The 56,335-nt window shown below is 62.8% G+C and carries 56 protein-coding genes and 1 tRNA gene (2 of these 57 only partly in view); 36 read left to right on the top strand and 21 right to left on the bottom strand.

What is annotated here, in order from left to right; all coding sequences use genetic code 11:
• The 3 genes in view from xth to erpA are tightly spaced (at most 7 nt apart) and all read right to left on the bottom strand, a layout consistent with a single transcriptional unit that may run on beyond the window.
• Nucleotides 1–494, bottom strand: partial view of an exodeoxyribonuclease III gene (xth, locus tag FJ986_RS23075; protein ID WP_140675810.1) — the 5' portion only. It extends 301 nt beyond the left edge of the window; 494 of the gene's 795 nt are visible here — the first part of the coding sequence; the start codon lies at nt 492–494; its stop codon lies off the left edge, out of view.
• A 7-nt stretch (nt 495–501) separates the two neighbouring features.
• On the bottom strand, nt 502–894 hold the full coding sequence (locus FJ986_RS23080) for a VOC family protein (RefSeq protein ID WP_140495758.1): 393 nt from the start codon (nt 892–894) through the stop codon (nt 502–504).
• Nucleotides 895–901: 7 nt separating this feature from the next.
• Nucleotides 902–1,249, bottom strand: a complete 348-nt coding sequence (gene erpA, locus FJ986_RS23085) for an iron-sulfur cluster insertion protein ErpA (RefSeq protein ID WP_140551452.1) — start codon at nt 1,247–1,249, stop codon at nt 902–904.
• A 126-nt stretch (nt 1,250–1,375) separates the two neighbouring features.
• On the opposite strand from erpA, the gene FJ986_RS23090 reads away from it, so the two are divergent.
• From FJ986_RS23090 to FJ986_RS23155, 14 genes are all read left to right on the top strand, one after another.
• Nucleotides 1,376–2,590 (top strand): deoxyguanosinetriphosphate triphosphohydrolase, encoded by a 1,215-nt coding sequence (locus tag FJ986_RS23090; protein WP_140675813.1) that lies wholly within the window; start codon nt 1,376–1,378, stop codon nt 2,588–2,590.
• A gap of 61 nt (nt 2,591–2,651) precedes the next feature.
• Nucleotides 2,652–4,409: an arginine--tRNA ligase gene (gene argS / locus FJ986_RS23095; RefSeq protein WP_140675816.1), complete on the top strand. Its 1,758-nt coding sequence runs from the start codon at nt 2,652–2,654 to the stop codon at nt 4,407–4,409.
• 103 nt (nt 4,410–4,512) lie between these two features.
• The gene (locus FJ986_RS23100) at nt 4,513–7,881 is read left to right on the top strand and encodes an SPOR domain-containing protein (RefSeq protein WP_140675819.1); all 3,369 of its coding nucleotides are present in this window, start codon (nt 4,513–4,515) and stop codon (nt 7,879–7,881) included.
• A 126-nt stretch (nt 7,882–8,007) separates the two neighbouring features.
• Nucleotides 8,008–9,027: a beta-N-acetylhexosaminidase gene (nagZ, locus tag FJ986_RS23105; RefSeq protein ID WP_140517130.1), complete on the top strand. Its 1,020-nt coding sequence runs from the start codon at nt 8,008–8,010 to the stop codon at nt 9,025–9,027.
• Between the two features lie 60 nt (nt 9,028–9,087).
• Entirely contained in the window at nt 9,088–9,891 is an 804-nt protein-coding gene (locus FJ986_RS23110; protein ID WP_140623496.1) for a ScpA family protein, read from the top strand.
• The gene (gene scpB / locus FJ986_RS23115; protein ID WP_140675822.1) at nt 9,888–10,667 is read left to right on the top strand and encodes an SMC-Scp complex subunit ScpB; all 780 of its coding nucleotides are present in this window, start codon (nt 9,888–9,890) and stop codon (nt 10,665–10,667) included. The genes FJ986_RS23110 and scpB overlap by 4 nt, the downstream gene beginning before the upstream one ends.
• Before the next feature lie 179 nt (nt 10,668–10,846).
• Nucleotides 10,847–11,068, top strand: coding sequence for a twin-arginine translocase TatA/TatE family subunit (locus FJ986_RS23120; protein WP_015317533.1), 222 nt, complete (start codon nt 10,847–10,849; stop codon nt 11,066–11,068).
• A gap of 85 nt (nt 11,069–11,153) precedes the next feature.
• Nucleotides 11,154–11,888, top strand: a complete 735-nt coding sequence (gene tatB, locus FJ986_RS23125) for a Sec-independent protein translocase protein TatB (protein WP_140675824.1) — start codon at nt 11,154–11,156, stop codon at nt 11,886–11,888.
• Nucleotides 11,885–12,748: a twin-arginine translocase subunit TatC gene (gene tatC / locus FJ986_RS23130; RefSeq protein ID WP_140495766.1), complete on the top strand. Its 864-nt coding sequence runs from the start codon at nt 11,885–11,887 to the stop codon at nt 12,746–12,748. Before tatB ends, tatC begins: the two co-directional genes overlap by 4 nt.
• Before the next feature lie 375 nt (nt 12,749–13,123).
• Complete coding sequence (gene serS / locus FJ986_RS23135; RefSeq protein ID WP_140675827.1) at nt 13,124–14,428, top strand: serine--tRNA ligase; 1,305 nt, start codon at nt 13,124–13,126, stop codon at nt 14,426–14,428.
• Nucleotides 14,428–15,186, top strand: coding sequence for a 5'/3'-nucleotidase SurE (surE, locus tag FJ986_RS23140; RefSeq protein ID WP_140517122.1), 759 nt, complete (start codon nt 14,428–14,430; stop codon nt 15,184–15,186). Before serS ends, surE begins: the two co-directional genes overlap by 1 nt.
• The gene (locus tag FJ986_RS23145) at nt 15,183–15,836 is read left to right on the top strand and encodes a protein-L-isoaspartate(D-aspartate) O-methyltransferase (protein ID WP_140675830.1); all 654 of its coding nucleotides are present in this window, start codon (nt 15,183–15,185) and stop codon (nt 15,834–15,836) included. Before surE ends, FJ986_RS23145 begins: the two co-directional genes overlap by 4 nt.
• 179 nt (nt 15,837–16,015) lie before the next feature.
• Nucleotides 16,016–17,545 carry a LysM peptidoglycan-binding domain-containing M23 family metallopeptidase gene (locus FJ986_RS23150; RefSeq protein WP_140564096.1) on the top strand — a complete coding sequence of 510 codons (1,530 nt, stop codon included), beginning with the start codon at nt 16,016–16,018 and terminating at the stop codon, nt 17,543–17,545.
• 238 nt (nt 17,546–17,783) lie between these two features.
• On the top strand, nt 17,784–18,089 hold the full coding sequence (locus tag FJ986_RS23155; protein ID WP_140521031.1) for a hypothetical protein: 306 nt from the start codon (nt 17,784–17,786) through the stop codon (nt 18,087–18,089).
• Nucleotides 18,090–18,173: 84 nt separating this feature from the next.
• On the opposite strand, the gene FJ986_RS23160 is transcribed toward FJ986_RS23155, so the two are convergent.
• Entirely contained in the window at nt 18,174–19,049 is an 876-nt protein-coding gene (locus tag FJ986_RS23160) for an ATP-binding protein (RefSeq protein ID WP_140561514.1), read from the bottom strand.
• A 287-nt stretch (nt 19,050–19,336) separates the two neighbouring features.
• Here FJ986_RS23160 and yajC point away from each other — a divergent pair, with 287 nt between their 5' ends.
• The 7 genes from yajC to FJ986_RS23195 all read left to right on the top strand — a co-directional run bounded on the left by yajC (nt 19,337) and on the right by FJ986_RS23195 (nt 26,167).
• Nucleotides 19,337–19,675, top strand: coding sequence for a preprotein translocase subunit YajC (gene yajC, locus FJ986_RS23165; protein WP_140495773.1), 339 nt, complete (start codon nt 19,337–19,339; stop codon nt 19,673–19,675).
• 52 nt (nt 19,676–19,727) lie between these two features.
• The gene (locus FJ986_RS23170; RefSeq protein WP_140675833.1) at nt 19,728–20,798 is read left to right on the top strand and encodes a hypothetical protein; all 1,071 of its coding nucleotides are present in this window, start codon (nt 19,728–19,730) and stop codon (nt 20,796–20,798) included.
• An 89-nt stretch (nt 20,799–20,887) separates the two neighbouring features.
• Nucleotides 20,888–23,440 (top strand): protein translocase subunit SecDF, encoded by a 2,553-nt coding sequence (secDF, locus tag FJ986_RS23175; protein WP_140495775.1) that lies wholly within the window; start codon nt 20,888–20,890, stop codon nt 23,438–23,440.
• 29 nt (nt 23,441–23,469) lie between these two features.
• The gene (locus FJ986_RS23180; protein ID WP_140495776.1) at nt 23,470–23,859 is read left to right on the top strand and encodes an Mth938-like domain-containing protein; all 390 of its coding nucleotides are present in this window, start codon (nt 23,470–23,472) and stop codon (nt 23,857–23,859) included.
• A 25-nt stretch (nt 23,860–23,884) separates the two neighbouring features.
• A complete protein-coding gene (locus tag FJ986_RS23185; protein ID WP_140564094.1) occupies nt 23,885–24,700 on the top strand; it encodes a phytoene/squalene synthase family protein in 816 nt (271 codons plus the stop codon).
• 82 nt (nt 24,701–24,782) lie between these two features.
• Entirely contained in the window at nt 24,783–25,217 is a 435-nt protein-coding gene (locus FJ986_RS23190; RefSeq protein ID WP_140521028.1) for a type II secretion system protein, read from the top strand.
• Complete coding sequence (locus FJ986_RS23195) at nt 25,217–26,167, top strand: sterol desaturase family protein (RefSeq protein ID WP_181181908.1); 951 nt, start codon at nt 25,217–25,219, stop codon at nt 26,165–26,167. Before FJ986_RS23190 ends, FJ986_RS23195 begins: the two co-directional genes overlap by 1 nt.
• Before the next feature lie 17 nt (nt 26,168–26,184).
• Here the strand turns inward: FJ986_RS23195 and FJ986_RS23200 are convergent, their stop codons facing one another.
• The 5 genes from FJ986_RS23200 to FJ986_RS23220 all read right to left on the bottom strand — a co-directional run bounded on the left by FJ986_RS23200 (nt 26,185) and on the right by FJ986_RS23220 (nt 29,166).
• On the bottom strand, nt 26,185–26,514 hold the full coding sequence (locus FJ986_RS23200) for a type II toxin-antitoxin system RelE/ParE family toxin (protein WP_181181909.1): 330 nt from the start codon (nt 26,512–26,514) through the stop codon (nt 26,185–26,187).
• Entirely contained in the window at nt 26,498–26,788 is a 291-nt protein-coding gene (locus tag FJ986_RS23205; RefSeq protein WP_140517110.1) for a type II toxin-antitoxin system ParD family antitoxin, read from the bottom strand. The genes FJ986_RS23200 and FJ986_RS23205 overlap by 17 nt, the downstream gene beginning before the upstream one ends.
• Nucleotides 26,789–26,855: 67 nt before the next feature.
• Nucleotides 26,856–28,265, bottom strand: a complete 1,410-nt coding sequence (gene trmFO / locus FJ986_RS23210) for a methylenetetrahydrofolate--tRNA-(uracil(54)-C(5))-methyltransferase (FADH(2)-oxidizing) TrmFO (RefSeq protein ID WP_140675839.1) — start codon at nt 28,263–28,265, stop codon at nt 26,856–26,858.
• A gap of 571 nt (nt 28,266–28,836) precedes the next feature.
• Nucleotides 28,837–28,977, bottom strand: a complete 141-nt coding sequence (locus FJ986_RS23215; protein WP_140495781.1) for a DUF1127 domain-containing protein — start codon at nt 28,975–28,977, stop codon at nt 28,837–28,839.
• Nucleotides 28,978–29,025: 48 nt separating this feature from the next.
• On the bottom strand, nt 29,026–29,166 hold the full coding sequence (locus FJ986_RS23220) for a DUF1127 domain-containing protein (RefSeq protein WP_013531315.1): 141 nt from the start codon (nt 29,164–29,166) through the stop codon (nt 29,026–29,028).
• Between the two features lie 235 nt (nt 29,167–29,401).
• Between FJ986_RS23220 and FJ986_RS23225 the strand changes: the two genes are divergently transcribed.
• The 3 genes from FJ986_RS23225 (at nt 29,402) to FJ986_RS23235 (ending at nt 31,514) form a co-directional block, all read left to right on the top strand.
• Nucleotides 29,402–30,520 carry a DUF2157 domain-containing protein gene (locus FJ986_RS23225; protein WP_140675842.1) on the top strand — a complete coding sequence of 373 codons (1,119 nt, stop codon included), beginning with the start codon at nt 29,402–29,404 and terminating at the stop codon, nt 30,518–30,520.
• Nucleotides 30,517–31,101, top strand: coding sequence for a GDYXXLXY domain-containing protein (locus tag FJ986_RS23230; RefSeq protein ID WP_140665120.1), 585 nt, complete (start codon nt 30,517–30,519; stop codon nt 31,099–31,101). Before FJ986_RS23225 ends, FJ986_RS23230 begins: the two co-directional genes overlap by 4 nt.
• 194 nt (nt 31,102–31,295) lie before the next feature.
• A complete protein-coding gene (locus tag FJ986_RS23235; protein WP_140495784.1) occupies nt 31,296–31,514 on the top strand; it encodes a hypothetical protein in 219 nt (72 codons plus the stop codon).
• Nucleotides 31,515–31,576: 62 nt separating this feature from the next.
• Here the strand turns inward: FJ986_RS23235 and FJ986_RS23240 are convergent.
• A tRNA-Leu gene (locus tag FJ986_RS23240) sits at nt 31,577–31,661 on the bottom strand.
• A gap of 475 nt (nt 31,662–32,136) precedes the next feature.
• Here FJ986_RS23240 and tig point away from each other — a divergent pair.
• The 5 genes from tig to FJ986_RS23265 all read left to right on the top strand — a co-directional run bounded on the left by tig (nt 32,137) and on the right by FJ986_RS23265 (nt 37,089).
• Complete coding sequence (tig, locus tag FJ986_RS23245; RefSeq protein ID WP_140675844.1) at nt 32,137–33,612, top strand: trigger factor; 1,476 nt, start codon at nt 32,137–32,139, stop codon at nt 33,610–33,612.
• 163 nt (nt 33,613–33,775) lie between these two features.
• Nucleotides 33,776–34,294, top strand: coding sequence for a hypothetical protein (locus FJ986_RS23250; protein ID WP_140495786.1), 519 nt, complete (start codon nt 33,776–33,778; stop codon nt 34,292–34,294).
• 192 nt (nt 34,295–34,486) lie between these two features.
• Nucleotides 34,487–34,867, top strand: a complete 381-nt coding sequence (locus tag FJ986_RS23255) for a cytochrome c family protein (RefSeq protein WP_140495787.1) — start codon at nt 34,487–34,489, stop codon at nt 34,865–34,867.
• Between the two features lie 152 nt (nt 34,868–35,019).
• Nucleotides 35,020–35,955, top strand: a complete 936-nt coding sequence (locus FJ986_RS23260) for a heme o synthase (RefSeq protein ID WP_140675847.1) — start codon at nt 35,020–35,022, stop codon at nt 35,953–35,955.
• A gap of 312 nt (nt 35,956–36,267) precedes the next feature.
• Nucleotides 36,268–37,089: a DUF2189 domain-containing protein gene (locus FJ986_RS23265; protein ID WP_140633583.1), complete on the top strand. Its 822-nt coding sequence runs from the start codon at nt 36,268–36,270 to the stop codon at nt 37,087–37,089.
• Nucleotides 37,090–37,148: 59 nt separating this feature from the next.
• Here the strand turns inward: FJ986_RS23265 and FJ986_RS23270 are convergent, their stop codons facing one another.
• The 7 genes from FJ986_RS23270 to FJ986_RS23300 form a co-directional block, all read right to left on the bottom strand.
• Nucleotides 37,149–37,622: an aminoacyl-tRNA deacylase gene (locus FJ986_RS23270; RefSeq protein WP_140675850.1), complete on the bottom strand. Its 474-nt coding sequence runs from the start codon at nt 37,620–37,622 to the stop codon at nt 37,149–37,151.
• A gap of 189 nt (nt 37,623–37,811) precedes the next feature.
• Nucleotides 37,812–38,210: a cytochrome C oxidase subunit IV family protein gene (locus tag FJ986_RS23275; protein ID WP_140495791.1), complete on the bottom strand. Its 399-nt coding sequence runs from the start codon at nt 38,208–38,210 to the stop codon at nt 37,812–37,814.
• A 9-nt stretch (nt 38,211–38,219) separates the two neighbouring features.
• Nucleotides 38,220–38,939, bottom strand: a complete 720-nt coding sequence (locus FJ986_RS23280; protein ID WP_140495792.1) for a heme-copper oxidase subunit III family protein — start codon at nt 38,937–38,939, stop codon at nt 38,220–38,222.
• An 18-nt stretch (nt 38,940–38,957) separates the two neighbouring features.
• Entirely contained in the window at nt 38,958–39,656 is a 699-nt protein-coding gene (locus FJ986_RS23285) for a cytochrome c oxidase subunit 3 (protein ID WP_140675853.1), read from the bottom strand.
• Entirely contained in the window at nt 39,653–41,422 is a 1,770-nt protein-coding gene (gene ctaD, locus FJ986_RS23290; protein WP_140495794.1) for a cytochrome c oxidase subunit I, read from the bottom strand. The genes FJ986_RS23285 and ctaD overlap by 4 nt, the downstream gene beginning before the upstream one ends.
• A 21-nt stretch (nt 41,423–41,443) precedes the next feature.
• A complete protein-coding gene (gene coxB / locus FJ986_RS23295; protein ID WP_140495795.1) occupies nt 41,444–42,328 on the bottom strand; it encodes a cytochrome c oxidase subunit II in 885 nt (294 codons plus the stop codon).
• A 284-nt stretch (nt 42,329–42,612) separates the two neighbouring features.
• Entirely contained in the window at nt 42,613–43,293 is a 681-nt protein-coding gene (locus tag FJ986_RS23300) for a GntR family transcriptional regulator (RefSeq protein ID WP_140675854.1), read from the bottom strand.
• 216 nt (nt 43,294–43,509) lie between these two features.
• On the opposite strand from FJ986_RS23300, the gene FJ986_RS23305 reads away from it, so the two are divergent.
• The 7 genes from FJ986_RS23305 (at nt 43,510) to FJ986_RS23335 (ending at nt 51,970) form a co-directional block, all read left to right on the top strand.
• Complete coding sequence (locus FJ986_RS23305; RefSeq protein ID WP_140495797.1) at nt 43,510–44,637, top strand: sugar ABC transporter substrate-binding protein; 1,128 nt, start codon at nt 43,510–43,512, stop codon at nt 44,635–44,637.
• Nucleotides 44,638–44,712: 75 nt separating this feature from the next.
• Nucleotides 44,713–46,254, top strand: coding sequence for a sugar ABC transporter ATP-binding protein (locus tag FJ986_RS23310; RefSeq protein ID WP_140675967.1), 1,542 nt, complete (start codon nt 44,713–44,715; stop codon nt 46,252–46,254).
• A complete protein-coding gene (locus FJ986_RS23315; protein ID WP_140517094.1) occupies nt 46,251–48,317 on the top strand; it encodes an ABC transporter permease in 2,067 nt (688 codons plus the stop codon). Before FJ986_RS23310 ends, FJ986_RS23315 begins: the two co-directional genes overlap by 4 nt.
• Before the next feature lie 13 nt (nt 48,318–48,330).
• On the top strand, nt 48,331–49,137 hold the full coding sequence (locus FJ986_RS23320) for an SDR family oxidoreductase (protein ID WP_140561499.1): 807 nt from the start codon (nt 48,331–48,333) through the stop codon (nt 49,135–49,137).
• Between the two features lie 10 nt (nt 49,138–49,147).
• A complete protein-coding gene (locus FJ986_RS23325; protein WP_140561497.1) occupies nt 49,148–50,095 on the top strand; it encodes a 3-hydroxyacyl-CoA dehydrogenase in 948 nt (315 codons plus the stop codon).
• The gene (locus tag FJ986_RS23330) at nt 50,092–51,054 is read left to right on the top strand and encodes a 3-keto-5-aminohexanoate cleavage protein (protein WP_140517090.1); all 963 of its coding nucleotides are present in this window, start codon (nt 50,092–50,094) and stop codon (nt 51,052–51,054) included. The genes FJ986_RS23325 and FJ986_RS23330 overlap by 4 nt, the downstream gene beginning before the upstream one ends.
• A 37-nt stretch (nt 51,055–51,091) precedes the next feature.
• Nucleotides 51,092–51,970 carry an SMP-30/gluconolactonase/LRE family protein gene (locus tag FJ986_RS23335; RefSeq protein WP_140517088.1) on the top strand — a complete coding sequence of 293 codons (879 nt, stop codon included), beginning with the start codon at nt 51,092–51,094 and terminating at the stop codon, nt 51,968–51,970.
• A gap of 195 nt (nt 51,971–52,165) precedes the next feature.
• On the opposite strand, the gene FJ986_RS23340 is transcribed toward FJ986_RS23335, so the two are convergent.
• From FJ986_RS23340 to FJ986_RS23355, 4 genes are all read right to left on the bottom strand, one after another.
• Nucleotides 52,166–53,482 (bottom strand): ArgE/DapE family deacylase, encoded by a 1,317-nt coding sequence (locus FJ986_RS23340; protein WP_140517087.1) that lies wholly within the window; start codon nt 53,480–53,482, stop codon nt 52,166–52,168.
• A gap of 2 nt (nt 53,483–53,484) precedes the next feature.
• The gene (locus FJ986_RS23345; RefSeq protein WP_140517085.1) at nt 53,485–54,441 is read right to left on the bottom strand and encodes an ABC transporter permease; all 957 of its coding nucleotides are present in this window, start codon (nt 54,439–54,441) and stop codon (nt 53,485–53,487) included.
• Nucleotides 54,438–55,364: an ABC transporter permease gene (locus FJ986_RS23350; RefSeq protein WP_224518945.1), complete on the bottom strand. Its 927-nt coding sequence runs from the start codon at nt 55,362–55,364 to the stop codon at nt 54,438–54,440. Before FJ986_RS23350 ends, FJ986_RS23345 begins: the two co-directional genes overlap by 4 nt.
• Nucleotides 55,365–55,432: 68 nt before the next feature.
• A protein-coding gene (locus tag FJ986_RS23355) for an autoinducer 2 ABC transporter substrate-binding protein (protein WP_140495805.1) crosses the window boundary here: on the bottom strand, nt 55,433–56,335 show its 3' portion. Its footprint extends 84 nt past the window's final position; only the last 903 of its 987 coding nucleotides appear in the window; the start codon falls outside the window, past its right edge; the stop codon is at nt 55,433–55,435.

Genomic DNA, 56,335 nt, shown 5'->3' on the forward strand with positions numbered 1-56,335 from the left:
TCCGGGAACTTCGCGTCGACAGATTCGGGAATGACGTTGTAGTCACCGGCCAGCACCAGGGCTTCCTCCAGCCTCAGCCGCTCCTCGGCCCAGCGCTCCAGCCGTGCCATCCAGGACAGCTTGTAGGAGAATTTCCTCTCGTCATCGATCGGATTGCCGTTCGGCAGATAGAGCGAGGCGACACGCAGCGCGCCCTTGTCGGTCGAGAACACACCTTCGATGAAGCGCGCGTGCTCGTCGGCGTCGTCGCCGGGCAGACCTCTGATGACCTCGTCGAAGCGCAATTTCGACAGCAGGGCGACGCCGTTGAAACCCTTCTGGCCGTGGGTTTCCACATTGTAGCCAAGCGCCTCGATCTCGGCGCGCGGGAACTGCTCGTCGACCGTCTTGATCTCTTGCAGGCAGACGATGTCGGGGGCGCTTTCGGTCAGCCAATGGGTGAGATTGCCGATGCGGGCGCGAATGCCGTTGATGTTCCAGGTGACGATCTTCATGGCGGCCTCAATGTTCTTCCGGGGCAAGACGTTCGACCAGGCCGATCGTATTGCCTGCGGGATCCTTTAGAAAGGCCATCCACTCGCTTTCCCCCGCCGGACCGAACTGGCCCTCGGTGTCGCGATGAACAAGCGTTGGAGGCGCGGTGAAGGGAACGCCCGCAGCTTTCGCGCCGGCGTGGAAATCCTCGAGACCTGATATGTCGAGATAGACGGTTCCGGCCGGAATGCCGTCGGTGAACAGCAGCCGCACGCTGCCGGCCATGATGAAGGCGATGCCCGGCGGATCGTAGCGCACATGCACGCTCATCCCGAGCACGTCGCACCAGAAGGCCAGGGTCGCGTCGAGGTCTCGCCCGGCCGAGAGCGCGACCTGACGAACCGCGCCAATGGCAGGCATGTTGTTCCTAAATGGAGAAGCTTGTGCCGCAGCCGCAGGAGGCGACCGCATTCGGGTTGCGGATCTGGAACGACTGGCCCATCAGGTCGTCGACGAAATCAATCACCGACCCGCCCATATAGACCAGCGACAGATCATCGATCAGAACCGTGGCGCCGTCCTTCTCGATGGCGACATCGTCGTCGTTGCGCGCGTCGACCAGATCGAACTTGTAGGAAAAGCCGGAGCAGCCGCCGCCTTCGACGGAAACGCGCAACGCAGTCTTGCCGGCCTCGCCCGACACAATCTTGGCGATCCGCCTGGCGGCGGCATCGGTCATCTCGACTTTCATGGCGGTCTTGGCATCCGCGCCCATGGGCGTCACCTTGCTTTCGGTTTCACATGATAGGTATGAAGCGCGAAGGGCCAAGTCAACCGGCCAAGTCAACCGGCCATAGTCTGGCGGCCAAAGTCAGGCGGCCAAAGTCAGGCGGCATCGACCATGACCAACGAGTTGGGCGACATCGGATTCGGCTATAGGCCCCGCGCGGTCTATGCCAGCGATCCGGCGCGCTCGCGCGGGCGCTTGTTCGAAGAGGTCGAAAGCCCGACCCGCACGCCGTTCCAGCGCGACCGCGACCGCATCATCCATTCCACCGCGTTCCGGCGGCTGAAACACAAGACGCAGGTCTTCATCGCCCATGAAGGCGATCATTATCGCACCCGGCTGACCCATTCGATCGAGGTGGCGCAGATCGCACGCGCTCTGGCGCGGGCGCTGCGCGGCGACGAGGATCTGGCTGAAGCGGTGGCGCTGGTGCATGATTTCGGCCACACGCCCTTCGGCCACACCGGCGAGGACGCCCTCAACGAGAAGATGGCTGATTGGGGCGGCTTCGACCACAACGCGCAATCGCTGCGCATCGTGACAAGGCTGGAAGCGCGCTATGCCGAGTTTGACGGACTGAACCTGACCTGGGAAACATTGGAAGGCCTGGTCAAGCACAATGGTCCGCTGACCGATGCCAACGGCAAGGGCCTGAAGGGTCCGGTGCCGCAGGCGATCCGCGACTATTCGGAACTGCACGACCTCGAACTCGACCGGTTCGCCGGCATAGAGGCGCAGTGTGCTGCGATCGCCGACGATATCGCCTACAACACGCACGACATCGACGACGGCCTGAGGGCGGGGCTGCTGACGCTGGACATGCTGAAGGCCGTCTCGCTGCCGGGGACCATCCTGGAGGGGGTGCGCGCGCGCTATCCCAATCTCGACGAGGTGCGCACCGGCCACGAGCTGATGCGGCGCCAGATCACCGCCATGGTCGAGGACGTGATCAGGTCGACCACCGCCAACCTGGAACGCACCGGACCGCGGAGCGCCGATGCGGTGAGGGCGGCGGGCGAGACGATGGTGACCTTTTCCGCCGAAATGGCCATCGCCGAGAAAGAGCTGACGGCCTTTCTCTACAAACACCTCTACCGGCACAAGGAAGTCATGCGCGTGCGCGCCGATGCGGAGCGGATCGTCAGGGACCTGTTCGACGTCTATTTCGCCGACCCGCGCGCTATGCCGGACGGCTGGCGCGAGGGGCTCGACCGGGCCGAGGATCGCATCAAGGCGCGCAGCGTGGCCGACTTCCTGGCGGGGATGACCGACACCTACGCGCTGAAGGAACACCGGCGTTTGTTTGACGATACGCCGGATTTGAGCTAGGGCGGGCTCGATTTTGCCGGCCACAAGCCGGATTCCCTGCAAAGCCGCCAGAGTCATACCCATGAACATCTTCGCCGACTTCACCGCGCGAATCATAAAGGCCGTCGAAACGCTTGATCTGAAAGACAATGACGGCGTTTCGCCCGACCTGTCGCGCATCGCCGTCGAGCCGCCGCGCGATGCCAGCCATGGCGACCTCGCGACCAATGCGGCGATGGTGCTGGCCAAGCCCACCGGCCAGAGCCCGCGGGCGCTGGCTGAGCGCCTGGCGCTCGCGCTGCGGGACGACAAGGATATCGCGGCCGCCGAGGTTGCTGGCCCGGGCTTCGTCAATTTGCGGCTCAAGGACGGTTTCTGGCAGGCACATCTCACGACGCTTCTGGGCGAGGGCCGCAATTTCGGCCGCTCCAGCATCGGCGGCGGCAGGAAGGCCAATGTGGAATATGTATCGGCCAACCCGACGGGGCCAATGCATGTCGGCCATTGCCGTGGTGCCGTCGTTGGCGATGCGCTTGCCAATCTGATGGCCTTTGCCGGTTATGACGTGACCAAGGAATATGTCATCAACGACGCCGGCTCGCAGATCGACGTTCTCGGGCGCTCGGTGATGCTGCGTTATCGCGAAGCGCTTGGCGACGAGGTCGGCGAGATCCCGGCCGGGCTCTATCCAGGCGACTATCTGGTCCCGGTCGGGCAGGCGCTGGCCAAGGAATTCGGCCGGTCCTTGCTGCAGATGCCGGACGAAGAGGCGCTCGCCATCGTCAAGGACCGCACCATCGACGCGATGATGGCGATGATCCGCGAGGATCTGGCGCTGCTCAACGTGCATCATGACGTGTTCTTCTCCGAGCGCACGCTGCACGCCGACAATGCCAGGAAGATCCGCTCGGCGATCAACGACCTGACGCTGAAGGGCCATATCTACAAAGGCAAGCTGCCGCCGCCCAAGGGCGAGAGGCCGGACGACTGGGAAGATCGCGAACAGACCCTGTTCCGTTCGACGGCGGTCGGCGACGACATGGACCGGGCGCTGGTCAAGTCGGATGGTTCGTTCACCTATTTCGCCGCCGACGTCGCCTATCTCAAGGACAAGGTCGATCGCGGCTTCGTCGAGCTGATCTACGTGCTCGGCGCCGACCATGGCGGCTACGTCAAGCGGCTGGAGGCCTTGGCCCGTGCCATTGCCGGCGACGAGGTGAAGCTCACGGTTCTTCTGTGCAACCTGGTAAAGCTGTTTCGCGATGGCGAGCCGGTGCGCATGTCCAAGCGGTCCGGCGATTTCGTGACGCTGCGCGAGGTTGTGGAGGAAGTCGGCCGCGACCCCATCCGCTTCATGATGCTCTATCGCAAGAACGATGCGCCGCTCGATTTCGACTTCGCCAAGGTGACCGAGCAGTCCAAGGACAATCCGGTGTTCTATGTGCAGTACGCTTCGGCGCGCTGCCATTCGGTATTCCGGCAGGCGAGCGAGCAGTTGGGAGAGGCCAATTTCGATCGCAACAGTCTGGCGGCTGCCGTGGCGTTGCTGACCGACGAAGGCGAGATCGGCCTGATCAGGAAACTCGCTGAATATCCACGGTTGATCGAGTCGGCGGCACTTGCGCTCGAGCCGCATCGGCTGGCATTCTACCTCTACGATCTGGCCTCAAGCTTCCACGGGCACTGGAACCGCGGCACCGATAATCCGGACTTACGTTTTGTTAAGGTTAACGACCGACAATTGACGCATGCCAGACTAGGGCTGGTGCAGGCTGTTTCGGATGTCTTGACGTCCGGCCTGACGCTGATCGGCGCCGCGGCGCCCACCGAAATGCGTTAGGTTTGACTAAAAAACCTGTCACCTTTTGCCCACATTGCGCTGGTAAGGGCCAACCCTGCGCGACGTCCATGGCGTCCGAATGAGTGCGAGTTCGGGAACAATAATGGCAGACAGAACCCAGCTGAGAATAGCCGACAACAACGACATCGCCAACGATGATCCGTTCGCGGAACTGACCAGGATCATGGGGTTCGACCCGCGCCAGCCGGTCAAGCCACAGGCGCCCGCCCAACCGAAAGCCGCCGCTGATCAGCAGGCGCAGGAGGTCGATTTCGACATCGATCTCGAAAAGGAGTTGATGGGCGACTTCGACTTTGCCGAAGGCAACGCCGCGACGGTCGCCGATGTTGATGAGCCGGCGTTCGACGCCGCCGCTACCGACGGCATGGATGACGAACTCGCCATGGCGTTCGACGACATGCAGCTCGACGATGAGCATGGTGCCGACGACGCTGTTGCCGAGGCCGCGCCAACCGTCGATGCCGCTTTCGATACGGATTTCGACGATGCGGTAGCCAGCTCTCTCGATGGCGTTTCGCCGCTCGATGACGATCTGCCCATGGCGGACGAGCTTGCGGCATCGCTCGATCAGGACTTCCGGCTTGATGACGCGACCGATGCGGCCGAGCCCGCCTTGGCCGCCGAAGTGGCGGAGCCTGTCGCGGAGCCTACCGTCGACCATGAATTCGACGATGGTTTTGCCCTTTCGCTCGAAGACGAACTGATGCTCGATGGTCACGTGGCGGAGCAGCAGCCTGAAGCGGCCGCGGCTCCGGTCGAGCCTCCCGTCGAGGCGGCGCTGAACGCGAACCATGCGGTTTCCGAAGAGGATTTTGGCGATCGCTTTGATGACGCCACGGCTTTCGACGACGGGCTGGCGGATATCGATTTCGATCTGGCTGCCGATCACTCGGTCGCGACCGATGCGCCCGTGGCTGCGGAGACGGATGCGCTTGACGCGCATGACGTGACCGCCGAGACGGCAGATGCGCACGAAATGGAGGACGTGTTCGCCGAGGCGACGGATGCGGAAGGCGAGGCGGCAGACCTGGCCGCCGATGAGCCGCTGGACGATGCTTTCGAGCAGGATTTCAACGACGCGCTTGCCGAAGCGACGGACGAGCCGGCCGCTGAGCCTGTGGCTGCCCCCGTTCATCCGGCCGCCCCGGCTATGGCCGAACCGGTGCATGCCGCCGCCGACGAGCGTAGCCTTGAAGACGAGTTGAACGCGCTGTTGGGCGCCATGAGCGCACGCTCGGCGCCGGTGGCCGAGGAGGAGGTAGCGGTTCAGCAGCCTGTCGCCGCGACCGCGAAACCCGACGAAGAACCGGCGGCCGGTGACCTCGACTGGAACCTGGACGAACCTGCGGCGGCGCAGCAGCATCAGGCGGTCTCGGCCGCTGACGTCGATCTTGACGATCTCATGCTCGATGAGCTTCAGGACCAGGACCTCGGCGCGCATGCCGCTGCCTCTGAAGGCGATGATTTCGAAGCGGAACTCGCCGCAAGCATCGACCTGGCCGAAGGCATCGACCGGGATGAAGACGTCGCCGCGGATCCCGCCGCGCCGGAAACTTTCCGCGACGATCCCCTCGATTGGCTGACGATGCAGTCCACGCCGCCCGAGCCGGCCCGCTCGTGGAGCCGGGTTACGCCGGTCCCACAGCCGCAACAGGCGAGTTTTACCGCCCAGCCGATGGCTTCGGCGGCCCCCATGGCCGCGGCGCCGTCTGCCGCGGTCCCGACCTATCGTGCGGCCGAGCCTGCCGCTTATGCGGCGCCGGCCGCCGCACCGCGCGAGCAGTCCGCGTTCGATGACGAGATGCCCGATGTCGAGACCGTCGATGTGCCGGAGCGCGTCGTGGCGCTTCAGGATGATCTCGACATTCCGGAATTGCACTTCGAAGAGGATGAGCCGGCCGCGCCCGGCTACGACGATCTCGACGCCGAATTCTCCAATCTGCTGACCGAGATGAATACAGTGGATGTCGCTGCGGCTCCCGCAAACACCAGCGCGTCCTATGCCGACGAATCCTACAATACCGGCTTCAAGCCTGGTTACGATGCCTTTGAACAGGGGTATGAGGCTCCCAACCCGGGTTATCAGGCGCTCAAGCCGGGCTATGAGGGGCTCAAGCCGGGCTATCAGCCCGAGGCCCGCACCTACGCGGCACGGCCGGCGGAAATGTCTGCCCGCGCGACAGCGCCGGCAGGCTATGCCGACGCCACCAACGGCTTCGACGTCGACGACTTGCCCGGCAGCCAGCCGGTTTCACAGGCCGACGATTTTGCCGTCGACGAGCTCGACTACGATCCCGAGCTGGACGAGGCGATGTCGGTTCCTGGTCTCGCCGAACGCGAGGCCGGCGGGTCGCCGCGCAGGCGCGGCCTGCTCATCGCCGCCATTGTCGGTGCAGTCGTTGTCACCGGAGGCATCGGCGCCTTCGCGCTGTCTCCGGGCGGCCAGGGCAGCGGTGACGCCCCGGTCCTGGTCAAGGCGGACAACGCACCGATCAAGGTCAAGCCGGAAAACCCGGGCGGCGCCGTGGTGCCGAACCAGGACAACAAGGTCTATGACGCGGTGGCCAAGGGCGCCAAGCCCGCCGAGCCGGTCCAGCAGAAGCTCGTCACCAATGTCGAGGAACCGGTCGATGTGGCGGCGAAAGATCCGGCTCGCGCCGTCGATCTCTCGCCCGACCAGACCGCAGCCGGCGCGGACGGCGACAGCGGCGATGCTTCAACCGCCGTAGCGGCGCCAGCCGACAACGCCGCGCCCGCAGCCAAGTCCGAGGATCGTATCGCGCAGGTTCTCCAGGATGCCGACAAGGGAACGAATCCCGACGTCGTCGCCGTGGCGCCGCGCAAGGTCAGGACCATGGTGGTCAAATCGGACGGGTCGCTGGTGCCGCGTGAGGATCCGGCGCCTGCCGCACCGAAAGTGGCTGCCGTGGAGCCGGTCGATCCGGCGCCGCAACATGTCGCGCCGTCGGCTCAGGCCGATGCCGACCAGACCGGCACGGTGGCGCCGGACGCCGCGCAGGCGGACGACGAGCCAGCCCTGAAACCGGTGGCCGAGCCCAAGGCGGAAGCCAAGGCCCAGTCGGCCAACACGCCGGCCAAGGTTCCGGTCGCGCCGCAGCGCCCGTCCGACCAGCCGGTCGACGTGGTCGGCGAGGTCAAGCCCGATCAGGTTGCCTCCATCAGTCCCGCGGCGCCCTCGACCGGCGGCGGTTCGTGGTCGATGCAGATCGCCTCGCAGCCGACGGTCGAAAGCGCGCAGTCGACCTATCAGGATCTGCAGCGTCGCTATGGTGGCGTGCTTTCCGGCCGCACCGCCAACATCGTCAAGGCGGAGATCGCCGGCAAGGGGACTTTCTACCGCGTCCGCGTGCCCGCGCAGTCGCGCAACGATGCCATCAATCTGTGCACCAGCTACAAGGCTGCCGGCGGCAACTGCTTCGTGTCGAGGTAGTCATTCACCTCCCGTGTCGGAGGAGAGCAGTTTGAAAACCGGCGCGGCCTCAACGCCGCGCCGGTTTTCATTTTGCACTTTTCGACGTGATTCCCTTTGGCCGCGGAAGATTCTAGACTCGTCGGCATGACCGAATCAAAATCCATGATCCTCGGCTGTGCCGGGAAATCGCTCACCCGCGAAGAAATCAGTTTCTATCGCAATGAATGCCCGTGGGCCTTCATCCTGTTTGCCCGCAACATCAGCGAGACCGAGCAGATCCGCGACCTGGTCGCCGAGATGCGCGACTGCATCGGACGCCCGGACGCGCTGGTGTTCATCGACCAGGAAGGCGGCAGGGTGCAGCGGCTGCGGCCGCCGCTGGCGCCGAACTATCCAGCCGGCGGCGCGCTCGGTGCGCTGTGGCGCGACGACCATGACGCCGGAGCCCGCGCCGCCTGGCTGATGGCGCGGCTGCACGCTTTCGACCTTCTGCGCTACGGCATCACGGCGGATTGCCTGCCGGTGCTCGACGTGCCGATCGAAGGGGCGAGCGACGTCATCGGCGCGCGCGCCTATGGCAAGGAGCCGCGCCCGGTCATCGAGCTCGGCCGCGCCGCGGCGGAAGGCCTGATGTCTGGCGGCGTGCTGCCGGTCATGAAGCATATTCCCGGCCATGGCCGGGCTTTCGCGGACACGCATTTCGAACTGCCTGTCGTCGACGCTTCGATGAGCGAGCTGCAGCGGCACGATTTTGCGCCGTTCAGGGAACTCAACCACCTGCCGATGGCCATGACCGCGCATGTCGTCTACAGCGCGATCGACCCGAAAAACCCGGCAACCACCTCCGGCAAGGTCATCGACGAGATCATTCGCCGCGAGATCGGCTTCGATGGGCTGCTGATGAGCGACGACACCTCGATGAAGGCACTTTCTGGGGATTTCCCGACAAAGGCGGCCTCGATCCTTGCGGCCGGCTGCGATCTGGTCCTTCACTGCAACGGCGTTTTCGAGGAGATGGCGGGCATCGCATCGCGAACCAAAGGGCTTGAGGGCAAGTCGCTTGAGCGCGCAAACCGGGCAATGACCTATATAGAAAAACGCGACGCGGCTGAAGAAACCGAGATACGCGCCGAATTCGCCACCTATTTCGATGCGGTGGCCTGACAGAGGGAAGAACGGGACGTGGCGGAAGCATTGGAAAGCAAGGCCGGGAAGGCCGCACCGATGGACCGCCTGTGGGCCGAAAGCGATGATACCCGGCTGACCGGCGATCCGTCGCTGGTCGTCGACGTCGCAGGATTCGAAGGCCCGCTCGATCTTCTTCTGCATCTTGCCCGCAACCAGAAGGTCGATCTCGCGCGCATCTCCATCCTGGCGCTCGCCGAGCAGTATTTGGCCTTCGTCGAGACGGCGAGGGCGCTAAGACTTGAGCTCGCCGCGGACTATCTGGTGATGGCGGCGTGGCTCGCCTTCCTCAAATCGAAGCTTTTGATTCCGAAGCAGCCGGGCGAGGAAGGCGAAAGCGGTGAGGAACTGGCGGCGGTGCTGCAATTCCGGCTCAAGCGGCTGGAAGCCATGCGCGATGCATCGGCGCGGCTGGTCAACCGGAACCGGCTCGGCCGCGACGTGTTCGCGCGCGGCATGCCGGAAATGGTGATCATCGAGAAGCGCAACGCCTATTCGGCGTCGCTCTACGATCTGCTCACCGCCTATGCCCAGCAGCGGCAGAAGCAGGCAATCACCAATGTCACGATCGCCAGGCGCGGCGTCTGGTCGCTCAAGGACGCCCGCGATATCCTGACAAGGCTGATCGGCTCGCTGCAGGACTGGACGGCGCTCGACAGTTTTCTCGTCCGATATCTGTCCAGCCCGGAAGAGCGGCGCACCGCGATCGCCAGCTCGTTCGCGGCGACACTGGAACTCGTGCGCGAGGGCAAGATGGATGTGCGGCAGGACGAGGTGTTCGCGCCGATCTATCTGCGCGACCACCGCGCACAGGCAATCAAGGCAGTCGAGGTGGCATCATGAGCGAACGCGCCAACGCTTCGGTTGTCCCGTTCAAGATGGACAACGAACCGGAGGAGGGCGAGATCGACCAGGCTTCGGTTCAGAATCCGACCCAGAATCCGGCGCAGAATCCCGCCGAGCGGCTGCATATGGCGGAGGCGGTGCGCATGGCCGAGGCGATCGTTTTCGCCAGTGCCGAGCCGGTCAGCGAAAAGCAGTTGGCCGCGCGCCTTCCCGATGGCATCAACATCGCCCTCGCGATGGCTGAGCTGCAGCAGATCTATGCGCGGCGCGGCGTCAACCTGGTGCGGGTCGGTGATGCCTGGGCGTTTCGCACCGCCGGCGATCTTGCCTTCCTGATGAGCCGTGACACCGTGCAACAGCGCAAGCTGTCGCGCGCGGCGCTCGAAGTTCTGGCGATCATTGCCTATCACCAGCCGGTAACGCGCGCCGAGATCGAGGACATCAGAGGCGTCGAAACCTCGAAAGGCACGCTGGATACGCTCTTGGAGACGGAATGGGTGCGCATGCGCGGCCGGCGCAAAACGCCCGGCCGTCCCGTCACCTATGGCACCACCGAAACCTTCCTCGACCATTTCGCGCTCGAGGAAATCCGCGATCTCCCCGGCATGGAGGAGTTGAAGGGTGCCGGCCTGCTTTCGGGCCGCATGCCTTCGAATTTCTCCATTCCGCAGCCGCCGGCGGACCCGGATGTACTGACCGAGGACGAGGATCCGCTGACCGATATCGATCTCGAGGAACTCGGCCTGCTGACGCCGCGCGTCACGGAAGATTGACCGCAAGCCTCTGTTCCTGGAGGCTTTCCCGGGCTAGATGCGCCGATTGGTAGCGGACCGCATTGCCGAAAATGCGTGACATCCGACACCCTTTCATAAACTCTGTCGCGGTTGTGTTTGAATCCCAACGCGAAAACGCATAGATCATCGCCAGGGAAACCATTCGAGAGAGAGTTGCTATGGGTTCATTTTCGATTTGGCACTGGATGATCGTGCTGGTCATCGTGCTTCTGGTGTTCGGCCGCGGCAAGATACCCGAGCTGATGGGCGACATGGCCAAGGGCATCAAGAGCTTCAAGAAGGGCATGGCCGACGACGACGTTGCCGACGACAAGCGTACCGTCGAACATCGCGCCGACGAAACCGTTTCGGCAGCGAAGGAAAAGGCCAGCAAGAGCTGAGCCAAGGGTTGTTGCTTTGTGCGTGTCGTTGTCCCAGAACCGCTTCGCACTTTTGGGCGGCATGCATTAGTCGGAACGGATAGCCATGTTTGAAGTCGGCTGGACCGAAATGCTGGTGATCGCGATCGTTATGATCGTGGTCGTCGGGCCGAAGGATTTGCCCAACATGCTGCGCACCTTCGGCCGCACGACGGCGAAGCTGCGTGCCATGGCGGCCGATTTCCAGAAGCAGTTCAACGAGGCGCTAAAGGAAGCGGAGCTCGACGACGTCAAGAAGTCGGTCGACGAGCTAAGGGGGCTCAGCCCGGTTGCCGAGATCAGGAAACAGCTCAATCCGTTCGAGCAGGCGGCCGCCGATGTGCGTTCCGGCGTCGACGCGGCGATGAAGCCGAAGCCGGCCGTCGATACGGCAGCGCCCGCCGGCTCGGTATCGCAGGCGGCCGAACCGTTGAAGAACGGCGCGACCACCATGCCGGGGGCCAATGAACCCGATACCGCGCCGGCCGCGCCGATCTTCCCGGTCATGACCGATGAATCGGTAGTGGCGTCCTCAGCGCCGACAGAGCTGACGCCAAAGGCACCCGCGGCAGGGAAAGCGGCCAAGCCCGCCAAGGCTTCGGCGAACGGCGCGAAAGCTTCCACGCCCGCGAAAGCGGCGACCGCCAAACCCGCGCCAGCACCCGAAGCGCCGGCGAAGCCCGTGGCGGCGTCAAAGGATGCCAAACCGGCAGCAGCCAAGGCGGCGACGACCAAGGCCGAGGCGAAACCGGCTCCAGCGAAGAAGCCAGTGGCCAAAAAGACGGCGGGAGCCGCCAAGTGAGCGTTTCGGACAAGGAAAAGGACGAGATCGAGAAATCCTCGGCGCCGCTGATGGAGCATCTCATCGAGTTGCGCCGCCGGCTGATCTGGTCGCTCGGCGGCTTCTTCGCCGCGTTCCTGGTCTGCTTCTTCTTCGCCAAGAAGCTGTTCAACCTACTTGTCGTGCCATTCAAATGGGCGACGCAATGGGCGGGGCTCGACCCGCACAAGGTCGAGCTGATCTATACCGCGCCGCAGGAATTCTTCTTCACGCAGGTCAAGCTCGCCATGTTCGGCGGCATGGTGATCGCCTTTCCGCTGATCGCCACGCAGATCTACAAGTTCATCGCGCCCGGCCTCTACAAGAACGAACGCAACGCCTTCCTGCCGTTCCTGATCGCGTCGCCAATCCTGTTCCTGATGGGCGCCTCGCTGGTCTATTTCTTCTTCACGCCGATGGTGATGTGGTTTTTCCTCGCCATGCAGCAATCGGGCACCAACGACCAGGTGCAGATTTCGCTGCTGCCGAAGGTGTCGGAATATCTCAGCCTGATCATGACGCTGATCTTCTCCTTCGGCCTGGTATTCCAACTGCCGGTGGTGACCAGCCTGATGACGCGCGTCGGCATGCTGTCATCCAAGGCGCTGGCCGAGAAGCGCAAATGGGCGATCGTCATCGCCTTCGTCGTCGCGGCGGTGCTGACGCCGCCCGACCCGATGAGCCAGATCGGCCTCGCCATCCCGACCATCCTGCTCTACGAGGTCGCCATCTGGTCGGCGCGGATGATTGAACGCAGCCAGGAGCGCGAGCGCCTGGCGCGGGAGAAGCAGCAATCCGAGGAAGAGGTGGCGGAAAAGCCGGCAGACGCATCCTCCACATAGGGCAGGCGCGTCGCCCCTGCGGGCTGCCGGCCTCGGAATCGGTGCGCGGCCCGGTGCCGATAGGAATTTTTTCTTGACTTGGTGCCCGCCGCTATGGTACATATTCGGTTATGGTGCTGATTTGCGCCAACGACCCGCCGCCGAGGCGGGTTTTTTATTTCTGGACTGTCGCGCTATCCCTCACCACTCGAAAGCGGGCTCGCGGCCCCTGCCGTCAGCAAGCCCGATCTTGCATCGATCAGAGATGCGGTTTACCCCCTCTGGCCTGAAACGCATCGCGAAACCGACGATGCGTTTCAGGCTATATTCTTGAGCATATCGTAGCGCAAACCGCCGCGCGCTTTGGCGGCAAGCTACCGCAGGAGCTTTCAGACCATGCTTGACATCAAATGGATTCGCGACAACCCGAAGGCCCTTGTCGAGGCGCTGGTCAAGCGCTCGTGGTCGGTCGAGGAAGCGCAGTCCACCGTCGATGACCTGATCGCCAGGGACGAGGCGCGGCGCGAACATGTTACCGAGCTGCAGACCAAGCAGGAACGCCGCAACGCCGCCTCGAAAGAGATTGGCAATGCCATGCGTTCGGGCGATGCCGCCCTTGCCGAAAAACTGAAAGCCGAAGTCGGTGAGATAAAAACCTTCATCCAGAACGGCGAGGCGCGCGAGCGCGAGCTCGACAAGGCGCTGAACGACGCGCTGGCGGTGCTGCCCAATGTGCCGCTCGACGATGTGCCGGTCGGCAAGGACGAGCACGACAACGTGGTCAAGCAGATCGTCGGCAAGGTGCCGACCCGCCCGAACTGGGTGAAGGAGCATTTCGAGATCGGCGAAGCGCTCGGCATGATGGATTTCGAGCGTGCGGCAAAGCTGTCGGGCTCGCGCTTCACCGTGCTGAAGAGCGGGCTGGCGCGGATGGAACGCGCGATCGGCCAGTTCATGCTCGACCTGCACACGACCGAGCATGGCTATGAGGAAGTCATCCCGCCGCTGATGGTCAAGGACGATGTTCTTTTCGGCACCAACCAGCTGCCGAAGTTCGAGGAGGATCTGTTCTTCACGCCGCATGGAGATGGCAGGCTTGGCCTGATCCCCACCGCCGAAGTGCCGCTCACCAACCTCGTGCGCGAGGAGATCACCGCCCATGAGAAACTGCCGCTGCGCTACACCGCGCTGACGCCGTGCTTCCGCTCGGAGGCCGGCTCGGCAGGGCGCGACACGCGCGGCATGCTGCGCCAGCACCAGTTCTACAAGGTCGAGCTGGTGTCGATCACCGATCAGGAGTCCTCGCTCGCCGAGCATGAGCGGATGACCGAGTGTGCCGAGGAAGTGCTGAAGCGGCTCGAATTGCCGTTCCGCACCATGGTGCTGTGCACCGGGGACATGGGTTTTGGCGCGCGAAAAACCTATGACATCGAGGTGTGGCTGCCCGGCCAGAACGCCTATCGCGAAATCTCGTCCTGCTCTGTCTGCGGCGATTTCCAGGCCAGGCGCATGGAAGCCCGCTACAAGGACAAGGACGGCAAGGGCAACCGCTTCGTCCATACGCTGAACGGCTCGGGCACGGCTGTCGGGCGCGCACTTATCGCCGTCATCGAAAACTACCAGAACGAGGATGGCAGCGTAACCATTCCTGAAGTGCTGCGGCCTTATATGGGCGGGCTGGAAAAGATCGAATCGAAATAATGCGTATTCTCCTGACCAATGACGACGGCATTCATGCCGAGGGCCTGGCGTCGCTCGAGCGCGTCGCGCGCACATTGTCCGACGATGTCTGGGTGGTGGCGCCGGAGCAGGACCAGTCCGGCTATGCGCACTCGCTGTCGATCTCGGAGCCGCTGCGGCTGAGGAAAATCGGCGAGAAGCACTTTGCCGTGCGCGGCACGCCGACCGACTGCGTCATCATGGGCGTGAAGAAGATCCTGCCCGGCGCGCCCGACCTGATCCTGTCGGGCATCAATTCCGGCGCCAACATCGCTGACGACGTCACCTATTCGGGAACCGTCGCCGGCGCGATGGAGGGCGCGTTGCTCGGCATACGCTCGATCGCGCTCAGCCAGGGCTACAGCACTGTCGGCGAGGACCGCGTCGTTCCCTACGAGACCACCGAGGCGCTGGCGCCGGCGCTGCTCAAGAAACTCGTCGCGACGCCGTTGCCGGACGGCGTGCTGCTCAACGTCAATTTTCCGAACTGCCTGCCTGAAGAGGTCGCCGGCACGGTGGTCACCTCGCAGGGCAAGCTCGTACACAGCCTGTGGGTCGAGGAACGCCGCGACGGGCGCGGGCTGCCGTACTACTGGCTGCGCTTCGGCCGCGAACCCGTCGAGGGCAAGCAGGGCACCGACCTTTTTGCGCTGCGCAATCGCCTGGTGTCGGTGACGCCGTTGCAGCTCGACCTCACAGCGCATGAGATTCGTGACCAGCTGAGCAAGGCCCTTGCATGAACCTGCCGATCGATGACCGAGAAGGATTTGCCGCCTTCCTGCTGCGCCTGCGCGGCAGGGGGACCGTGCCGAAGGCGCTGATCGCGGCCTTCGAGGCGACACCGCGGCGCGGCTTCCTGGCCGCCCAATTCCATTCCATCGCCTGGTCGGACCGCATGCTGCCGATCGAATGCGGCGAAGCGATCGAGGGCGCGGACATGCAGGCGGCGGTGATCGCCGCACTCGCCATCGAAGTCGGGAATCGCGTGCTCGAGATCGGTACCGGCTCCGGTTATACGGCAGCGGTGATGTCGCGCCTGTCAGGCCGGGTTGTCACCATCGACCGCTACAAGACGCTGGTCGAACAGGCGCGGCAGCGCTTCGAGGCGCTCGGCATCGGCAACGTCATCGCGCGCCAGGTGGATGGTTCCTCCGGTTTGGCCGCAGAAGGCCCGTTCGACCGGATCGTCGCCTGGGCCGCCTTCGACAGCCTGCCGCGTTTCCTGCTCGACCAGTTGTCGAGCGGCGGCATCGTGATCGCGCCGATCGGACCGGAGGAGGGCGAGCAGGTGCTGGCCAAGCTCACCAAGGTCGGCAGCCGTTTCGAGCGCGAGGATATCGGCCTTGTGCGCCTGCAGCCGGTATTGCGCAGCCTGGCGGCCGTTCTCTAGGGATTGTCCATGTTCAGCCGGCCTGCAACGGCGGCTGCGCGTGCCTCTCTGTGGGTAGTTTGAGCGGCCCCCAAATATTTTAAGAAAATTTGCGCCTGATTCTAAGGGGTTAACCGACCAGTAACATTAACGCGCTTTAATCCTGTCCAGTTGGTGCAGAGTTTGTGCGGGTTAGTGCGATGCAACTCAGTGTTTTGAAGGCAAACAGTCGCAATTTGGCGCGGGGCTGCGCTGTTCTCATGATCGCGGGTGCCGCGGCTGGGTGCAGCTCGCAAGTGTCGCGGTTCAACGGCGTCGACGACGTCTTCACCTCCTCGACAAACAATCAGCGCGCCATCATCAACAAACAGGATGCCGTGCAGCAGCCCTATCCGGGCGATGTCGCGGCCGCGCCGGTCGATGGCAGCCACACGCAGTCGGTCAGCCGCTCCAGCCTCGAACCGGTGTCGACGCGGCCGCTGCCGCCACCGGTCGCCCAGGCGCAGCCCGCTCCCGCGCTGGCACCCGCCGCCAATCCGGTGCGTGTTGCATCGGCGCCCGCTCTGGTGCGCCCGGCACCGCAGGTCGACCGGACGGCGACCGGCACGGTTGCTCCCGCGGCCAAGCCCTTCAAGGATGCCCAGCCCGACGCCAAGGCAGCCGGCACGGCGCATGCCACCGAAATCGTCGTCAGGGACGGTGAAACGATCTCCGGGCTGGCGCAGCACTACAAGGTGCCGGCCGACGTGATCATGAAGGTCAACGGGCTGAGCGCGACCAAGGGGCTGAAGACCGGCCAGAAGATCATCATTCCGGCCTACGCCTATTCCAGCAAGGCCGAGCCCAGGGTTGCCGACGCCAAGCCAGCCAACGGCAAGCGCGACTTGCCGGCCACCGCGCCGGAAAAGGTCGCCGTGCTGCCGCAGCAGCCGAAGCTCAAGGAGGGCAAGTCAGCCGCGCAGGTCGATGCTTCGGCCGCGGCGAACAAGCCCAAAGACAGCAAGCCCGCGCCGCAAACGGCCGCCGCCGCGCCCAAGGCCGGCGCCGGCGCCTATACGGTGCAGTCGGGCGATACGCTTTCCTCGATCGCCAGGAAGACTGGCGTCGGGGTTGTCGCCATCAAGCAGGCGAACGGCATGCAGGACGGCTTGCTGAAGATCGGCCAGACGCTGAAGGTGCCGGCCGGCGGAACGGCCACGGTGGCCGCCGCAAAGCCTGCGGCGGTAGACCCGGTGACGACAGCCACGACGCAGCCGACGGCCAAGACGACGCCGTCGCAAACGCTGGCTTCCTACACGCCGCCGAAGAAAGACGCCAAGGTCATCCAGCAGGCCGAGGATGACGACGCTGTGGCGCCGGACGCCACCGGCATAGGCAAGATGCGCTGGCCGGTGCGCGGCCGCGTCATTTCCGGCTTCGGTTCCGGCAAGGACGGCGTCGACATCGCCGTGCCGGCAGGCACGCCGGTCAAGGCGGCCGAGAATGGCGTCGTCATCTATGCCGGCGACGGCCTCAAGGAATTCGGCAATACGGTGCTGGTGCGGCACGAGAATGGCCTGGTCACCGTCTACGGTCACGCCAGCTCGATCGAGGTCCAGCGCGGCCAGAAGGTCAAGCGCGGCCAGGAGATCGCGCTGTCGGGTATGAGCGGCACGACGGACTCGCCGAAGCTGCACTTCGAAGTGCGCAAGAACTCGGCCCCGGTCGATCCCTCCGGCTATCTCGAATAGTTGGGGCTATTTCGAATAGAATAAAAAAAGCGATTTGCGGGCCGCCTGACCTCCAGTCCGGCCCGCCGGCTCAGCCCGCCCCGCAAGGAGCGGGCTTTTTCAGTTGGTTGCTGGATGCACGTCGTTGTCTCAATGTATGTTGTCGTTCCAAAACCGGGGCCGCAGTCAGAAAAGCGGTTATCTGCATTTTAACTAATGTAGAGGAAAGTCATTCTCGACGCTCTGCAAGGAGAGTGGAATGATTGAATCTGTCGAAGAGGATGAACTTCCGTCCGCCAGCCCAACGCATCGCTGGCAATCGCATGTACGAGCAACTGCTTTAATCGTTGCGCCGGTCATTTCGATCGCAAGTGCCGCTTTGGCCGGCTATTTCTCCTATGCGGTGATCAATACCAAGCCGCCCACAGACATGTCCGAGCTGGCCATTTCCATCCTGAAATCAGGTGATGCTTCACCAGAAATGCAGGCCTGGGCGACCGATACACTCGGGATACAAACCGATATTCCCATGGTTCTGGGAAGCATAAAGCCTGTGCGGGAATGAACACGATATAGAAACCGGCGTCCCCGGACGGGTCGGCCACGAAACTTTTGTGGCCGGCTCCTGCCGTCACTCGGTGAGCCGCGCCTAATCCTTCAACGGCTTGCCGAGCCGGCCTGCGAGGTCCTGCGTGAACTGCCAGGCGACGCGGCCCGAGCGGCTGCCGCGTGTCGTCGCCCATTCCAGCGCCTCGGCGCGCAACTGCCCGGGGTCGATGTCGAGCCCATGATGGCTCGCGTAGCCGTTGACCATTTCGAGATATTCGTCCTGCGAACATTTGTGGAAGCCGAGCCACAAGCCGAAGCGATCGGAGAGCGAAACCTTCTCCTCGACCGCCTCGGACGGATTGATGGCGGTGGAGCGCTCATTGTCGATCATGTCTCGCGGCAGAAGATGGCGGCGGTTCGACGTGGCGTAGAAAATGACATTGGCCGGGCGGCCTTCGACGCCGCCTTCGAGTGCTGCCTTCAACGATTTGTAGGAGGTATCGTCATGGTCGAAGGAGAGGTCGTCGCAAAACAGGATGAAGCGGTAAGGCGCGGCCTTCAGCAGCGTCATCAGCTTCGGCAGCGTATCGATGTCCTCCCGATGGATCTCTATCAGCTTGAGCGGGCGGTCGAGTTTCGGCGAGGCGTTGATTGCGGCATGCACGGCCTTGACCAGCGACGATTTGCCCATGCCGCGCGCGCCCCACAAAAGCACGTTGTTGGCGGCATAGCCGGAGGCGAAGCGTTCTGTGTTGTCGACGAGGATGTCGCGCACACGGTCGACGCCGCGGATCAGGCCGATGTCGACGCGGTTCACCTTGCGCACCGGCTCCAGGTAACCCGGATCCGCCTGCCAGACGAAGCAATCGGCTCCGCCAAGGTCGGTTTCGGGCACAGGCGGCGGGGCGAGGCGGCTGACCGCCTCGATCAGGCGGTCGAGTTTCTGGTTCAATGCGTCGATGCTGGTATCGGTCATCTCAGGTCTTTTGCTCTGGTTCCGCGAGGGAAGGTGTGGCCGGGTTCGATCCCGACGGTTTCGAAACTCGCTGCAACCGTTTGTTACAGCGCGATCTTTTGCGAAAACCCGCTCGCGCTTTTCGCGGTCATGCTCTAACACGGGCGAACAGGCCGGAAAAGCAGCCGATTTGCCCGGCCACGCAGTTGCATTGGCAACTTTACCGACTATATTCCGGCCAAATTTCGCGGGGCTGCCAAATCCACTGAACCGTTTGGCGGCTGTTTTCAAAATTCAGGAGTACCTCGATGTTCGTGACACCGGCATATGCCCAAGGCATTGGGGCTTCTCCCGACATGTTCATCAGCATTTTGCCGTTCGTCCTGATCTTCGTGATCATGTATTTTCTCATCATCCGGCCGCAGCGCACGCAGCTGAAGAAGCGCGGCGAGATGCTGGCGGCCGTGCGCCGCGGCGACACGGTCGTCACCGGCGGCGGCTTCGTCGGCAAGGTGACCAAGGTGATCGACGACCATGAGCTCGAGATCGACCTCGGTGGCGGCACGAAGGTGACGGCGTTGCGCTCGACGATCGCCGACGTGCGCGTCAAGGGCGAGCCGGTAGCGAACCAGAACGCCAAGAAATAACCAAATTCCAGGCGGAGCGATCCGCGGACGGGGCCCTGACAAGCGACGGCATATGTCTCATTTTTGGCGCCTGAAGATGATGCTGACGTGGCTTGCCGTAGCCACGATGACCGTCTTCGACGCGTCCAACCTTTTCGCCGCCAGTCCGCATGCCATGCGGCCCGAGCGGCCTGCCGACAGTCCGGCAGTCGTTCGAGCAGGGCAAGACGGTTCGCATCTCCTGCTCCATCTGGTGGTGGCGGATGTGATCGACGGCCGGCTGAAGATTGCGCGTGGCGATGTCCGGGCGCTTCTGATGGAGGCCAGGATCGGCTACACGGGGCTTGCTGTGTCGGGCAGGACCTTGCAGGTGCGCATCACGAATCCGGCTCAGCTTGAGGCGGCAAAGACAGCGCTCAAGACGGTAACGGATGTTGCCCCGGACAGCCGCGTTCAGGAAATGACGCTGGATTCCGGCAAAGCCGGCTTGCTCAAATTCACGCTGACGGATGCGGGTTTGAAGTATCAGACCTCTAACGCGATTTCTCAGTCGATTAAGGTCATCAAAAATCGTCTCCAAGATCTGCGTGTCGCCGGCACGGTGGCCCAACCAGCGGACCAAGACGGCATAGTTGTTCAGACGTCAGACATCGCCGATCGGCAAACGCTGGAAAAAATTCTCACCCGGCCTGGTCGCCTGAGCTTCCATTTGGTTGACCTTTCGATGCCGGTGAACGATGCGATCAGCGGTTCCCCGCCTGTTGGCTCGCTGGTGGTGTATACGCAGGACGATCCGCCGGTTCCTTACCTGGTCGAGAATCGGGTCATCCTCTCGGATAAGGACGTGCTCGACGCCCGCCCAACTTACAGTGGGCAGCAAAATGACGAACCGGTTGTCGTGTTCCGGTTTGGCGCCAAAGGCGCGGCACGGTTCAAACAGGTTACAACGCAAAATGTGGGCAAGCCATTGGCTGTGATCCTGGATGACCACGTGATTTCAGCACCTGTCATTCGCGAGCCCATCGATGGTGGTTACGGTCAAGTCTCGGGCAATTTCACTGTCCGGGAAGCCAACACCATCGCCATGCTGTTGCGAACCGGCCCATTGCCGGCAAGATTGACAATCGCTGAAGAAGCACGATAGGGCCGGCCGTGCTCAGAATGAGAAACGGGCCCGCGAACCGAACCGATGGCGGAATGCTGCCGCTTGTACGCCTGAACGGATAAGAACTGATGCTTTATTTCTCGCGCTTCAAGATGATCCTGATCTGGCTGGCCGTGGCCGCCACAGTGGTCCTCGCCGCGCCCAATCTCATTCCCGCAAGCACGCTGGCGCAGCTTCCGAGCTGGGTGCCCAAGCGGCAGATGACGCTCGGCCTCGACCTGCAGGGCGGCTCGCACATCCTGCTCCAGATGGATCAGAACGATCTGGTCAAGGCGCAGCTGGAGACGACGCGTGACGAGATCAGGACGCTGCTGCGCGAGGCCAAGATCGGCTATACCGGCCTGGCGGGCACGGGCAGGACCGTACAGGTCCGCATACAGGACCCGAACCAGCTCGATGCGGCCAAGACGGCACTGAAGCCGCTGACCGATCCGGTCGCCGCAAGCCTGTTCACCGGCGGGTCCGTCCAGGAGATGGCGCTGGATGATTCCGAGCCCGGCCTGCTCAAATTCACCGTCACCGACGCCGGCATAAAATATCGCACCTCGGCTGCGTTGGCACAGTCGATCGAAGTCGTCGAACGCCGCGTCAATGAACTCGGCACCACCGAACCGATCGTGCAGCGGCAGGGCGATGACCGCATCCTGGTGCAGGTGCCCGGTTTGCAGGACCCGCAAAGGCTGAAGGAAATCATCGGCCAGACCGCCAAGCTGACCTTCCAGATGGTGGACCAGTCTATGCCGGTGCAGGATGCGCTGAAGGGCCGTCCGCCGGCCGGTTCATCGATCCTCTATTCGCAGGACGATCCGCCGGTTCCCTACCTGATCGAAAACCGCGTCATCGTTTCCGGCGAAGACCTCTCCAAAGCGACCGCAACCTACAACTCGCAGACCAACGAGCCGGTGGTTTCCTTCACCTTCAACTCGCGCGGCGCGACACGGTTCGGGCAGGCGACATCGCAGAATGTCGGCAAGCTGTTCGCCATCATCCTCGACAACCAGGTGATTTCGGCACCGCAGATCCGCGAGCCGATCCTGGGCGGCAGCGGCCAGATCTCAGGCAATTTCACGGCCGAGAGCGCCAATGACCTCGCGGTCCTGCTGCGCGCAGGCGCGCTGCCGGCAAAGCTGACCGTGATCGAGGAGCGCACGGTGGGTCCGGGCCTCGGCCAAGATTCGATCCATGCCGGCAAGGTCGCCGGCATCATCGGCTCTATCCTTGTCGTCGCCTTCATGTTCGTCGCCTACGGCTTCCTCGGCTTCCTCGCCAACATCGCGCTGGCGGTGCACGTGGCGATGATCGTCGGACTGCTATCGCTGCTTGGCGCGACACTGACCTTGCCAGGCATTGCCGGTATCGTGCTGACCATCGGCATGGCCGTCGATTCCAACGTGCTGATTTATGAGCGCATCCGCGAGGAGCGGCGCGCCGGACGCTCGGTGATCCAGGCGATCGACACCGGCTTCTCGAAGGCGCTGGCGACGATCGTCGATTCCAACGTCACCTCGCTGATCGCGACCGTGGTGCTGTTCTATCTCGGAACGGGCCCGGTGAAGGGCTTTGCCATCACCTACGCCATCGGCATCCTGACCACGGTGTTCACCGCCTTCACCTTTACCCGGCTGCTGGTGTCCATCTGGCTGCGCCGCGCGCGCCCGAAGGAATTGCCGCGGGCGCCGGTAACCTTCATTCCGCCCGGCACGAAGATCCCGTTCATGGGCATCCGCCGCTGGACCTTCGCGCTGTCGAGCCTGCTGTCGGTCCTGTCGGTGGTGCTGTTCATGACCGTCGACATCAATTACGGCATCGATTTCAAGGGCGGATCGCTGATCGAGGTGAAGTCCAAGAGCGGCAATGCCGATCTTGCCGACATCAGAGCCAGGCTCTCGGAACTGAATATCGGCGAAGTGCAGGTGCAGCAGTTCGGCGAGCCGAATGACGTGCTGATCCGTGTCGGCACGCAGGACGGCGGCGAGAATGCCGAGCAGACCGTCATCGACAAGGTGCGCGGCGAGTTGCAGGACAATTACGATTTCCGCCGCGTCGAGGTGGTGGGACCGACCGTGTCAGGAGAACTGGCCAAGCAAGGCACGATCGCCATGCTGGTCGCGCTGGTGGGTATCCTGATCTATGTCTGGTTCCGCTTCGAATGGCAGTTCGCGGTCGGCGCCATCGTGGCGACGGTCCATGACGTGGTCATGACCATAGGCTTCTTCGTTATAACCGGGCTGGAGTTCAACCAATCGTCGCTGGCGGCGATCCTGACCATCATCGGCTACTCGCTGAACGACACGATCGTGGTCTATGACCGCGTTCGCGAGGATCTCAGGAAATACAAGAAGATGCCGCTGCCGCAGCTCCTCAACAACGCCATCAACGAGACGCTGTCGCGAACGACGCTGACCTCGGTGACGACGATCCTGGCGCTCCTGGCACTGGTGCTGTTCGGCGGCGAGGTGATCCGCTCGTTCACGATGGCAATGCTGTTCGGCGTCATCTTCGGCACCTATTCGTCGATCTTCATCGCCGCGCCGCTGCTGATCCTATTCAAGCTGCGGCCGCAGGCCACGAGCTCGGACGAGGAAAAGCCGGTCGGCGGCGGCAAGGCGGTCGCGACCTGACGCGCGACCCGAAGGGCGGATCGGCAGGGATGGCCAAAGGCATCGTCATCCGCGAGGCGCATTTCCCCGGCCGCGCCCCTATCGAGGCGTATGGCAATGGCGGCTTCCGCTTCGCCGACATGTCGCATCGCGGTTCGCTTCTGTGCCTGCCGTCGGGTATCCATGGCTGGGAGCCGGCGGACCCATCTGCGCTGACGGTGGCGGATTTCGAACGGCTGCTGGCCCAGGCCGAGAAGATCGAAATCCTGCTGGTCGGCACGGGCAAGGATTTACGACCCTTGCCGGCGGGGCTTCGCGCCGCCTTGAAGACCGCGGGCATAGCCGCCGACCCGATGGCGACCGGTGCAGCGGTGCGGACATATAATGTCCTGCTCGCAGAGGATCGCGCGGTAGCCGCCGCGCTGATCGCCGTCGACTGACGTGGACCAAAAGGGCGAAATCGTCATGGGCGCCGTGCGCGCCGCCGACCATGACCGCTATCTCAGCGCGCTCTACGCGCCGACGGACAAGCGCGAAGCGCTGTTTTCGCTCTACGCCTTCAATGCCGAAATCGCGGGCATTCGGGATCGCATCCGCGAGGCCTTGCCGGGCGAGGTGCGGTTGCAATGGTGGCGCGATGTCATCGCAGCCGAAGGGTCCGAGACGGGCCATCCGATCGCGGATGCGCTGAAGGCCACGATTTCCAGGTACGGCCTGCCGAAACAGGCATTCGAGAATATGCTCGAGGCCCGCATCTTCGACCTCTATGACGACCCGATGCCGTCGCGAACCGATCTCGAAGGCTATTGCGGCGAAACGGCAGCCGCGCTTATTCAACTGGCGGCAATGGTGCTGGATCCAGGAGTGGCGCCACGTTTCGCCGAACTGGCCGGTAGGGCCGGTTGCGCGCAGGCGATTACGGGACTGTTGCTCCTGCTGCCGCTGCACCGCAGTCGCGGACAGTGTTTTGTTCCGGCCGATATCCTGGCCGCGGCGGGTTCGTCTCCGGAGGAATTCGTCACCGACGATGGTGGACCAGGTGCGCAGCGCGCCGTCGCCGCCATGATCGCGCTGGCGCGGGAGCATCTCTCGGTCTTCGAGAAAGGCGCATCGGATTTGCCGGCTTCACTGCGCCCGGCCTTTCTGCCGCTGGTCCTGTCGCGAGCCTACCTGACGAAAATGGAACGCGGTTCGCCGCTCGACGGCACGGTGCGACTCTCGACCATGCGCCGCCACTGGCTCATGCTGCGTCGCGCGATGGCGGGCTGGCCAGCAGTTTGACGTAAACGTCAATTGTGCTAAGGGATCGTTCAACCGGGAACTGTTGCCAAGACAACAGGCCGGCTGGAGGAGATGCCTGTCCATGAGCCTGCCCGTGCTGGTCGTGATCGTCGTATTCGGCATCGCGTTGTCGGTCGCCGCCGTTCATTTCACCGGCGGCAGCCGCAAGGCCAGGCTGGCCGATGCAGAGCAGGCGCGAGAGCGTTTTGCCGAGGATTTTCCGGATGAACCGGCGGCCGCCATCCACCTCACATCCGATGGCCGAACCGCGTTCCTGGAACTCGGGCGAGGGCGCCTTGGCATCGTCCATGCCATCGGAGATCGTTTCCTGACGCGTATCATCACGCCGCGCGATGTATTGGCGCGGAGTGACGATGGTGCCGGGACGATTGCGCTGCGCCTTGCCGATTTCACCTGGAAAGGCGGTCACTTCACCTTCGCTAACGCTGCCGACGCGCACGCTGTACTAAGAGTTCTTCAGCCGCAGCATCCTAGTTCGACCAAGGAGGCCGCGTGATGGGCGATTACAATTTCCCGCAGGTTACCCAGCTCGCCATCCCGTTCTTCGTTGCCGCCATCCTGATCGAGCTGTGGCTGGTGCGCACCGGCCGGGCCAAGGGCTCGTTCGAGACGCACGACACGCTGACCAGCCTGATGATGGGCACCGGCAATGTCGTCGCCGGGCTGCTGCTCGGCGTCGTCTCCTACTGGGCGCTGCTGTGGCTCTGGCAGTTCCGTTTCTTCAACCTCGGCCTGTCGATCTGGGTGTTCCTGGCGGCCTTCCTGCTCGATGATTTGCGCTACTACATCTACCACCGCATCGCGCATCGGGTGCGCTGGGTGTGGGCCGAGCACGTCAACCACCATTCCAGCCAGCACTACAATCTGTCGACGGCACTCAGGCAGAGCTGGACGGGCCTGTTCACCTTCATGTTCGTGCTGCAGGCGCCGCTGGTGCTGCTCGGCTTCCATCCGGCGGTGATTGCCTTCACCTTCGGCTTCAACCTTATCTGGCAGTTCTGGATCCACACCGAGACGATCGGCAAGATGTGGGGCTGGTTCGAATTCGTCTTCAACACGCCCTCGCACCACCGCGTCCACCACGCCACCAATCCGCGCTACCTTGACGCCAACTATGCCGGCACGTTGATCATCTGGGACCGCATGTTCGCCACCTTCGTCGAGGAGTTGGAGAGGGACCGCCCGCGCTACGGCATCGTGAAAAATCTTGGCACCTTCAATCCGCTGAAAGTGGCTTTCCACGAATGGATCGGCATGTTCAGGGATGCCTTCGCACCTGATCTGACCCTGAGCGACCGCCTGAACTATCTGATCAAGCCGCCCGGCTGGAGCCATGACGGCTCGCGCGAAACCTCCGAGAGCCTGAAAGCAGCCTATGTCAGGCGAAATCCGGGTGAGGCCGGGAAGCCCGGGCTGCGACCGGCGCGTGCCGAGCCGGCCGAGTAGTTATTTCGTGGGCCAATCTAGGACGGGCCCGATCCGCCATCTCGCATCAATGTCTCGTAGTCGCGGCCGCCGCAAAAGATGTTGACGATGCGAATGATGTCGCTCTCGATTATATAGGCTATGACGGCGGAGTGCTCGAACGGAACGGTTCGCAGTCCCGGCACGATGTCGTCGCGCAGGCGATCGCCACGAGGTGCGTTGCCGATGTTTTGACAACGGTCTTCAATTCGGAGCACGAATCTCAGCGCCGCGTTGGGGCTTCCGCCCGACTCAACTATGTATCTGAAAATGTTGGTAAGATCGTCTCTGGCACTTTCGCGATACTCGACCTCAAGCCGCCGAATCATCAATGCGGCTCGAATATTGCTCAGCGAATTTCTTAAGCTGGTCGCGAACCTCTTTTCCGGAAAGGTTCGGCCTTGTGTCCTCAATCGAAGATTTTACCCGCGCCCGGATCGACGCCATGCGTTCGGCATGCTCGTCCTCTTCGCGCTGGAAAGCGCGAAGTGCTGCGCGAATGACTTCGCTCGCCGAGCCGAAGGAACCGTCCTCGACTTTTTCGCGGATCATGCGCGCCATGGCGGGCGTGACGGTGACGGACAGTTTCTCGGCTGGTTCCAAGCGATGACTCCAATGATCGAGCGAGTAGGATACTATCCTACTCTCCGCGGCAAGCCAATCTGAAAGGCTATTCCGCCGCTTGAGCTTGCGCCGGCAGCCCCAGCCATTGCCGGCAATCACCCAGCGCACGCGATGTGATCGCATGCCTTTTGGCAACCGTCTTGTCCTTGCCGCGCAGGCGTTTGCCTTCGACCTTCACCGCCTCGACAGGCGGGAACAGGCCGAAATTGACGTTCATCGGCTGGAAAGAGCGCTTTCCCGGCTCGTCGTCTGAAACGATGTGACCGCCGGTGATGTGGTTGAGCAGCGCTCCGAACGCCGTGGTGAGTGGTGGCAGCGACGGCGCGTGGCCGAGCCGCTCGGCGGCGGCGAAGCGGCCGGCCAGCAGGCCGATGGCGGCGCTTTCGACATAGCCTTCGCAACCGGTGATCTGGCCGGCGAAACGCAGGCCTTGGCGCAACTTCAGCTGCAGCGAGCCGTCGAGCAAGGTCGGCGAGTTGATGTAGGTGTTGCGATGGAGGCCGCCGAGGCGGGCGAATTCGGCGTTCTCCAAGCCAGGAATCGTGCGGAAAATGCGCACCTGCTCGGCATGCTTCAATTTGGTCTGAAAGCCGACCATGTTGTAGAGTGTGCCCAGCGCATTGTCCTGCCGCAGTTGCACGACGGCGTAGGCCTTGACGGTTGGATTGTGCGCATTGGTCAGGCCCATCGGCTTCATCGGCCCGTAGCGCAGCGTCTCGACGCCACGCTCGGCCATGATCTCGATCGGCAGGCAGCCGTCGAAATAGGGCGTGCCTTCCCATTGCTTGAATTCTGTTTTCTGGCCGTCCACCAGTGCCTGCACGAAGGCAAGATACTGGTCCTTGTCCAAGGGACAGTTGATGTAGTCCTTGCCGGTGCCGCCGGGCCCGACCTTGTCGTAGCGGGACTGGAACCAGCAGGTGTCCATGTCAATCGTGTCGAAAGGGATGATCGGCGCGATCGCATCGAAGAAGGCGAGCGCATCGGCGCCCGTCGCTTCGGCAATCGACTGTGCGAGCGAGGGCGCGGTCAGCGGGCCGGTGGCGATGATGGCCTGATCCCATTCGACCGGCGGCAAGCCGGGTACCTCCTCGCGCTGGATGGAGATCAGCGGATGTGCCTCGATCCTGGCCGTCACCGCGTCGGAAAATCCGTCGCGGTCCACGGCCAGCGCCCCGCCGGCCGGCACCTGGTTGGCGTCGCCGGCGCTCATGATCAGCGAGCCGGCCAGCCGCATTTCGGCATGCAAAAGACCGACGGCGTTGTTCTCGGCGTCGTCGGAGCGGAAAGAATTGGAGCAAACGAGTTCGGCCAAGCCGTCGGTCTTGTGCGCCTCTGTGCCGCGAACGGGCCGCATTTCGTGCAGCACAACGGGAACGCCGGCTTGGGCTGCCTGCCATGCTGCTTCGGATCCGGCGAGGCCACCGCCGATGATGTGAATAGGTTTTTTGCTCATGAGCGCCGGAATAATCGCTTGGCGGGACGATTGCAATTGCCGCACCTGGAACATGCCGCGGCGGCGAAGGCGAAGGCTGCCCTGAAAACAACAACACCCGCCGGGGGAGGAGGTCCGGCGGGTGTCGTTTTGGGGGTCGACCCTCGGGAGGAGGTGAAGGCCGACCGTATTCGTCATCGCCGGGGAGGAGGTCGGCTTTGACGAAATTCCTTTCGCCGTTTGAAAAGGGGCGAAGCCTCTGGAGCAAAATTCGTTTTGCTCCGGGGAAACAACGCCCGCCGCGGGAGGAGGTGCGGCGGGCGCCGTTTGGGTGGCCAACCTTCGGGAGGAGGTGAAGGTCGGGCCTATCCGTCATCGCCGGGGAGGAGGTCGGCTTTGACGAAATTCTTTTCGCCATTTCGAAGAGGGGCGAAGCCTCTGGAGCAAAATTCGTTTTGCTCCCGGGAAACAACGCCCGCCGCGGGAGGAGGTGCGGCGGGCGCCGTTTTGGTGGTCAACCCTTGGGAGGAGGTAAGGGGTGACCGTATTCGTCAGGATCGGGGAGGAGGTCGACCCTGGCGAAATTCCGTTGTTAGATCGCCTGGCGGGCGACGATCTTGATTTCGTCGCGGACGATGCCGAGATCATGCAACTGGCGGTTGGAAAGGCGACCCAGCTCGGTAACCGTCTCGCGATAAACGCGCCAGTTACGATAGTTGCGGATCAGGTTCATTGTCATGCTCTTCTCAAAACTGGTTCGGACCATTCGCGGTCCGAAGGATTAGACCGCCTTGCGAGCGACGTAAGGAATGTCGCTGCGGCTGATGCCGAGGTCGGTCAGTTCACGGTTGCTCAGGCGGCTCAGCTCGGAAACGGTGTCCCGGTAGCGGCGCCAGTTGCGGTAGTTGCGGATCAGGTTCATGGTATTGCTCGTTTCGTCTTTTCTTGCGGATCATTCCGTTTGTGTACAAACCATAAATAGGCGGGCCCATATCGATTTAAAAGCGCTATGGCTGCATGGCAGCAATGCAAATTGTGCAATGCAACATTAACAAGCCTTCGCGGACCTGACACAAAGAAGCCAGAATCAGAAAGTGCCGTGACGTCAACGGTTTGGCAGCTCCAGCTGAAAAACCGACCAAGCAGCGGGGGAAGGTATGCCGGGCTACGCGACACGGGTCAGGTCGGACATTGCGCGATGGCTTGAGGCCGGGCTGATCGACGCCCCGACGGCCGATGCATTGCGGCGCGACGTCGAGATCAACGCGCGCCAGTCGTTGAGCTTCGGTTCGATCCTGGCGATGATGGCGGCGCTGCTGTTCGGCGCGGCCATCCTGATCTTCGTTGCCGCCAACTGGGAAGCCATCCCGCGGCTGGCGCGCGTTGCCGCGCTCTTTGCCGTCATCCTTGGCGGCTATGTCGGCGGTGCGGTGCTGAAAACCCGCGACCACGCGGCGATCGGCGAGGCGTTGTGGATCGTGGCGGCGGCGGCTTTCGGCGGTTCGATCGCGCTGATCGGCCAGATGTACCATCTGTCGGGCGACGAGGCCTCGGCCTTGATCGCCTGGGGCGCCGGCACCGCATTGGCGGCGGTGGCGCTGCGGTCCAACCCGCTGACCGTCGCCGCGGTCGGCATCGCCGACGCCTGGCTGCTCCTGAAAGGGTTCGACTATTTCAATCGCAGCGAATTTCCGCATCTCTTCCTCGTCATGGCGGCTGTGCTGTTTGCCGTCTCGTTCTGGACCCGCAGCCAGGCGGCGCGGCACCTGATCATCCTGTCGCTGCTCTTCTATCTTGTGCTGGTCGCCGTGGATCACGAGACGCTGCCGGTGGCGATCCCGCTGGTCATCGTATCGGTATTGTTGTTCGTGGCTTCCGTCTTCGCGCCGGAACCGGTCGACCGGATCGTGCAGCTTGGCGGCCGCTTGCCGCTGCATGCTCTGCTTGGCTTCCTCACTGGACTGGCCATCATCCAGTTCGAACTGGCCGGCGAAAGCAGCTACGACAGAGGCTTCGCCATTGCTTCGGTCGTCGCGCTGGCCGGCATTGTTGCCGCCATTGTGCTCGCGGGGCGCGAGAGCCGTGGCCTGCGCTGGCTTGCCTATCTCGGCTTCGCCTTCGAACTCGCCATGATCTATGTCGTGACCTTGCAGTCGATGCTCGACACCGCCGGCTTCTTCCTTGCCGCGGCGGTGCTGCTTGGCATCCTGGCGATCGTCATCATCCGCGTGGAGAAACGCATGAAGGATCCGGCCACCGGAGGAGCCACGGCATGATGTCCGGGAAGAGGCTTGTCATCTCGGCGCTGGTGCTGGCGCTCGTCCAGATCGGGTTCCTGGGTTGGATCATCGCCGGCCGGGCGGCGATCCTGCGCAGCGGCAAGGAAGTGCTGCTGAAGATCGAGCCTGTCGATCCGCGCGACCTGCTGCGCGGCGACTATATCATCCTCGGCTACGACATCTCGCGCATACCGGTGAAGATGATCGCCAACATCCCGGCCGGAAAACTTTCCAGCGACGACACCTCGATCGTCGTCCGTCTGAAGAAGAACGCCGACGGCTACTGGACGCCGAGCGCCGCGTGGTTCGGCGCGGCGCCGACACCGACCGATGCCGACGAGGCCGATATTCGCGGTCATGTCGCCGGAGGCTGGGATCTTCGCGGCGAGGGACTGACGATCGCGCCGGATTACGGCATCGAACGGTTCTACCTGCCGGAAGGCGAGGGGATGGCAATCCAGAACGACATGCGGGTACGCCCGTTCGGGATCCGTCTTGCACTGGCCAGCGACGGCACCGCCCAGATCAAGGCGCTGGTGGACGGCGACAAGACGCTGTTTCAGGAGCCTCTATATTAAGGTGTGCAGGGGTGGGCTGCCATCCATAGCTTGAACGGGGAGGGCGGTGCGGCCTCGAAGGCTCAAGCCTTGGAAGCTTACGTCTAATCGACCTCAGGGGCGTCCTTTAGGCGCTAGCGTCTCGCCACTGGATTGTGTCGCGTGGTAGGTATATTCTCGACGCTGGCGGTGGCATTCAGAAAGATGGAAAGCCCATGGCGACCGGGTACTTGGATCACCAGTTGGAGTGTCCTTTTTGCGGCACGATAAGGCTGCGGATTCCTGCCGATGCCGAACCTTCGACGGGCATCCGGTGCGACGACTGCGGTCAGTATCTTGGCACATGGGACGAATTGCAGGATGATTTCCAGCGCCAAGGCGGTAACGATGGCATCTTCCGCCTCGACAAGGGACGTATCAAGAAGCTCGCCTAGGCAGTGTCCTGATTTCCCGCCAGCGCCTGTGCGCTAGTGGACTATCCGATGCCATGCGGCAGTGGTGCGCGTGAAGGGACTCGAACCCCCAAGCCTTGCGGCGGCAGGACCTAAACCTGCTGTGTCTACCAGTTCCACCACACGCGCCTCGGGCGGGCTGTAGCAGAGCCTCGGCGGCCTTGTCGAGGTCTTGGGAGTGAGGTGGAATACCGCATCGTCCTTTGAATATCGCGGCAGCCGCCAGCCGCGACCTGAGGGTCTGGCAATTCCGTCACGCCCGCACGGTCCGGCGATCCCATTAGCCATCATTCTGTCAATGTCAGGGCCGAAATGATGGTTATTCGCCTAAACGCGAAGATGGTTGAAAATTGGCCTCGCCTGTGACAAAAGGCGTGTCGAATGTGACGGGACGCGACGATCCGCTTCTGCAAAATGTGATAAGAAGTAGGAAAAACAAAGACTTATTCACATTTTGGAACGCAGTTTGGAAGAGTTTGAGCCGTATTTCAGGTCAAATCGCCAGGTTCCGTACCAAAAGCCATTCCCGGCAAGATTATACCGGCAGGCTGTGAACGGCAGAGAGCCGTTTGGCAGCCTCATTGGTGAAAACAAAGGTTTTACGATGCAGGTCACCGAAACACTCAATTCCGGTCTCAAGCGCGAGATCAAGATCACCGTGCCGGCTGGTGACATGGAAGCCAAGCTGATGGCGCGGCTGACGGACGCCAGGAACAAGGTTCGCATCAACGGCTTCCGTCCCGGCAAGGTGCCGGTGCAGCACCTGCGCAAGGTCTATGGCAAATCGTTCATGGCCGAAGTGGTCAACGAGATCCTCAACGATTCGACCCGGTCGATCATTTCGGGCCGCGGCGAAAAAGCCGCCATGCAGCCCGAAGTCATCATGACCGAGGACGAGAAGGAAGCCGAGAAGATCCTGGCCGGCGGCGCCGACTTCGAATTCCGCCTTAACTACGAGATCATCCCGCCCATCGAGATCAAGGATTTTTCCGACATCAAGGTGACGCGCCAGGTGTTCGACGTCCCTGACGCGGAGATCGACGAGCAGGTCAAGCGCGTCGCCGAATCGGCGCGCAGCTACGAGCCGAAGACCGGCAAGGCGGCCGAAGGCGACCGCGTCACAATCGACTATGTCGGCAAGATCGACGGCCAGGCCTTTGCCGGCGGCGCCGGCACGGATCAGCCGCTGGTGCTTGGCTCCAAGGAATTCATTCCGGGCTTCGAGGATCAGCTCATCGGCGCCAAAGCCGGCGATGAAAAGCAGGTCACCGTGACCTTCCCGGAAAACTACCAGGCGGCGCATCTGGCCGGCAAGGAAGCGACTTTCGACGTCACGGTCAAAGAAGTGTCCAAGCCGGGCGAACTCGAACTCAACGATGAGACCGCCAAGAACCTCGGCCTGGAATCGTTGGAGCGCCTGCGCGATGTGGTGCGTGGCCAGATCGAGAGCCAGTTCGGCTCGATGACGCGCCAGAAGGTCAAGCGCCAACTGCTCGACCAGCTTGACGCGGCCTATTCGTTCGAGGCGCCTTCGAGGCTTGTCGAGGCCGAGTTCAACAACATCTGGGCGCAGGTCAACCGCGATCTGGAAGCGGCCGGCCGCACCTTCGCCGATGAAGAGACGACCGAGGAAGAAGCGCGCGCCGAATATATGCGGCTCGCCGAGCGCCGCGTGCGCCTTGGCCTCGTGCTGGCCGAGATCGGCGAGAAGGCCGGGGTCACCGTGTCGGACGAGGAATTGCAGCGCGGTCTGTTCGAGCAGGTTCGTCGCTTCCCGGCCAACCAGCAGCAGGAAGCCTTCGAGTTCTACCGCAACAATCCCGAGGCGCTGAACGCGCTGCGCGCGCCGATGTTCGAGGAGAAGGTGGTCGATCACCTGCTCGGGCAGATCTCGGTCACCGACGTCAAGGTCAGCAAGGAAGAGCTGATGGCCGACGACGAGGAAGCCGAGACCGCGACCAAGGCGAAGCCGGCGAAGAAGGCCGCGTCGAAGAAGACTGAAGACAAGAAGAGCGATGACGCGGAAGAGCCGAAGAAGAAGGCAGCGCCGAAGAAAAAGGCCGCCAGGGACGCCGAGTAAATCCCGAGTTGATGGAACTGACGAAGGCCGCCCCTCGAGGCGGCCTTTTTCGTTGCGAAACTGCAACAGCCAATCCGTTTCGCGGACGGTGACCATTGTCGATACCAAGCATTGATCACTATCTGCGCTCCTGCTGCAAACCACAGGGTTGTTGGAGGGGCGGTTGAGCCTATTCTTCGAAACGCGACGCGTCGTCGCCTTGGCGATCGTCCTGGCCTTCGCCTGCGATTTCGCCCAGGCCGATGCCGGCACCTGGCGCATCGGCACGGACGATGACGGCCTTGTCACGGCTTCGGTCCATGCCACCAACAAGCTGATCACCGGCGGTGGCGCCCTGAGCTATAGCCCGATCCTGACCATCGCCTGCCGCCCGGACAGCCAACCGCGCTGGACCGAATGGTTGCAATTGAACGACACCGTCTCGGCCAATCGCAAGATCACCATGTCGGTCACCGTCGACGGCGACAACAAGTTCGACGAGAGCTGGTTGGTCGGCCCGCGCGGCCGCATGCTGGTGCGCGATGGCGCCGACGGCATAAAGCGCCTTACCGCCGCGAACCGGCTCCAGCTTTCGTGGCGCTTCGGGCTGCTGTCGGGGCGGGGCCACGCCGATTTCGATCTGACCGGATTTGATGAAGCGGTCAGCCAGCTCGCCGGCAGCTGCAACACTGCTATGCCTTGATCCGCTGCGGACAACCTAAACCTTTGTAGGTCGACCTCTTCTACCTGCCGGCCAGATTCCGTGGTATATAGAGGCCGCAATTTCATATGGGAGAAGTGGACAATCTGTTCTGCCGTACAAGGCGCTTCGCTGGCGATGCTGGCTTATACCAGATCGTCTCAGGCGCATTTGACGACCAGGGAGGAAAAAGTCATGCGCTTAGCCGCATTTTTCGCCGTCGTGTTTGTTGCAACCTTCGTCGCCAATCCATCGCAGGCTCAGGATACTGCGGCTGGCGAGAAGGTCTTCACCAAATGCAAGGCCTGCCACATTGCGGACGAGGACAAGAACAAGATCGGTCCATCGCTGCACGGCGTCATCGGCCGCACTGCCGGTACGCATCCCGGTTTCAAATATTCCGACGCCATGATTGCGGCCGGCAAATCCGGCGTCAAATGGGACGAACCAACACTGATGACCTATCTTCACGATCCCAAGGCCATGGTCAAAGGCACCAAGATGGCGTTTCCCGGCCTCAAGAACGATGCAGACGTGACCAACGTCATCGCCTATTTGAAAACGTTCTCCAAGTGACTTTCTCCTCCGCCATGCGTCTATCCTCTCGTTCGCCGTGATCTCGTCCGAACCCGAAGGGGCCGCGTAAGCAAAAACCGGGTTTCAATTTCGCTCACGCGTGCCTTCGGTTCGGGATCATGGCCTAGGTTTCTTGCTTCCATCGGTCTGAGATGTCGACTAGGGAAAGCCGCCTCAAGGATATCGTCATCCGCCTTCCGGAAGCGACGGCGGGTGATTTCTTCGCGCTTTTAAAACCGCGGGTCATGGCGCTTGCCGTATTCACTGCTTTCGTGGGCCTAATGACGGCGCCTGGCCCGACGAATCCGGTCATCGCGGTGATCGCCATCAGTGCGATTGCGATGGGAGCAGGCGCGGCCGGGGCGCTCAACATGTGGTACGACGCGGACATAGATGCGTTGATGTCTCGCACGTCCAAGCGGCCAATCCCGTCGGGCCGCGTCGCGCCAGGCGAAGCCCTCGGCTTCGGTCTGGTGCTTTCCGCACTTTCGGTGACGGTGCTCGGCGTGCTGGTGGGGTGGCTTGCCGCATCGCTGCTGGCATTCACCATCTTCTTCTACGTCGTCATCTATACGATCTGGCTGAAACGCTCGACACCGCAGAACATCGTCATAGGTGGCGCGGCAGGCGCTCTTCCTCCGGTGATCGGGTGGGCTGCTGCCACCGGCGCCATCGGCATTGAAAGCATCATTCTGTTCCTGATCATTTTCCTCTGGACACCACCGCATTTCTGGGCATTAGCCCTGTTCAAGGTCGGAGAGTACGCCGCGGCGGGCATCCCCATGATGCCGAACGTGGCTGGCCAACCCTCGACCAGAAAGCAAATCTTGGCCTATTCGCTGGTTCTGGCGCCAATCGGCGTGCTTCCCTGGGCCTTTGGATTCGCGAGCGGATATTACGGGACTGTCTCGACCGTCTTGGGTGCGGGATTCGTCTGGCGCGCCTGCAAGGTGCTCACCATCCCCGACAAGGAGATGAAGCAAGCAAAGGCGTTGTTTTCTTATTCGATTTTCTATCTGTTCGCGATCTTTGCAACGTTACTTGCCGACACTACTGTAATGCGTACGATCGCATCAGCCGGCCATTGACGCCGGCGCAAAACATTACGTCGGCAGTGCGCAAAAACCCAGCAGCAGCAGAACAACGACGCCAAGGCCGAGTATGAGAACTGTCCTTCCGTCCATGACCCTTCACCTTCGACTTGAGGAGAATATCGAAGAAAGGCGTCCAGAGCTAGCCAGGCGGCCGGGCCTTCTTACCCAACCTTCTTACAAAGCGCGACAAGTCGCTCGCATGAGAGTATATTGATCCTGGTGCAGGTCGCGGTTTGCGTGGCCAGTCATGCAGAACGGCAGCACCGTGAAACCGCGGCCTTACCAGACCTGTCTGGAGGAATGGTCATGGCAAGCTTTCACGTCATAGCAGGCGCCAGCGAGACGCTGGAGCACACCAGAATTCGCAAGATCGGTGTCACCGACCTTTTTGATGCGCTCAGGCGCGGCGTCGACGATTTCATGGTCAAACCGTCGCACATCATTTTTCTCTGCCTGATCTACCCGCTTGCGGGGGTCGTGCTTGCAGTCTGGACATCGGGCAATAACACGCTCCCATTGTTGTTTCCGCTCGTGTCCGGATTTGCGCTAATTGGTCCATTCGCCGCAATCGGCCTCTATGAGATCAGCCGGCGACGGGAAGCCGGGCTAGACGCCTCATGGAGGGCCGCCTTCGAGGTCAGGAATTCTCCGGCGCTGCCAGCCATCGCCGCGGTTGCGATCATGCTGCTTGCAATCTTCATCGCCTGGCTTTTGACTGCGCAGGCGTTTTACCAACACCTGTTCGGCCCCGCCCCACCGCAATCCTTATCCAGCTTCATCAATGACATATTCGCCACAGGACGCGGCTGGACGCTCATCATCCTGGGGCACGCCATCGGCTTCGTCTTCGCTGCGATCGTGCTGTGCACGACGGTCGTCGCCTTCCCGTTGTTGCTCGAGCGAGATGTCGGCGCCTATGAAGCCATCCACACCTCGGTGCGCGTGGTGCTGGCGAACCCGATCGTGATGGCGGTATGGGGCCTGATTGTCGCCGTCGCCCTGATCATCGGCACGCTGCCAGTATTCGCGGGGTTGGCGGTCGTGCTGCCGATCCTCGGTCACGCTACCTGGCATGTCTACCGCAAGGTCGTGGAACCGCCGCCGACGGCCGGACCGGCGCCTCGATGAACTCCCTGCCGCGCCGGCAAGGACCGCTGCGTGCAGGTTGATCAGAGCCCTTTCCGGCTTCAGTAAGCCGGATGGCTGAAGCGGGCCTGGTGGGCGCCCATAGTCAGGTTACGGAAATCCTTGCCGCTGACACGCACCAGCGTCCTGTGATCGCCGCCCTCGAAATAGATATCGGCGGCACTGCCAAGGCTTTCGTCAAGGACTACCGGCACATCGTAGGCCGCGCCGATCGGCGGAATGGCGCCGGTATCGCAATCGCCAAAGAGCGAAACCGCTTCATCTTCGGTGGCGAGTCCAAGACTCTTGTCCATGACCTTCTGCAACGCGCCGAGCTCGATCCTATGTGTGCTGGGGACCACGGCCAGCGCATAACCCAGATCGTGGTGAACGAGCACCGATTTGGCCATTATGCTGCCGGGCACGTGCGCGGCTATGGCGGCCTGCCTGCTTGTGGCCGTGCGATGATGCGCGACAGTGTCGTAGGAAGTCCCTTTCCGGTCGATATAGTCCTTCAGTTTGTTTGCGATTGTCATTTTGGGCGTCCCTTGCTGAGTTCGCGACGCAGGTCAAAACGCGGCAATCATTTCGCTTCCGTCGTTTCGGTATGAATAAAGATGGCCCAACCGTCGATTGTTTCAAGGCGAGGGTGGCGGCACCGGACCGCCCGCAGCATCGTCGGAATCCTGATCGGCCATCGACAAGGTCTGAACTCCGATTTGGCGTCAGGGCCCAGCCCCGAAAAACGCCATCCGGGTGAGAAGCGTGTAATCCGCTTCAAAGACCATCATCGCCACGAATACCAACACCAGCACGGGCGGCAGGATGATTGCGTATGTCAGCGCCAGCCGTTCCCAGGCCATGTGCATGAAAATGGCGACGATGAGCCCTGCCTTGAGGATCATGAAGATCAGGATCAGCGACCATCTGAGATAGCCGTGCAGACCGAAATAATCGATCAGATAGGAGCAGGTGCTGAGAATGAACAGCCATGCCCAGACCACCAGATAAAGCTTGATCGGGTGCTCCTGATGAACTTCTGCCGGGGGGGCGCCGGTCGTCGCCGCGTCATGAGTAGCGTGCAGCGTGTGTTGCCCGAGGCCGTTTGCGGTTGCTTCAGCCATATCTGCCTCTCACCAAAGATAGAAGAACGCGAAAATGAAGACCCAGACCAGGTCGACGAAATGCCAGTAGAGTCCCATGATCTCGACGTTCTCGTAGCGGCCCCTGCGGCTGGTAAAGAAGCCGGGCCGCCCAAAGTCAAAATCTCCACGCCACACCTTTCGCGCCACGATGATCAGGAAGATCACCCCGATTGTCACATGCGTGCCGTGGAAGCCGGTGATCATGAAAAAGGTTGACCCGAACTGGGCAGCGCCCCAGGGATTGCCCCAGGGCCGCACGCCTTCGGTGATCAGCTTGGTCCATTCGAAGGCTTGCATACCGACAAAGGTCGCACCGAGTGCTGCGGTCAGAAGCATCAGGATTGCCGTTTTGCGGCGGTCGCGGCGATAGCCGAAATTGACCGCCATGGCCATGGTTCCGCTGCTTGAGATCAGCACGAAAGTCATGATGGCAATAAGGATCAGCGGAATATCCGAGCCGCCGATACGAAGCGCAAAGACCTCGCTGGGATTGGGCCACGGCACGCGTGTCGAAATGCGCGCGGTCATATAGGAGAGCAGAAAGCAGCCGAAGATGAAGGTGTCGCTGAGCAGGAAGATCCACATCATGGCCTTGCCCCATGACACGTTCTTGAACGCCCGCTGATCCGAGGACCAGTCGGCGGCGATGCCTTGCCAGCCTGCGGGCCGCGGCTCTGTCTGAGCGATATGCGTGAGTGTCTCTGCCATCCGCCCGTTCCTCCTACGTCAGTACCCCCGGCAAATATCGATGAAAGTCGCGGCCCAGCCGGCCAGAAGCGCGAAGATGGCAAGCCAGACGAAAAGCAGGAAATGCCAATACATGGCGCACAGCTCGACGCTGAGGCGAAGCCGCGCCGGCCTTGCCCCGTTCCAAGCGCCGACGGTTGTTCTGCCCAGGCCCACCAGTCCGCCCAGTATGTGCAGGCCATGCATTCCGGTAAGCAGGTAGAAGAAACTGTTGGCCGGATTGGAAGCCAGAAAGTAGCCATCGGCAGACAGCTCGCGCCAGGCCATAAACTGTCCAATCAGGAAGGAGAGCGCCGTAAACCCGGCGGTGGCAAGGCCGAGCTTAACCATGTCCATTTGACCCTTACGCGCCGCGAGCGAGGCGCATTGCAGCGCAATGCTGCTGAGGACCAGCATGCCGGTGTTGAACCAGAGCAGCCGCGGCAGCGGCAGCGCCTGCCAGTCCGACAGCGCCATGCGCATGAAGTAGGCGCTGGTGATCAGCGCGAACAGACAGCCGACGACCGCCAGGAAGACGCCGAGGCCGATCTTGGCGGTCGGTAGCGCCGATCCTTCCATACCAACAAAATCCCCGGCCATACCTTGCTCGAGCCATGGCTTGGTCATCAGCCGCTGGTGGGAAAGCCACCATCCGGCAAAACCGGCGATCACGAGCATGAAGACCAGAATGACGCTCATGCCGGCTCCTTGGAGGGACCGAAGGAGCCCGGTACGTTTTGCGGGATAAAGTCTTCCTTGGCGCCCGGTACGCTGTAGTCATAGGCCCAGCGATAGACGATCGGTAGGTCTTTGCCGAAATTGCCATGGGCCGGTGGTGTTTGCGGCGTCTGCCATTCGAGGGTCGTGGCCCGCCACGGGTTGCCGCCGGCCTCGCGGCCATGACGGATGCTCCAGATCAGATTGAACAGGAACACAATCTGGGCAAAGCCGACGATGAACGCCATGATGCTGATGAACGAGTTCAGATGGTGGGCCGATTCTGTCATCACCGTCATATCGGTCAGTTCATTGTAACGCCTGGGCACGCCCATCAGTCCGAGGTAGTGCATGGGAAAGAAAATCAGGTAGGCGCCGAGGAAGGTGACCCAGAAATGGAACCGGCCCAGCGCCTCGTTCAGCATCCGGCCGGTGACCTTCGGATACCAGTGGTAGATCGCACCGAAGATCACGATGATCGGCGCGACCCCCATGACCATATGGAAATGGGCAACGACGAACATCGTGTCCGACAGCGGGACGTCGACCACGACATTGCCAAGGAACAGCCCGGTCAACCCGCCATTGACGAAGGTGACGATGAAAGCCAGGGCAAATAGCATCGGTATGGTGAGGTGGATGTCGCCGCGCCACAACGTCAGCACCCAATTGTAGACCTTGATGGCGGTCGGAACCGCGATGATCAATGTCGTGGTGGCGAAGAAGAAACCGAAATAGGGATGCATGCCGCTGACATACATGTGGTGCGCCCAGACGACGAAGCTCAGCGCACCGATGCCGACGATGGCCCAGACCATCATGCGATAGCCAAAGATGTTCTTGCGCGCATGGGTGCTGATCAGGTCCGACACGATGCCGAAGGCCGGAAGGGCCACGATGTAGACTTCGGGATGGCCGAAGAACCAGAACAGATGCTGAAACAGGATCGGGCTGCCGCCATTATGCTGTAATTGCTCGCCCATTTCGACGATCGCCGGCATGAAGAAGCTGGTGCCGAGCGTCCGATCAAGCAGCATCATCACACAGGCGACGAATAGCGCCGGGAAGGCGAGCAGAGCCATGACGGTCGCGGTAAAGATGCCCCAGACAGTCAGCGGCAGACGCATCAGCGTCATGCCGCGCGTGCGGCCCTGCAACACCGTCACGACATAGTTCAGCCCGCCCATGGTGAAGCCGATGATGAACAGGATCAGCGAGACGAGCATCAGGATGATGCCCCAGTCCTGGCCCCCCGGTGTGCCGGTCATGATTGCCTGCGGCGGGTACAGCGTCCAGCCGGCCCCCGTCGGTCCGCCAGGCGCAAAGAAGCTCGACACCAAAACCAGCACGGCAAGCAGGTAGATCCAGTAGCTCAGCATGTTGACATAGGGAAAGACCATGTCGCGAGCCCCCACCATCAATGGGATCAGGTAGTTGCCGAAACCGCCGAGGAAGAGCGCCGTGAGCAGATAGATCACCATGATCATGCCGTGCATGGTGATGAACTGGTAGTAGGCTTCAGGCGTGATGAAGTCGAAGGTGCCGGGAAAGCCGAGTTGCAGCCGCATCAGCCAGGACAGCACCAGGGCGACCAGGCCAATTCCCGTTGCCGTCGCCGAATACTGGATGGCAATGACCTTGGCGTCCTGCGAGAAGACGTATTTCGTCCACCAACTGTGCGGATGATACAGTTCGACTTCCGCGACTTCGGCCGGCGGGATGGCATCTGCAGGGGTAATATCGACCATAGGAACACCTCCGTGTCCTTTTTAGCGAGACCCGACGGTTTCGAGCTTTGCTGCAATCCTCGAACTTGACACCGTCGTTGGACCCGACGCCTGGCTTGCCGAGCCCGTCTGCTGGGGCGCCGACAATTGCGCAAACGTCTGTTGCTGGCCAAGCCACGCCAGGTAATCCTCCTGCGTATCGACCATCACCACACCGTGCATCATCGGATGTCCTTGGCCGCAGAGTTCAGCGCACAGGACCTGGAAGGTTCCGGTTTTCGTTGGGGTGAACCAGAAGTAGGTGACCGAGCCCGGGATCATGTCCATCTTGGCGCGGAATTCCGGCACATAGAAATCATGCAGCACGTCGATCGAGCGAAGCAACATCTTGACCGGCTTGCCAACCGGCAGATGCAGATCGGCCGCTTCGACCACGACATCGTCCTGGCCATTGGAATCGCTGGTGATCACGCCCAACGGATTGTCAGCGGTGACGCCGCGGGTGTCGGACGTGCCGAGCTTGCCGTCCTTGCCGGGCAGGCGGAAACTCCATTGCCATTGCTGGCCGACAACTTCGACCACGGTTGCGTCGCTCGGAACGTTGACGAACCGGTTCCAGACGAACAGGCCGGGAACCAGCAAAGCCGTTACGCCGACCGCGGTGACAACCGTCAGCCAGGATTCGAGCCGCCTGTTCTCCGGTTCATACGCCGCCTGATTGCCTTCCCGATGACGGAAGCGGAAGACGCAATAGGCCATGAACAAAACCACGGCGGCAAAGACGACGCCGGTGATCCAGAAAGTTATGATGATGGTGTTGTCGATATAGTCCCAGTTCGAGGCAATCGGCGTCCACCACCATGGGCTCAGGAGGTGGAACAGCACCGAGCCCACAACTATCAAAACGAGTACAAGCGCGAAGGCCATGTCCCGTTCCTCCCGGCATTCCAGGGGCGCGAAGCCGTCTCCGGAAATGCCAAGTGCATCATAGCTTGATTTGGGGTCGCAATTCTAGAGCCGACTGTCTTGACGGGAAAAATCCCGCCTTGCCTGCGCCAACCCTTCGAGAGGAGCCGTCCATCACACACGGGGACGCGTTCGTCCGGCTGATGCGCCTGCGCCGGATCGTTTGGGCGAAGTCGACGGTGGGGTGTGCCAAGCCACGTCGGCAGGCCGAATTCGATCTTCGCGCCGACGAAGTTTCGTTTGTGCTATTTCAGCAGGCCGACCAGAACGCCGAAGGCGGCGTCGATGTCGGCGCGGACAGCGGCCTTGACCGCTTCCGCGTCCCGGTCACGCAACGCGGCGAACATCTCCTGATGGTATGCATTGGCGGTCGAATAATTTCCGGAATCGTGCAGCATGTTGAAATAGGGACTGATCTGCAGCCACAGGTTCTCGATGATGTTGAGGATGTTCTCGGAGCCCGCCGCCCGATAGATGGAGAAATGAAAGGCGTAGTTGGCGCGCAGATAGGACTTGACGTCTCCCGCCGCATTGGCCTGTTCGAGTGCGTCCAGATGCTGACGCAGCCGCGCGATAGCTTGGTCGTCCATACGCTCGGCCGCCCATGCGGCGGCGATCGCTTCGATCTCGAAGCGGACGTTTCTCAGATCGACGAGGCGTGTGCGGCTGAGTGCGGGAATGCCGATCGAGCGGCCTGAAACCACCATCAGCGCGTTGGCGGCGGTCAGCCGCCGCAGGGCCTCCCTGACCGGCATCGGACTGACGCCGAAAGCATCGGCAAGGCTTTGCACCGTTACCATCTCGCCCGGCACGATGCTGCCGTCGAGGATCAATTCGGTGACATGGCGATAGACCCTGTCCTGCAAGGTCTCCTTGGACAGGGGCGCGATCTCGACACCCGGCTTCCTGAACGCCGCTCCAGCCATCTCCCCTCAACCTTCCCGCGCAAGCTGCGCCATAACCCGTATCCGGAATGCAGGCTTCCGGCTGCGGCGTCAAGCACCCCGGCCGTCGCCTTGTCATGAGCATATTTCATCATTGATCTTTGATCAAATGGTGATACGGTTGCGATATCGGATGGCAAGGTCACGTCTCGTGCCCTTGGGAGGCATCCGATCGTTCGGATCGGGAGGAGTTTCATAATGGGTATCGGATTGAAAGCCCGGCGGCTTGCGCTGCTGGCCGGCATGGCTGCCTGTGCTTTTGGCATCTCCGCGGCCGAGGCCGCTGAAAAACACAAGATTTTTCTCAGCATGAGCTTCATCGGCAATGACTGGCAGGCCGAGGCGGCGAACATGGTCAAGGCGATGGCCTCGCACAAGAGCCTGGTCGACAAGGTCGACCTGCAGGTCCAGGTGGCCGGGCCGAATGCGCAGCGCCAGATCCAGCAGATCAACGCCATGGTGCAGGCGGGAGCGGAGGCGATCGTGATTTATCCGATCTCGCCGACGGCGCTGAACCAGGTCGTCAAGAACGCTTGCGAGAAGGGGGTCAAGGTCTTCGCCTACGACGCCGAGATCACCGAGCCCTGCGCTTACAATGTCCATATCGACCAGGAGGAGGCTGGCAGGGTGACAGCCGAATGGCTGGCCAAGAAGCTCAACGGCAAGGGCAACATCATCGCCGTGACCGGCGTTCCCGGCACCTCGGTCGACGAGCTGCGCACCAAGGCCGCCAAGGCGGTGTTCGCCAAATATCCGGACATCAAGATTGTCGGCGAAGCGGTCGGCATGTGGAGCCAGGCGGTGGCACGCACCGAGCTTTCCAAGATTCTCGCCACGCGCAGCTGGGACGACATTAACGGGCTGTGGATGCAGGTAGGCTGCTTCACCGCCAATTCGATGCAGCTCGAGGCGGGCAGGAAGGCCAGCCAGCTTCTGCCTTGCGCCGGTGAAGGCTCCAATGGCGGCCGCATCCAGATGCTGCCGGAAGGGACGGAGGTCGAGGGTGCTGCTTCTCCCTATGCACCGCTCGGCGCGCCGCGCATTTCGTATGCCTCGCCGCCCTATTCCGGCGCGCTCGCCTTGAAGCTCGCCATCGAGGCGATCGAGGGCAAGGATGTGCCGAAAGCGACAATCCTGCCGCTGCCGATCGTCACCAACGAGACGAGCAAGCTTTGCAACGAGGGCACCTGGGCCGAAATGAAGGCCGGATGCAACACCTTCAAGCCGTCGCTGGTTTCCAACCCCGGCTGGTTCGCGTCGATCTTCTCCGACCAGACGCCCGAGATCGGCCTCAACGCGGCGCTCGTCGGCCAGCCCGAGGAGTAGGCTTCAGCAATCCGTGCGCGTGGGGCACTGTGGGCTCCACGCGCCCGCAAGCATGGCATGCCGGAACCGGGAATGATGACTTCAACAACGCATGTGCCGGCTATTGCCGTCAACGGCATACGCAAGGCGTTTGGCGCGACGGTCGCGCTTGACGACGTCTCCTTCGCGATCTCGCCTGGCAGCGTGCACGCCTTGCTGGGTGAGAACGGCGCCGGCAAGTCGACGCTGGTCAAGCTCCTATCGGGACTGGTGCGGCCCGATCAGGGCCAGATCAGCATCCTTGGCGCGCCGGCCGCGCTCGGTTCGCCGCGCGCCGCGCATGAACGCGGGGTGCAGACGGCGTTCCAGGAGATGACGCTGGTCCGCGACCTCAGCGTTCTCGACAATATGCTGCTGCCCTATGCGCCATCCGGCCCGACCGGATTGATCAGGCGGTCGGCCGCGCGCAAGGCAGTCGGCCGGCACATTGCCGATCTCGGTTTTTCGGTCGATCTCGACGCCGAGGTGGCGACGCTCGATCTCGCGGTCCGCCAGAAGATCGAGATCGCGCGCGCCGTCTACCGCAAGCCGCGCATCCTGTTGCTGGACGAGCCGACCTCGACGCTTTCGGGCGGCGACGTCGAATGGCTGGGAACAATCATCGCGCGGCTCAAGGCCGCCGGAACGACGGTCGTGTTCATCACCCACCGCATGCGTGAGGTGCGGGCCTTCTGCGATACCTTGACCATCCTTCGGAATGGCCGCCACATCATCACCGCACCGGTGGCCGACATCTCGGATGAGGATGTGATCGAGAAGATCATCGGCCGCGCCCTCGCGCAGACCTTTCCGCCAAAGCCCGAGGGCGCGGCCGTCTTCGGTCCGCCGGTGCTCGGCGTGCGCGACCTCAAGGCGGGCAGAAAACTCGACGGCGCCAGTTTCGATTTGCGCAGGGGCGAAATCCTCGGCATCGCCGGACTTCAGGGCATGGGCCAGCTAGACCTGTTCCTCGCCTGCTTCGGCATGGCCGAGATCGAACGCGGCCACGTCATGGTCGACGGCCGCAAAGTGTGGCTCGGCTCGCCGGCCGATGCGCTGAGGCCCAACATGGCGATCGGGCTGGTGCCGGAGGATCGCAAGACCGAAGGCCTGTTCCTGAAATTGTCGGGCCGGCAGAATGCATCGCTGCCGGTGGTCGGCCGCTTCACCCGGCTCGGCTTGATCCGCGAGGAGGAGGAAGCACGCGCCGTGCAGGCGGCCTTCTCGACGGTCGAGGTGGACAAGCGTGCGCTGTGGACAAGGGCCGGCGCCTTTTCCGGCGGCAACCAGCAGAAGATCGCCATCGCCAAATGGCTGGTTGCCGAAAGCCGCATCCTGCTGCTCTTCGACCCGACCCGCGGCATCGATGTGGGCACCAAGCACGAGCTTTACGTGATGATGCGCGACTATGTGGCGGCCGGCGGCTCGATCCTGCTGCATTCGACCGAGATTCCCGAACTCGTCCATCAATGCGACCGCGTGCTCGTCCTCTATGACGGACGGCTGGTGGCCGAACTCGCCGGCGGCGAGATCACCGAGAGCGCGATCATGCGGCCGGCGCTGGGACATGGCGGCAATATGCTGGAGGCAGCACAGTGAGCGCGGTCGGTTCGACGGCAACCGGGCAGGCCGGATCCCTGGTGCGCCTCCTGGCGCGGCATCGCGGCGCTATTATCGCGGCGATCGTCTTTGCAGTGCTGCTCGTCGTCGTCGACCTGATCAGCGCCGGGCGGCTCACCTATTTCGATATCTCGTTCCTGTCGAGCGGCGGCGCCACCTCGGCGCTGGCGGCGATGGGCCAGACCATCGTCATCCTGTCCGGCGGCTTCGACCTGTCGGCGGGCGCCGTGGTTTCGCTGGTCAATGTGGTGCTGGCCACGTCGATGGATCCGATGGCGACCGGAACGAACGTCTGGCTGTGGACGCTGGCCGGCATTGGCGTCGGCATGCTCGTCGGGGCGTTCAACGGCTTCTTCATCGCGGTGCTGCGCATGCAGCCCATCGTCGTCACGCTGTCGACCATGTTCATCTTGCAAGGCATCACACTGCTGGTCATGGACAAGCCCGGCGGCTTCGTCTCGCCCGATCTCGGCGCCTTCTATCTCGGCGACGCGATCCCAGGCTGGTTGCCCATGCCGTTGGTCGTCATCGGCGTGGTCCTGCTGGCATGGTTCTGGCTGAAGGGCACGCGGTTCGGCACGGCGCTCTACGCGGTCGGCAGCGATCCGGACGCCGCTGCCGCGGTCGGCGTGCGCGTCGCTCTCGTGCGCTTCCTCGTCTATGTCATCGCCGGCGGCTGCTACGGGCTTGCCGGTGTGTTCATCAGCGCCCAGACCGGCAGCGGCGATCCGCTCGTCGGCAATCCGCTGCTGCTGTCGATGTTCGCCGCCGTCGTGGTCGGCGGCACGCGGCTCGGCGGCGGGCAGGGTGGTCCGTTCGGCACCGTCTTCGGCGCCTATATCCTGATGATGGTCGTCAACGTCCTGCTCGTGCTCAACGTTTCGGCCTATTATTCGACCATCGCCGAGGGCACCATCCTCATCCTTGCCGTGCTCGCGGGCTCGCTGTCGCATGGCTCCGTGCTTGCCTACCAGGTCCGCGCCTTGCGCGCGCGGTTCGCCGCATGGCGCGCCGGCATGCTGCCGTCGCAACTCGACCCCACCGACCGCAGGCTGCGCATCGCCCACAAGCCCGCCGTTCCGGGACAGGCACCCGGCTTTCGCATGCGCAATGCCGAGACGCTGCGCTACGCGCTGCCGGCTTACGTCTGCCTGGCCGCCGTCATGATCGTCACCCAGATCTGGCTCGGCCGGGCCATCTTCAATCCCACCTACTGGAACTCGTTGTTCGTGCTGTCGAGTTTCCTTGCCGTGCTTGCGCTCGGGCAGGGCGGCGTCATCCTCACCGGCGGGCTCGACTTGTCGGTGCCGTGGACGATCGGCTTGTCGGGCATCCTTCTTGCCGGCATGGTCAACGGATCGGACGCGGCACTCGTTTATGCGCTGCCGGTGGTGCTGGCCATCGCCTGTCTTATCGGATTGGCGAACGGCGTCGGCATTGTTTTCCTCGGCATCTCGCCGATCGTCATGACGCTCGCCACCAACGGCATCCTGCAAGGCTTCGCGCTTCTCTATTCGCAAGGCACGCCGGCCGGCTTCTCCTCGCCGATGCTGCGCTGGTTCATGACCGGCAAGATATGGGTAGTGACGCCGGTCGTGCCGTTCATGGTCGTCTTCGTGGCCCTTGCGGTGCTGCTGCTCGGCCGCACCGCCTTCGGCCGGAAGGTCTACGGCATTGGCAACAGCCCGCGCGCGGCCCAGCTTTCGGGCATCGCCGTCGGACGGACGCTGATCTTCGTCTATATGCTGTCAGCGCTGTGCGCGGCCATCGTCGGCGTCATGCTGACCGGCTTTTCCGGCCAGGCCAGCCTCGGCATGGGCGACGACTATCTCCTGCCGTCCATCGCCGTTGTCGTGGTCGGCGGCGCGCTGATCACCGGCGGGCGCGGTCACTATCTCGGCATGCTCGGCGGCGTGCTGCTGTTGACGGCGCTGCAGATGCTGCTGGCCGGCACGACGCTGCCTTACGCCACACGGGCGATCCTGTTCGGGCTGGTGGTGCTCGGTGCCGTCATGGCGCTGCGTGAAAGACGCATTCAATGAAGGGAATGGAATGATGAGCACGAGCGCACCCAAATCGCCCGACGAATTCCTGGCGGGGCTCAAAGGGCAACGTGTCCTGGTCACGGCAGGCGCCGGCGGCATTGGCTTTGCCATTGCCGAAACGCTGTCGCGGCTCGGTGCGCGCATCGTCGTCTGCGATGTGTCCGACGAAGCCCTGGCGGCGGCCCCGCAGAAAATGACGCTTGTCGCGGCGGTCAAGGCCGACGTGTCGCGCGACGACGATGTCGACCGGCTGTTCGAGGCGGTGAAGGAGAAGCTCGGCGGCCTCGACGCACTGATCAACAATGCCGGCATCGCCGGGCCGACCGGCGGCGTCGACGAAATCGATCCGGCCGACTGGAGGCGCTGTCTCGACATCGGCCTGACCGGCCAGTTCCTGTGCGCACGGCGCGCCGTGCCGCTCATCAAGGGGGCCGGCGGCGGTTCGATCGTCTCGATGTCGTCGGCGGCCGGCCGCCACGGCTATGCGTTCCGCACGCCCTATTCGGCGGCCAAATTCGGCGTCATCGGCTTCACGCAGAGCCTTGCCAAGGAGCTTGGGCCGCACGGGATCAGGGTCAACGCCATCCTGCCGGGCATCATAGAGGGGCCGCGCATCGAGAGCGTTATCTCGGCACGCGCCAAACAGGTCGGCATCAGCCATCAGGAGATGACCGAACGCTATTTGCAGAACATCTCGTTGCGCCGCATGACCAGCCCGTACGACGTGGCTTCGATGGTCGCATTCCTGCTGTCCGACGCGGGCATCAACATTTCAGGCCAGTCGCTCGGCGTCGACGGCAACGTCGAAACGCTTTGAGGAGCAAGCCATGGCCAGGGTTGCAATTGTCGGAAGCGGGTTCATCGGACGGGCATGGGCGATCAGCTTCGCGCGCGCCGGCCATGATGTGCGCATGTGGGACCAGTCGCCGGTCGCGGCAGGCGGCGCGCGCGACTACATAGAAGGCGTGCTCGGCGATCTCGCTTCGAATGATCTGCTGCGCGGACAGACCGCGCACGCGGTGCTCGAGCGCATCGTCGTCATGGGAGACTTGGACGCGGCTCTGGCCGGCGCCGTGCATATCCAGGAGAACACACCGGAAAATCTCGAAGTGAAGCGCGAGGTGTTTTCGCGGATCGATTCCCTCTCTGATCCGCAGGCGGTGATCGCCAGCTCCACCTCGGCGCTGCTGCCGTCGAAATTCACCGATCATCTCCCGGGGCGGCACCGCTGCCTGGTCGTGCATCCGATCAACCCGCCCTACCTCATTCCGGCGGCGGAGGTGGTGCCGGCGCCGTGGACGTCCGCCGAGACGCTCGAAAGGACGCGCGCCTTCCTCCTCGATGCCGGCCACGCGCCGCTGGTGATGAAGCGCGAGCTCGACGGCTTCATCATGAACCGGCTACAAGGGGCGCTGCTCGAGGAAGCTTTCCGGCTTGTCGCCGACGGCTATGCCAGCGTCGAGGACGTCGATATCGGCATCCGTGATGGCTTGGCGCTGCGCTGGTCGTTCATGGGGCCCTTCGAGACCATCGATCTCAACGCGCCGGGCGGCGTGCGCGACTATGCCGAGCGCTACCAGGGCATCTATTCCAATATTTTCCCGCAGATGCTGCGTCGCGTCGACTGGGCGGGCGAGGTGATGGAAACCGTCGAGTCCGAGCGCAGCAGGCGCTTGCCCAGGGAGAAACTGGGCGATCGGCAGGTATGGCGGGATCGCCGGCTGATGGCGCTGGCGGCGCACAAGAAGAAATCGGATCAGGAGTTCGGACAATGAAAGAAACCAGCCGCAAGCCCGGCGCCACGGCGGCCAGGGGCAAGGTCATCATCACCTGCGCGGTGACGGGGGCGATCCACACGCCGACCATGTCGCCCTATTTGCCGATCACGCCGGACCAGATCGCCTCGGAGGCGATCGCCGCCGCGGAAGCCGGCGCCGCGATCCTGCATCTGCATGCCCGCGATCCGGAGACCGGCAAGCCCGACCAGACGCCGGAGGCCTTTGCCCGTTTCCTGCCGCGCGTCAAGCAAGGCACCAACGCCGCCATCAACATCACCACCGGCGGCAGCCCCTACATGAAGGTCGAGGAGCGGGTGCGCCCGGCCGCCCAGTTCAAGCCGGAGGTAGCCTCGCTCAATATGGGCTCGATCAATTTCGGGCTCTATCACCTCGCCGACAAATACGAGACCTTCAAGTTCGACTGGGAAAAGCCGCATCTGGAAGCGACGCGCGACCTCGTCTTCCGCAACTCGTTCAAGGACATCGAGTACATTCTCGCGACTTGCTACGACAACGGCACGCGGTTCGAGTTCGAGTGCTATGACATTGCGCATCTCTACAATCTCTCCCACTTCGCCGACCGTGGGCTGGTGAAACCGCCCTTCTTCGTGCAGTCGGTGTTCGGCCTGCTGGGCGGCATCGGCACGCATCCGGAGGATGTCGCGCATATGAAGCGCACGGCGGACCGGCTGTTCGGGGACCAGTTCCGGTGGTCGGTGCTCGGCGCCGGCGCCAGCCAGTTGCGTATCGCCGCGCAATCGGCGGCCCTCGGCGGCAATATTCGCGTCGGGCTGGAGGACAGCCTGTGGGCCGGCAGGGGCAAGCTTGCCAAGTCGAATGCCGAGCAGGTCGTGCTGGCGCGCAAGATCATTGAGGGGCTCGGCATGGAGGTGGCGACGCCGGACGAAGCGCGCGAGATCCTGTCGCTGAAGGGCGGCGACAAGGTCGCTTTCTGACGCAGCCAATCGCCGCGCGAGCAAAGAGGAGGACGGCATGAAGATCGAAGTCGTGGTGGACGTGAAGACCACGCTTGGCGAGGGACCGCTCTGGGACGTCGAGCAGGAGCGTCTCTACTGGATCGACAGTTTCGACGGGCGCGTCTTCCGCGCGACCGCCGACGGGCGCGAGATCCGCTCCTGGGACGTGCCGATGAAGATAGGCTCGATGGCGCTGCGCAAGGATGGCGGCGGCGCTGTCGTCTCGTTGCAGCGCGGTTTCCATCTGCTCGATTTCGCCACCGGCGAGGTGACGCCGATCCATGATCCGGAGCCGGACAAGCCAATGAACCGTCTCAACGACGGCAAGGTCGACCGGCGCGGCCGCTTCTTCGCCGGCTCGATGGACACGATGGAAGAGGGGCCGTCCGGCGGCCTTTACAGGCTCGATCCGGATTTCTCCGTCACCAGGATCGATTCCGGCATCATCTGCTCCAACGGTCCATGCTGGAGCCCCGACGACCGCACCTTCTATTTCGCCGACACCTGGACCGGCGAGATCTGGGCCTATGATTACGACATCGAGACCGGTACGGCCAGCAACCGCCGCACCTTCGTTCGCGTCGATACCAGCCGCGGTGGTGCCGCCGACGGCTCGACCGTCGATGCCGAAGGCTGTCTGTGGAATGCGCTGGTCTATGACGGCCGCCTGGTGCGCTACGCGCCGGACGGCAGCATAGACCGTATCATCGACATGCCGGTGAAGAAGATCACCAGCGCCATGTTCGGCGGACCGAAGCTCGACACGCTCTACGTCACCTCGATGGCCAAGCCGCCGCTGCCGCGTTTTCCCGGCGATGGCGTGCTGCGCGGCAGCCTGTTCGCCATCACCGGCCTTGGCGTGACCGGAGTTCCCGAGCCGAGGTTTGGTGGCTGACGGGCGGCCTCTTAGAGCAGTTCACCGTTTCATGGAAACGGCGAACCGCTCTATCTCTTTGTTTTTGCGCAATTCCATAGGGAAAGCGCTACGCGCTTTTCCCGGGAAAACCGTACACACTTTTCCTGGAATTGCTCTCGCCGCTCCTCCCGGACGTCTTCCGCAAACTTCCTGCCGCTCGCAGTCAGCTAAAAACTATCGGCACCATTTCTCCACCGCTAAGGCGATGGCCTTCGTGCAGTCGACGAGATCGCGCACCGAAACGCGCTCGTTCGGCTGATGCGCCTGCGCCGGATCGCCAGGACCGAAGTTGACGGTCGGGGTGTTGCCCAGGCCGGTCGGCAGGCCGATGTCGCTGTGTGCGCCGAAGCCGCTCAGGGCCGGCGACAGGTCGGCTGCTTTGACGGCCTCCTGGAACAGGCCGACAAAGGGGTTGTCCGACGGGATCTCGGCGCAATCGGCATCGAGGATCCATTCGACACGGGCAGGGTGCTTTCGCAGATAAGGATCCGCCTGGCAGACATTGGCGATGTGCTCTTCGATTTCGCGTTTGACGTTGCCGCCCAGCCTGAACTCGTCATGCTCGCTCGGCAGATACTGTGCGTCGATGATGATCTCGCCGCGTCCTGCCATGGAGGATGGATGTTCGCCGGCATTGATCTGGGTGACGATGATCTGGTTGGGCAGGTCCATCAGCGGGTGGTTCTTCCTGGGATCGAACATCCATCGCCGGTTGAGGATGTCGATGCCGTCGAGGATCTGCCGGCAAAGCTGGACGGCGTCGACCGGGCCGCTCGAATACCAGGCGTTCGGCGTCAGTTCGGCATGGCCGCCTATGCCGTCGATGATGATCTTGCCCCACAGAATGCCGTGACAAAGCGGTGCGATCCTGTTCGCCGTCGGTTCCGTCATGATGCCGGCGTCGGCGCGAAAGCCGCGATCAACCATGGCGAGCGACCCCATGCCGCCGATTTCCTCGTCGACGACGGTGGTGAAGACGACGTCGCCGGAGAGGGAAACGTCGAGTTCCTTCAGGATTTCGACCGCCATCAGCATGCAAGCGACGCCGCCCTTCATGTCGACCGTGCCGCGACCGTGCAGGAATCCATCTTTCAGGACAGGCTGGAAGGGATCGGTGGTCCAGTGCCCGGCGGCACCCGGCGGCACGACGTCGATATGGCCGGTCAGCATGATGGACCGCCCGCCGCCGGTGCCTTTCAAAACGCCGCCGAGATTGGGCCGGCCCTCGAACGTCCTGCCCTTGTTGGCGCCGGCACATCCCTTGTATTTTTCGTAGAGTGCCGGGCCGTCTGGATCCCAGAGATCGGTCGAGAAGCCGAGTGCCTCAAGGCGCTTTTGCAGGTAGAGCTGGCAATCCCGCTCGCCGGGGCCGGCCTCCTTCGGATTCGATTTCACGATCGAAGGGAAGGCGACGAGATCGCTCAGCGTCTTGACGATGCGCTCGGCGGCTGCCTCGACGCGCGCGGCGATGGTCTCTTCCATGGAAGGCATTGTTATCTCCAACGTTGGGAAAGTCGGTCGGCGAGAAGGACGAAAACCAGAAGGGCGCCGACAATCCCCACCTGCCAGACCGTGTTGATGTTCAATTGCAGAAGGCCGGTCTTCAGCGTGACCAGCAGCAGGACGGCCGCGAACACGCCGCCGACGCCACCGCGTCCGCCGGTGATGACGATGCCTCCCAGCATGGCCGCGGTCAGCGATTCCAGTTCGAGGTTCTGGCCGATATTGGGCCTGCCGCTGCCGAGCCAGGCGAGAGAGACGAGGCCGGCAGCACCGGCCAGTGCGCCGCTCAGCACGTAGAGAATGAAGCGTACGCGATCGACCGGAATGCCGACCAGTTTGGCCGAGCGCTCGTTGAAGCCCATGGCATAGATCCAGCGCCCCCAGGCCGTCGAGAGCAACACGAGACCGGCAAGCGCGAAGCAGGGGACGGCGAGCGTGAGGAAAGGCACGGGGATGCCCATAATCGCACCGCGCCCCCAAACGAGCAGCCAGGCGGGCACGCCGGACTGCGCCGCGCCGCCGGTGACCGCAAGCGCGAGGCCGGAATAGACGAAGAATGTTCCCAGCGTCGCGATGAAGGGGAGAAGGGCGAGCTCGTTCACCAGCCATCCGTTCAAGGCACCGAGCACAGCGCCAGCCAGGATGCAGACGACCGGCAACAGAAGGGGCGGCAACCCCAGCTTCAGGGAAAGCATGGCAACGATCGCCGAGAGCGAAACGGCGCCGCCAACGGACAGGTCGATGCCCGCGCCCCCGGCCAGGACGACCAGCGCCTGTCCAAGGCCGACCAGGGCCAGGATCGTCGAAAATTGCAAAATCGTGGTGACGGTGCCAAGATTGAAGACCGAGGGCTTGAGCGCCAGCAGGCCGACAATAACGACCAGCCAGAGGCCGCACAGCAGAGCCAAAGTGAGGGCGGGGCCCTGCAGGTTCCGGATCCTGTTCATGCGCGGGCTCGCAGGAATTGGGCAAGCGGCAGCCGGTTGGAGACAGCTTCGAAGCCAAGCACGCCGATGATGAGAACGCCGGTAACCACAGGCTGCCAAAGCGAGGGGACGCCGATCAGGAGCAATCCATTCTGGAGAATTCTCAGAAGCAGTACGCCGAAGACCGTGCCGATCAAGCTGCATCTGCCGCCCAATATGCTCGTGCCGCCGAGAATGACCGCGGCGATCGCATCGAGCGCCAGCGTGCTGCCGATCGTCATCTCCACATTGCGGTAGGTGGCGACGTAAAACGTGGCGGCAATGCCAGTCAGGACGCCACTGATGACGAAGGTCATGAAGCGTACCTTGACCACGGGGATTCCGGACAGCCGGGCCTTTTCCTCGGAATTGCCGATCGCCAGCAGGTGCGGCCCGTAGGGGGTTCGCCGCAACGCCAGCCAGACGACCAGATAGGCGATGGCAATGACGATGGCTGGGACTGGAATGCCGAGTACGGTGGTTGCCAGAAGATTGGTGAGGCTCGAGGGCAGGCCCGAGAGCCACTGCCCGCCGAGAAGGACAAAGACGGCGGTGCGGTAGACGCCAAGCAGGCCGAGCGTTCCCACGATTGCCGGAACGCGACCGAGGACGACGACGGTGGCCGTCACGCAGCCGAGCAGCGCACCGACCGCAGGGCCAGCGATGAGCGCCAGCAGCGGATTGCCCTCGGCGCCGAGCACACGGCCGATCGCTATTGCCGCCAGACCCATGACGATGCCGATCGAGACGTCGATGCCGCCCATGGCCAGCAGCAAGGTCATGCCAAGGCCGATCAGCAGCAGTTCGACGCTGTTGCGCAGGACGGTCGCCGCATTGCCTGGCGTCGCGTAGTGGGGCGATGCGACAGAAAAGATGACGATCGCCAGGAGACAGGCGGCAAGCAAGGACCACTCCCGCCCGTTCATGGCCAAAACGCCGTTTCCAAACTGTCGCACCGTGTTCATCCCAAGGCTCAGAAGTTGAACTTGTCGACATTGTCCTTCGTGAAGACCGCCGGCGGTCCGAGCAGCAGGATGCCCTTGGCGGCATCATAGGTGGCGGGCTTTTCGAGGCCGGCGATCTTGTTTTCCGCTTCGAAGCTCTTGCCGTCGATCAACTGCTTGCCGGCCCAGACCGTGAGATAGCCCAGCTGTTCGGGATCCCACAGCACGGTGAAGCCGAAGGCGCCGCTCTTCAGGTAGGATCGCGCCGTGTTCGGGCTGCAATAGCCCGTGCCGATGACGGAGCCGATCTTACCGGCGGTTTCGATGGCCTGGGCGACGCCCGGGCAGGTCGAGGATGCGACGGCGATGATGGCCTTGATGTCGGGATTGGCGGCCATGAGATCGCCTGATATCTGCGCGGCGCGCTCGGCCGTGCCGCCGGCGAATTGCGGAGCCAGCAGTTTCAGCTTCGGATATTTGGCGGTGGCCTCTTTCTGCATGAAGCCGATCCAGGCGTTGAGATTGGACGCCGTCGCCTCGCCGGAGACGATGCCGATCGTGGCGTCCTCGCCGACGCGCTTCACCAACTCATCGATGATCGTCGTGCCGAGCCCTTCGTCGGTCGCCTGCGCCACATAGACGGCACGGCCGCTGTCGGGTGCATCGCTGTCGCTGGTGAAAAGCTTGATGCCCTTGGCCTTGGCGCTCTCGACGACGGGCGCGATGCTGGACGCATCCAGCACGCTGACCGAGATCGCCTGGACACCCTGGTCGATCAGGTTCTGCACGATCTGCAACTGATCGACCGGGTTGGTGTCGACGGGGCCGGAATAGATGAAATCGACGCCCAGGTCCTTCGCGGCGCGATTGCCGCCGGCTTCCATGGCATTGAAATAGGGTATGCCGATCAATTGCGGGACGAAGGCGACCTT

The sequence above is a fragment of the Mesorhizobium sp. B1-1-1 genome, assembly GCF_006442955.1.
Classification (GTDB): Bacteria; Pseudomonadota; Alphaproteobacteria; order Rhizobiales; family Rhizobiaceae; genus Mesorhizobium.

Coding starts and splice junctions, on each gene's coding strand:
- FJ986_RS23080 (WP_140495758.1), bottom strand. CDS start 894: ATGCCTGCCATTGGCGCGGTTCGTCAGGTCGCGCTCTCGGCCGGGCGA.
- erpA (WP_140551452.1), bottom strand. CDS start 1,249: ATGGGCGCGGATGCCAAGACCGCCATGAAAGTCGAGATGACCGATGCC.
- FJ986_RS23090 (WP_140675813.1), top strand. CDS start 1,376: ATGACCAACGAGTTGGGCGACATCGGATTCGGCTATAGGCCCCGCGCG.
- argS (WP_140675816.1), top strand. CDS start 2,652: ATGAACATCTTCGCCGACTTCACCGCGCGAATCATAAAGGCCGTCGAA.
- FJ986_RS23100 (WP_140675819.1), top strand. CDS start 4,513: ATGGCAGACAGAACCCAGCTGAGAATAGCCGACAACAACGACATCGCC.
- nagZ (WP_140517130.1), top strand. CDS start 8,008: ATGACCGAATCAAAATCCATGATCCTCGGCTGTGCCGGGAAATCGCTC.
- FJ986_RS23110 (WP_140623496.1), top strand. CDS start 9,088: ATGGACCGCCTGTGGGCCGAAAGCGATGATACCCGGCTGACCGGCGAT.
- scpB (WP_140675822.1), top strand. CDS start 9,888: ATGAGCGAACGCGCCAACGCTTCGGTTGTCCCGTTCAAGATGGACAAC.
- FJ986_RS23120 (WP_015317533.1), top strand. CDS start 10,847: ATGGGTTCATTTTCGATTTGGCACTGGATGATCGTGCTGGTCATCGTG.
- tatB (WP_140675824.1), top strand. CDS start 11,154: ATGTTTGAAGTCGGCTGGACCGAAATGCTGGTGATCGCGATCGTTATG.
- serS (WP_140675827.1), top strand. CDS start 13,124: ATGCTTGACATCAAATGGATTCGCGACAACCCGAAGGCCCTTGTCGAG.
- surE (WP_140517122.1), top strand. CDS start 14,428: ATGCGTATTCTCCTGACCAATGACGACGGCATTCATGCCGAGGGCCTG.
- FJ986_RS23145 (WP_140675830.1), top strand. CDS start 15,183: ATGAACCTGCCGATCGATGACCGAGAAGGATTTGCCGCCTTCCTGCTG.
- FJ986_RS23150 (WP_140564096.1), top strand. CDS start 16,016: ATGCAACTCAGTGTTTTGAAGGCAAACAGTCGCAATTTGGCGCGGGGC.
- FJ986_RS23155 (WP_140521031.1), top strand. CDS start 17,784: ATGATTGAATCTGTCGAAGAGGATGAACTTCCGTCCGCCAGCCCAACG.
- FJ986_RS23160 (WP_140561514.1), bottom strand. CDS start 19,049: ATGACCGATACCAGCATCGACGCATTGAACCAGAAACTCGACCGCCTG.
- yajC (WP_140495773.1), top strand. CDS start 19,337: ATGTTCGTGACACCGGCATATGCCCAAGGCATTGGGGCTTCTCCCGAC.
- FJ986_RS23170 (WP_140675833.1), top strand. CDS start 19,728: ATGTCTCATTTTTGGCGCCTGAAGATGATGCTGACGTGGCTTGCCGTA.
- secDF (WP_140495775.1), top strand. CDS start 20,888: ATGCTTTATTTCTCGCGCTTCAAGATGATCCTGATCTGGCTGGCCGTG.
- FJ986_RS23180 (WP_140495776.1), top strand. CDS start 23,470: ATGGCCAAAGGCATCGTCATCCGCGAGGCGCATTTCCCCGGCCGCGCC.
- FJ986_RS23185 (WP_140564094.1), top strand. CDS start 23,885: ATGGGCGCCGTGCGCGCCGCCGACCATGACCGCTATCTCAGCGCGCTC.
- FJ986_RS23190 (WP_140521028.1), top strand. CDS start 24,783: ATGAGCCTGCCCGTGCTGGTCGTGATCGTCGTATTCGGCATCGCGTTG.
- FJ986_RS23195 (WP_181181908.1), top strand. CDS start 25,217: ATGGGCGATTACAATTTCCCGCAGGTTACCCAGCTCGCCATCCCGTTC.
- FJ986_RS23200 (WP_181181909.1), bottom strand. CDS start 26,514: ATGATTCGGCGGCTTGAGGTCGAGTATCGCGAAAGTGCCAGAGACGAT.
- trmFO (WP_140675839.1), bottom strand. CDS start 28,265: ATGAGCAAAAAACCTATTCACATCATCGGCGGTGGCCTCGCCGGATCC.
- FJ986_RS23215 (WP_140495781.1), bottom strand. CDS start 28,977: ATGAACCTGATCCGCAACTATCGTAACTGGCGCGTTTATCGCGAGACG.
- FJ986_RS23220 (WP_013531315.1), bottom strand. CDS start 29,166: ATGAACCTGATCCGCAACTACCGCAACTGGCGCCGCTACCGGGACACC.
- FJ986_RS23225 (WP_140675842.1), top strand. CDS start 29,402: ATGCCGGGCTACGCGACACGGGTCAGGTCGGACATTGCGCGATGGCTT.
- FJ986_RS23230 (WP_140665120.1), top strand. CDS start 30,517: ATGATGTCCGGGAAGAGGCTTGTCATCTCGGCGCTGGTGCTGGCGCTC.
- FJ986_RS23235 (WP_140495784.1), top strand. CDS start 31,296: ATGGCGACCGGGTACTTGGATCACCAGTTGGAGTGTCCTTTTTGCGGC.
- tig (WP_140675844.1), top strand. CDS start 32,137: ATGCAGGTCACCGAAACACTCAATTCCGGTCTCAAGCGCGAGATCAAG.
- FJ986_RS23255 (WP_140495787.1), top strand. CDS start 34,487: ATGCGCTTAGCCGCATTTTTCGCCGTCGTGTTTGTTGCAACCTTCGTC.
- FJ986_RS23260 (WP_140675847.1), top strand. CDS start 35,020: ATGTCGACTAGGGAAAGCCGCCTCAAGGATATCGTCATCCGCCTTCCG.
- FJ986_RS23265 (WP_140633583.1), top strand. CDS start 36,268: ATGGCAAGCTTTCACGTCATAGCAGGCGCCAGCGAGACGCTGGAGCAC.
- FJ986_RS23270 (WP_140675850.1), bottom strand. CDS start 37,622: ATGACAATCGCAAACAAACTGAAGGACTATATCGACCGGAAAGGGACT.
- FJ986_RS23275 (WP_140495791.1), bottom strand. CDS start 38,210: ATGGCTGAAGCAACCGCAAACGGCCTCGGGCAACACACGCTGCACGCT.
- FJ986_RS23280 (WP_140495792.1), bottom strand. CDS start 38,939: ATGGCAGAGACACTCACGCATATCGCTCAGACAGAGCCGCGGCCCGCA.
- FJ986_RS23285 (WP_140675853.1), bottom strand. CDS start 39,656: ATGAGCGTCATTCTGGTCTTCATGCTCGTGATCGCCGGTTTTGCCGGA.
- ctaD (WP_140495794.1), bottom strand. CDS start 41,422: ATGGTCGATATTACCCCTGCAGATGCCATCCCGCCGGCCGAAGTCGCG.
- coxB (WP_140495795.1), bottom strand. CDS start 42,328: ATGGCCTTCGCGCTTGTACTCGTTTTGATAGTTGTGGGCTCGGTGCTG.
- FJ986_RS23300 (WP_140675854.1), bottom strand. CDS start 43,293: ATGGCTGGAGCGGCGTTCAGGAAGCCGGGTGTCGAGATCGCGCCCCTG.
- FJ986_RS23305 (WP_140495797.1), top strand. CDS start 43,510: ATGGGTATCGGATTGAAAGCCCGGCGGCTTGCGCTGCTGGCCGGCATG.
- FJ986_RS23310 (WP_140675967.1), top strand. CDS start 44,713: ATGACTTCAACAACGCATGTGCCGGCTATTGCCGTCAACGGCATACGC.
- FJ986_RS23320 (WP_140561499.1), top strand. CDS start 48,331: ATGAGCACGAGCGCACCCAAATCGCCCGACGAATTCCTGGCGGGGCTC.
- FJ986_RS23325 (WP_140561497.1), top strand. CDS start 49,148: ATGGCCAGGGTTGCAATTGTCGGAAGCGGGTTCATCGGACGGGCATGG.
- FJ986_RS23330 (WP_140517090.1), top strand. CDS start 50,092: ATGAAAGAAACCAGCCGCAAGCCCGGCGCCACGGCGGCCAGGGGCAAG.
- FJ986_RS23335 (WP_140517088.1), top strand. CDS start 51,092: ATGAAGATCGAAGTCGTGGTGGACGTGAAGACCACGCTTGGCGAGGGA.
- FJ986_RS23340 (WP_140517087.1), bottom strand. CDS start 53,482: ATGCCTTCCATGGAAGAGACCATCGCCGCGCGCGTCGAGGCAGCCGCC.
- FJ986_RS23345 (WP_140517085.1), bottom strand. CDS start 54,441: ATGAACAGGATCCGGAACCTGCAGGGCCCCGCCCTCACTTTGGCTCTG.